Here is a 57,671-nt window from a genome sequence, read left to right on the forward strand (position 1 = left end):
CAATTATCTGACAAGACTTCGGACTTGATAATAATATCCCTTCCGAAATTTCCAGAAGCCTGTAAATTACTGTATACATTTGTTAATAAACCTTGTATGCCCGTTATTGAACTCAGAGCCCCTTCGGCGGAGATAGACTGTTTAGGCTCGACATCCAATATTTTTTTACAGGATGAGCACGTCAGGACAAATCCTGTAACGAGTAATAATATATAATTTTTCATCTTAGTTTTTGTTTGAAATTAAAGCCCTAATTGCACACCAAATGTGTAGTTCTTGTATTGTGGAACAATACCTGAAGTGCTACCCTGAACTTCTGGGTCAAGGCCTGTAAACTTAGTTAGCGTAACCAGGTTATAGGCTTGTGCATAGACCTGAAGGGATCTGATGGTTGTACCTAACCACGATACAGGAAATCTGTAAGAAAGGTTAATGTTCTTTAACCTGATATAAGAACCATCTTCAATAAACCTGCTTGTAGCGCCATAGGGAGAAAGATAAGTGATTCCTCCAGATTGTGCGGCTGCTGGTACACCTGTATTGTAGTAAGGTCTTGGGGTGTCAGTGATATCACCTGGGTTTTGCCATCTGCGCAATTCACTTATATCCTGGTTCCTGTCTATAGTACTACCCATGCGTCGGTTAAACTGGGCATCCACATTATTGATTTTACTACCATACTGATATTGAATAAAGGCAGTCAGTGTAAACGCTTTATACCTGAACGTATTAGTTATTCCTCCATATCCTTTAGGTAATTGACTTCCCACAATTTTTCGGTCAGCAGCTGTAGGATTATAAGTTATGTTTCCATTGGCATCATAATACATCGGATTACCATCAGCAGGGTTTACACCTGCATATTCGACAACAAAATAGGATAACAATGGTTTTCCTACAAAATAAGTACTGTTTAATTGCTGAAGACCGTCATTTAGCTCTAAAAGTTTACTTCTGATGAAGGTCGCATTTAATGTCGTTGACCATTCAAAGTCTGTACTTTTTAAATTAATAGTATTTAATTCAATCTCAATACCTTCGTTTTTCAATTTTCCAATATTCGTATTTATACCTGAATAACCGCTGGTGATAGGTAAGTTTCTTGACAATAACAGATCGGTTGTTTTTTTACGAAAAGCACCCACACCTCCTGATAAGCGGCCTTTAAAGAAAGAGAAATCAACACCTACATCGGTAGTTGCTGCCTGCTCCCACGACAAATCGTCATTACCCAGGGTAGGGGATATTCCAGGCTGGCCATTATAAGAGCCCGAACCCTGGTATAGTGATCTGGAAGCAAAATTTCCAATAGAGGAGTTTCCAAGAATACCATAACTACCTCTTAGTTTCAATTCATCTATCCAACTCACCTTAGAAAGAAAATCTTCTTTAGATATTCTCCATCCCAATGATCCTGCAGGGAAAGTACCATATCGTTTATTTGACCCGAATCTTGATGATCCATCATAACGCACGGTCGCTGATGCCAGATATTTTTCATTAAATGAATAATCTGCTCTCGCAAAATATCCTGCAAGTTTATAGGCTGTATAAAACGAGTTCGCATCTGTTTTTACAGCTGCTGATTGAAGCGTTTTGAATTGATAGCTTGGGAAACCTGTTCCACTTGCATTATTTCCTTCATTAACCTCTTGTTTATAACTAAACCCACCAATCACATTCAATTTATGTTTCTGGTTAAAAATATGGGAATAATTAAGGGTCTGATCGGTATTGAAGTCAGTAAACGTAGTATTTGCTACACTGGCACTTCCGTTCACAGATGCCCCATCGGGTGTTCTTGGATCAGTATAACTGTTTTCTGCGATATAACTGTAATTCTCTGAAAAAGAAGAACGGAATTTCAAATCCGGAAGAATCTGATAGTTTAATACGACATTACCTACAACAGCTTTAGTGTTAGCCCTTTGAATATTATAAGCCGCGGTCTGTACTACGTTATTAGGATACGCCCCATATAAGAGGGTGTTGTAAGTTCCATCCGGGTTATAGATTGCATTGATCGGAGCCGTCAATATTGCTGTCCTGTTCGGGTTGGAGAATGCTGTACCACCTGTGGTGCCATTTTGAGTAAATGAGCTCAAATTCAAACTGGTTTCAAAGGAGAATTTCTCGCTAATTTTGTGATCAAGATTTAATCTGCCTGTCACCCTGTTAAAATCCTGGCCAATTTCCTGACCGATTTGTTTGTTGTAAGCTCCCGAAACGAAAAATTTTGTTTTTTCATTCCCACCAGTTGCATTCAAAGCATAGTTTTGTGCAAGACCTGTACGAAATACTGCATCCTGCCAGTCGTAGGTAGGAGCTGTAGCCGGATCACCAAATGAAGTCAGTAACGTTTGTACTGATGTAGGCGCAGCGGTAAGGCTTCCATAGCGGTTAACTATGGCTTCTTTAGATAATTGAATAAACTCTGCTGTATTTAATATTGGTGCTTTTTTAATGACTTTAGAAATGCCAACTGAAGAATTAAAGTTTATTTGGGTTTTTCCACTTTTTCCTCTTTTTGTTGTGATGACCACAACACCGTTGGCGGCTTGAGCTCCATAGATAGAAGCTGCTGCTGCATCTTTTAGAATATTGATAGATTCAATGTCATCTGGATTGATGCCTGCCAAAGCATTTGAAGAGGCAAACTGTCTGGAATTATCTCCTGAAATTACCTGAACGCCATCCACAATGTATAAAGGCTGAGTTCCGGCAGTGATAGAGCTTATTCCACGGATATTTACGGTTACAGCCGCTCCAGGCAAACCACTTGAAGAAGTAATCTGAACACCTGCAGCACGACCAGCCAAAGCATTGTCAAAACTTTGTACAGGTATTGTTGAGATTTCTTTACCAGATATCTGTGAACTGGCTCCTGTTAAGTCCTTTTTAATTTGTTTAATACCGAACCCTGAAATGACTACATCATCCAGGTTACCTTCAATAGGAGTAAGCTTAATCGTCCGCATATCCTTAGCCACCCGGAGTTCCTTGCTTTCATAGCCCAGATAACTAATCACCAATTCAGCTTTTTCATCCACATTCTTCAAGTGAAATTCGCCTCTTGAATCTGAAATTGCCTTTTTTCCAGTCCCCTTGACCGTAATTGTTGCTCCCGGCAATGGCAGCCCATGCTCATCCACCACTATACCATGTACATCGATACTAGCCCAGCGATCAGCCAGGACGTCCCAAAAGGAAGGCACTTTTTTCGATATGATCACGGTTTTACTCTCGATCTGAAAGCTCAGTGATTGAAGGTCAAATATCCTATCCAGTATTTCTTCAAGTTCGAGACCATTCACATGGATAGTTACCGGGTTGGCGGTTTTTAGTAATCGCTCTGTGATGATAAAATTGTATCCTGTTTGCTTCTTAATGTCGCCAAGAACTATTATTAAGGGGGCATTTGATTTGGACAGCGTGACTTTTTGAGCATAGCCAGTTGCACTGACCTGCATAAAGGTAGCCAGTAAAATAACGAAGGTTAGACGCATAATAAGCCCTAATTTAGCGGCGCGCCATTTAGGCACACGAAGTTGTCTTGTATAATTTTTATACATTTGCTTAGTTCGATTAATGCGGTATGCCTTTACTTTCCAGGGACCAGGCAACCGCGGTTTAATTAATAAATTATTAATGAATATGTCGGATAAAGGACCAGGGGTATTACTTACTTCTGGTCCTTGTTTTCAGGACATAGCCTTATTTTCGACTTAGCGCTAGGGGGGTAAAGTTCTTTTCATGAATTTGTTGGTTTAGGTTGGTTGTGTTGATTTTTGGTTATTTAGTTTTTTGGTTATTTAGAAACATATATTTTTCGTCCTTCAATCTTGAAATTGACTCCTCCTGTTGACTCGAGTAACTGCAGCACTTTAGAGACATTGTCAAATCGGGATACCACACCGACAAACCTTTCTGTAGGTCTCGCTCCGATGTAAACGACTTCTACATTATACCAGCGCTCTACCATACGCATTATGTTCTCAATAGATTCATTTTCAAACATGAATTCATTGTTTTTCCATGCTATGGCAAGATCTGTATCCACTTTAGTCACCTGAATGCCGTCCTCGGTCAGAATAGATTGCTGACCGGGTTTGAGCACTAAAAACTGCTTTCCTGATGTATTGGAAACCCTTACAGAGCCCTCCATTAAAGTGGTCTTCAGCGCAGGCTCATTCTGATAAGCATTGATGTTAAAATGTGTACCGAGCACCTCTACCTGTTGCCCAAGACTTACCACTACAAAGGGATGTGCTTTATCTTCGGCAATCTCAAAATAACCCTCTCCCAATAGTTCAACACGCCTGATTTTAGACCCGGAAAAACTGGAAGGATAAGTTAATGAAGAGGCAGCATTTAAATAAACCCTGGAATGATCCGGCAAATTCAAGATATAGGTTTGGCCAACCGCAGTGCTTAAGGTATTCATTTTCCCTTCTGTGCTGCCGGCTGTTCCTGAAATTGTATATTCCAGTTGTCCATCTTTGGTCTTGCTAATGCTGATCCCTGGCTCTTCGGCCAGCTTGCCGTCTTTCTCTCCACCAAGCACGATCGTTTTACCATTGGACAAGGTCAAAGTAGCGCCAGTTTTTCCCGGTGCGATGTCATTGGTCAAGAAATTTTTCGTCGTTGCGCTTCCCTCAAGATGACGTGAGGTATAAAACCAAATGCCACACATAAGGGCAATAGTTGCCGCTACGGCCACCCTATAATAAATCCGTTGTAAAACTTTAAACTCCGTTTTTTTCGGTGCCTTAGCACTTTCCAATCGCTGTTGTACCTTGGCCCATATCGCGTCCTCATTTACAGACCGGAAAACCTGTAAGTCGGCAGCAAGCAGTTCTTCACTAAAGCCCTCCATGAATTTCCTGTTGTCAGCTGAAGCTGCTATCCAGTTGTCCAGTTCGGCCTGTTCTTCCGTATTAATGGTACCACGCAGGAACCGGGTGATCAATTTGGAAATATGGAACTGGTCTTTTAACATAGGGACATAGATTTTTGATCGTACTTTAATCTGCTTTTAATAGTAAGACGTACAACCAAACCAAACAACCCAAAAAAACTTATTTATTTTTAAGGTGTGTCCAGCATCAGCGTCAAAGTCAATAGCATTGCGCCTGAAAGTCCTTTTTTGAGCATCCCAGTTTTCAATAATTCTGTTGCCCGGGATTTGTAATTACGAATAGTTTGTATGTTCAGGCCAAGCTCGGTTGCGATCTCACCCGTTTTTTTATGATCAAAGTAAATCATCCTGAATACCTCGCGGTAATTATCTGGCAGCAGTTCAATCTCGCGATGCAATTCATGCAATACTTCCGTTTTAATGATTTGGTACAGTACCGTTTCTTCAGCTTGTAGAAGCTGGTCAAAATAAGTCTGTTGGGCAATAGACCTGACTTTGATGTGGCGGAGGTAATCCAGACAAGCATTACGACATGCGACGTATAAAAAAGCCTTAATGTTTTCTTCTCCTTCAAATTCCAGGCGACGCTGCCACAACTTGAAAAAGCAATCGGCCACAATGTCCTCCGCTTCCTGGTCATCCTGTACGAACCGGAGTGAAAAGTAGGCTAAAGACTGATGATAGCGTTTAAAAAAATAGGCAAAAGCGGGATCTGCTCCCTTACGGAACTCATTCATCCGATAAACCTTATCCTGTATTTCCGCAATCGGCATTAATCACTGTTTTTATCTACCCCTAATCACAAATATTATGATTTTTTCGCAATAAGTGTAAATCAATTCCCCTTTATTTCGTTATTGATTAGACAAATATTTAAGATTTTATTTTTCAGCCATATATATAACATAGAGAATAGAGTGGCTATTGAAGACCGTTCTTTATTTGCAGATCCTGTTAAAGAAGGTACTTTTATTCACAGCACGGGGCATATAGGGTTAATGCCTAAAGTCCGCAAACCAACTGAACACCTCTGGCAGAATTGGAAAATACAAAAAACAGGTAACCAGATTTTTGTATGGATTAACAATGATGCTATAATCTCTTTAAATGATACTACCGGGATAACAAAACCCAAAGGAAAGTTTGGTTTTGCTATCAATGGAGAAGCTATGATTAAAGATATCAAATTAATTAGAACAAGGGGAGAGGCGAGTTTACCGCCAAAGTCCTTCGTATGGAAATCTCCGCTTGAAAAGCCCCTTTTTATATTCGAATAATAGTTAAGTATGGAACCTGTTTCTTATACTAAAAGGCCTTCCGATGGTCGTTTTTTAACTGAAGAATCAACTAGTTTACATGGAGCTAAGTTACTTTTTACAGAGATTATCCCTAAATTCTTTAGGACACATGTTAAAGTGACTTTGGAAAATCCTGACAAAATAAGAAGGAAAGACGAAATAATGTTGCTGCTGCCTTCACATTTTTTTGAATCTCCACTTTGCACTCAATGCTGCCTCTTGAAGAGGACAATGTTAAAGTAGAACCCGCAGTGGAAGTGGTTCTGGTAAAATTAAAAGTAAAACAAGAAGTTCCAAAGTGCTTTTAGGTTCTATAACTAATATTTGACAATTTTATTTAGCCTTTCCGAAACGTGACGCAGTGCGTCACTAATTAAGTTGGACGCATTATAGAATTATAAGCCGTCTAGAGATAGAAACTCTGAGAAATCAATATGTGATGTATGCAATTGAAGAAGGTTGGAATACACGTACCTTACAACGTAATATCGCTAAGCTATAGAAACCAGCAACCCATTGACTGGATAAAATTTCAATTTCGTGTCCATGTATTTTATAACAGCTGCGTATTTGCCGTTAATTTCCAGAGTTAAGTAATGAATTTCTGTAATTGTTCGGGGGAAAAATTGTCTTGTTTAAATTGCCCATTCATTTGTTTGGTTCTGGCATTCAGGTGCAAAAAAAATGAAGATAAAGCAAATTCAAGTATCGGTATTGAGTCTTTATTTCTTTTTAAGTTTTGATTGTTTCATTTGTACGCGTCTATCTGTGGCAATACTATATAGTAAATCGAATTTTGATGAAATATGATTTACTCTTTCGATTTGATTGGTCATGGTTATCTTTGATGATGACTCAAGACTGTCTATTTTTTCTGTAAGGCTCTTTTCAATGGCAATAGCTTTACTGTAATCAGTACTGCCAGAATCGTCGTCTTCTATGACAATAACCTCGTACTTTTTAAGCAACTGATAACATGTGTCAATTTCGGCATCTCCAGGAGATAGAATAGGTTGTATAGTAATAATTTTCTCTGATGGCTTAGGATTACACGCGCTGAAAAATATAAAGGATAAAATTGTAAGAAAAATTGGTTTCGACATATTTGTGTAGGTTCAATAAAGAAAATCAGGCTTTTGGCCGAATATAGATAATTTCTTCGACCAGGTTGGGATAACGTTTTTGAAATCCGGCTCCTTGTTCTAGTATATTAAATACCTGCCGTTATGTCAATTGCCTTTAGAAATAGCCTTACCTTTGTTTTCGTGGGCAATACAGATCAGAAAATAAAGAGTAATTCAGATCTATGGAAAGATAGGGCAGAAGGAACTATCCGATCATACTAATTTTAAGCAAACAGGTCAGGCAAATATTTACCGGGCGAATAAGAGTTTTTATTTCGGCGGGATTTACATCAAAGAGAATGATTTGTTTAAACTTGAAACTGTAAATCCAAAGCTGCTGGATCAGGCCGCCAGCCAATTATCAAAACACGTTGCACATCTTAAAAAATGCAATATTATATATTATGAATTATCAACCAACGCTGCTTCTACGCTTGAAGCAAAAGATATCAAAGAAGTTACTGCTCGTTTTTAGTGTTTGCTCCATTGCGGTGACTGGTATTGTAGTTGCTTGTGGCGATGGAGGTTACTATGATGATTATGAAGTTTCAAGTTTCGCGCCGGAAGCCTTTGTAAACGGCAATTATTCGCCATTTTTCTTTACAAGTTCATCTACTTATTATAATAGATATTACATGGACAACAGCAATACGCGTTATAACCAGCTGGTTGTTAGTGAATGGGATTCGTGGTTTGATAATCAGGTAGATACCGCTTCACTAAAGATACTGCTCATTAAATCGACTGCCGAAAGTATTGATTCAGCTTCGCGTCATTATAAAGGAAAACTGAATGTCTTACCAGTTGGTTTTCCTGATTTAAAAAAATCAAAGGCAGATCAAAAGAAGGTAAATGCTTTTTTTGATTATCTGCTTTTAGCTAAAGAATGTGAAAGTTATTCTGTAGGTTCCGGTGATTACTGGTCTTATGAAAAAGAGCCGGTCAAAGAAGTGCCCGTAGCTTTAGAGACTACTTTAATGCAGGCTGTAAGTCAGTCCAAAGATCCTTTCATTAAAGAGCGTCTGTGGTTCCAAATGGTACGCTATTACTATTTTAAACAGAGACAGCACGCTGCAGATCCGGCAAAAGCTGATGTACCTTTGCCAGCTTATTTTGCTAAAGAAGGATCTTCTTTTCCAAAGAATATGATCTATTATCGTGCGCTTGGCTACCTGGCTGGATATTATTATCAAAAAAGAGAGTATGCACAGGCAAATTATCTGTATAGCTTATGTTATAACTATTCATTTGAGATAAAAATCCCAAGCATATGGAGTTTTCATCCTCAAGATGAGAAAGATTGGATAGAAACTTTAAACCTTGCTAAAACCGGAGAAGAGAAAATCACTTTGTGGCATATGCTAGGCAGCAGCGGGGATGAAAAACGTGCAATTAAAGAAATTTATGCGATTGACCCGAAATCTGAAAAACTTGATCTATTGTTGAGCAGACTGGTTAATGTCAGAGAAGCAGAAGGTCAGGCATCAAAAGATACGAGTGCTACCAGTAAATCTAAACGTATTGAAACAGCTAGTGAGCGGACATTAGTTAACAAAATCGCCAACGAGAATAAAACGCTGAAACCTTATTATTGGAATATGGCAGCAGGTTACTTGAACTCACTTTCTGGTAATTATACGGTTGCAAGAACATTTTATAGTAAAGCAAAAAAGCAATTACCTAAAAATGACACATTGGTTATAGCACAGTATAAGTTACTTGATTGGTTACTTTACCTGAGACAACTCAAACATATTGATGCTAAAACTGAAGCTGAAATGGTGGAGCCGCTGAACTGGCTGAACAATTTAAGCAAAAATAAAAAATCTATCCCAAATCTTCGTTTCAACAGTGCAATAGCTCAAAGTATGAACATTTTATCGGATCTGTATAAGAAACAGGGGAATGTTCTAAAAGCTTATTTTTTTCATCCGGAAAGGGGTTTTTATAATAGCAATGCCAGGATAGAGGCTGCAAAAGCACTTTTAAACAAGAAAAATAAAACAGCTTTTGAAGCTTCCATGTTAAATTACTACTCCATCAATGTTGGACAGTTAAGCTATTTACAGGCTATATTATTGGTATATCAGGAAAAATTGGAAGAAGCTGTTGTCTTAATGAAGCAGGCTGATACAGTGAACAGCTCTGTTATGTATGCTAATCCTTTTAATATCAATGTCAAGGATTGTTATGATTGCGATTTTGACGCTGATAAGGACAAAAAACATTTCACTGTATTAGGTTTTCTGGAAGCCTTAAAAACTATTAAAGGAGACCTGACTGCTGGTAAAAATGTATCCAGAAATGCAGCTTTAATGGCAAATGCTTATTATAATATTACCCATTATGGTAATGCGCGTGTATTTTACTATTCGGCTACCATAACCGAAAGTTATGGAGATTCACCTTACAGCATTCCTTTGCCTTATAGAAAGATAGTAACTAATAGCAAAATAGCAGAGAAGTATTATCTTTTGGCCAGATCCAGTGCTAAAACAAAGGAACTAAAGGCGAAATATACTTATATGGCCGCTAAATGTGAACGAAACGAGATCTATAATACGCAATATAATAATCCAGATAACAAAAGAAAATATCGTAGGAAATTTGATTTGAGCAACATACCTACGGGTAAATATTTTGCAGAGTTAAAAGCGCAGTACAGCCAGACAAAGTATTATCAGGAAATATTAAATGAATGCGGTTATTTCAAAAAATACGTGAGTAAAAAACATTAATATGTTACACTTGAATTTGGAAAAGGCTTTGATGAAAGTAACTTAAGAAATATTCGACAATTTTATTTAGCCTTTCCAAAACGTGACGCAGTGCGTCACGAATTAAGTTGGACGCATTATAGAATTATAAGCCGTCTAGAAACAGAAACTCTGAGAAATCAATATGTGATGTATGCAGTTGAAGCAGGTTGGAATCCACTAAAAAGTAGACAATGCCATTACATAGCTGGCCTTTGATTTTGAATCAGTTTATTGCTGTTTTTGAACAAAGGGTTAGGGGCTGATACCCGAACCCCAAATTTCATTTACACAGTTTGTCGGATACTGCCAGTTATTCAAAACTAACTATTTTAATAACCTGGCTATATTCGCCTGTACATTTTTAATTGCAATTTCTAATTCGTTACACTCATTTAATAGCGAAGCAATTGAGTTTGTTTTCTCTGGATAGATACTCTCAGTTAGGTAAGAAGCACATTGTAGATCATAGTTGTTTTCTTTTAGTTGATTTAAAGAAACGACTGAAGAAATGCTATCTGTAGATTTTGTATTAGTCCTAAATTGATCAACGATGTAGACAATTGATGAAATATCCGCTTCTGAAAAATTGTGTTTAAGCTTGCTTTTTGAACCCAATGAGGTAGCATCCATTAATAAGATCCGATCATTAAATTTTGTTTTATTAAGAAATAGAATTGCGGCTTTGACACCTGTGTTATAAAACATTTTAGGAGGTAAAGAAATTGCTGCTTCAAGAATTCCTTCTTCAATCATTTTTTTTCGTAGTGATTCTACCTTTCCTCCAGATGACAATATCCCATCTGGAACCAAAATGGCTGCATTTCCGGCTTCAGATAGGTGATCTAAAATATGACAGAGGAAATCTATTTCAGAACGGCCATTGTTAAATTCGGTAGTCCATTCTCCTCCAGTTCTTTTGTTAGTTTTAATTCCAAAAGGTGGATTAGTGATGATATAATCAAATTTCTCAGATACATCAGGAATAAATGTATTATTAATTGGCCTTATCCATTTTACATCAGATGTTTGAAGCATAAACATCTTTAGTTTGGCAGTTATTAAAGAAGCATTATGTAACGAGGACGCGACAATCTTGATTCCATTGTTTAAAAGCGAACCAATTTCGCTTATAAATTCTCCTGTTCTGGCAAATGGGTCATAAATATTTTTAGCATTATCATTAATCAGTAAAGAGCTTGTAATTAATTTGACTACGTCTTTCGGTGTCATAAAAGGACTGTCTGACCCATAACTATTTTCAACCGGAGTTTCTAATGCGTCAAAAAGTAGTAATATCTCCTCGTAAGACCAAATTACTTGATTGCGATCGACGAAATCGTTCCATTCATTAAGAATTCTAAAAAAAGATTTATTTTGTACTCTATTAATGTCACTTATATCTAAGCCTAAAATTTCAGATGGAAATCCTGGAATTAAATTGATGTATTTTTTGAAAATGTTGGCTAAATCTTCACTAATTTCATTTGAATCTTTAAGCCTAACTAAATCTTCTTTGATTGCTATATCAGTAGTTAATTCAGGCGTTTTATTATTCAAATAACTTAGCAAAATACAAACTGTTATAATATCCAAACCTGATCGTTCCCTAATTCCAGAAGCTGAAAAAATATTAAGCTGTGCATTTACCAGCACCCTAGCATCTTCAAAAGATATTTTCATGGAGCAATCATTTTGTAAAGGTTTAAAGCGTTTGTCGATACCCATTTTCCAACACCCCGCAACCAACCTGTTTTCTGCTTTTTATCGCTATTAGATTCGTTAATTACAATATTAAAATGGTTGTGAATCTCTTGTTGAAACACATTCACGGGGGCATCATTATCCCTGATATGATTATTATGAATTTTCATTTTTATTAAGGATTATGTTCCAAATGCGTTCATCTCTTAACTCTGCTCTTTTAACTAATAATCTTTTCAATAGCACGTTCTCTCTATCTACTTCGTTAATCAGATCTACTACATGTTGCTGCTGTTGTAAGTGGGGGATGGGGATCAGTAAGTTTTCAATTACAGGTTTGTTTATTGTAGGAATAGTAGTTCCGGTTTTTCTTTTTGATAGATAGCTTTTTATTGTTTCTTGTTCCAAATACCATTGCAGATATCTTGGGAGAATTTTTTCTATTGTAGGAGTTATGATAAAAAATGATGACGAGGCGAGTGTCTCTACATCATTTTCTTTATATAAAAATGTCGCGAATTTGGTTCCCTTGTTAGCGATTAATATATCTCCTGGTATTAATAAGTATTTATCCAAGCTTGTTATTAAAGCTCTATCAATTTTTGTAGAATTAAACGCTTCTGTATCTAAAATGTCTTTTGGTTGAATTACACGAACTGAATCTATCTGTGTACTTTCATCAAGGCCACTTCTAAAAGTATATCCGGTTTTAACAAAAGCTACATCTTTTAGTTTGATTTCTTCTACAGTATGCATCATACTGTAAATGTAAATACTTTAATTTGTTCTTCCAAATCTGTATGTCGTATACTGTATTTTTTTTTCTCCCAATTACTAAAGATTAAGAATAAATAGGAAAAAGGTTTATCCTTTAATAAATGTGATAGTCATATATTAAAGGGTTTTAGGCACTCCATTGTAGAAATTTTGATTATAATGGATGATTATTAATTTATTTACATTAGTAGTTGATTTTAAGATGATTGCGTTTTGTGCATCTGAAAGTGAAAACCCTTTATATATCAAATAAGCATTTAACAAATCAGAAGCAGCCAATATCCACCGTCATTTTCTGTAGGTTCCCGATGAACACATGGTAAAACTTTTTGTTCAGGATGATCTACTGCTAATTTCCAAAGATGACCTAATCCTAAGTTTATTGGCTGGGCACTGGGTTTAGGCTGATAATGCAGATCAAAATAATATTCCTTCAAAAAAGTTTCAAATTCTGCTTCTGAACCCACTATGAAATTCCGTATTAAGAGAGTTGGCCTTTTTTTTATCACACCTATGAATTACTTTGGAAGTTTTACAAATGAAATTTTGCAGCAAAATTAGAATCGAAATTTTTGGACAAAAAAAAGCATCTATCTTTTAAGATAGATGCTTTTATCAATTTATGAAGGAAATCTAATTAGCTGATCTTAACATTAATTGCATTCAAGCCTTTTTTACCTTGCTCGATGTCGTAGCTTACTGAATCATTCTCACGAATGTTATCCATTAAACCAGATGAATGAACAAAGATTTCGCTATCGCCATTAGCAGGCACGATAAATCCAAAACCTTTTGTCTCATTGAAAAATTTTACTGTTCCTTGTTGCATTATATTGTATTTAATTATCTTCAAATATAATTAAAATATATTGATTATCAAATAATATTTTTAATTATATTTTAAAATTGAAATAATATTTTGTTGCTTTTGAAAAATTAAAGATTAATCAATAAAATGATATAAGAACACGACATCGCCATTATAAGCTGGTTTTGGCTGATCTTTAATAACAAGGGTTGCCTCAATTACAACTTTGGTAACTCCTCTCAAATTCGCTATAGATTTCAGTTTAGCTTTTAATTGCACTTCGCTATCAACCAAAACCGCCTGTCCAAATTTAAATCGCTCTATGCCATAGTTTATTTCCATTTTAATGTTGCGGACATCTGCAATTTGCTTCCACAAATATGGGATTAATGATAAGGTTAAATAACCATGTGCGATAGTTGCCTTAAATGGGCCTTCAGTTTCAGCTTTCTGCTGATCAACGTGTATCCACTGGTGATCTAATGTTGCATCAGCAAATCTGTTAATCTGTTCCTGACTTATTTTATGCCAGTTAGAAACACCTAACTCTTTACCTAAATGCGATTGATACTCTTCGAAACTATTAATTATTAACATATGTCGGGTCTTTAGGATTTACAATTAGTTTAATGGTATATTAAACAGAGATTCTTTTATTCTTTAATAAAAAATCTTCACGTTTTAATTCAAAAAGGATTAGTTGTATAATTTAACACTATTTCAATATTAAACTAAATATTTTCTGTTCGAAGCATGGAAGTCATTTTGTGCTTGCAATTTTCTATTTTAAGAAGCTTCCTTTGTTTTCTGGTAAGGATTGTGGTGGTTTTTGAGAAAATGTTTCTTATAATCTTTATAGCTATTCACTGCGCCCAGAATGCTCATTATTTTAATGTAGTACCAAGCCAGGTCGATTTGGTGAGTTTTGAAACCACTTCTGGCGCTTTTAGGATATAAATGGTGATTGTTATGCCATTCACCGGCGACAATACCTGGCCACAATTGATTGATAGATTTGTCTTTATCACTGAAGTCTGTGCCTGCCCTTTGTTTGTCCTTTCCTTTCGCGTGGCCTTCGTAATTAAATGTCCTTACACCAACCGCCCAGAATCCTGCTGCTCCAAAGAGACTACAGGCGAGTGCGTGGCCACCGATAAGATAGAATGCTAAGTACCAAAAAGACCAGTTAAGTAGCCAGGACACTATTGCATACGATGGATTCACATAAGAACCCCATTTTTGATATTGTTTGTAAGTATTGGCTGTCACACCTGTATGCTGCATCAGCATTCTAACCCGGTTATAATCTGTTTCACACAAATCTTTTGCTATAGGCTGGTGGTTAACATCAGCAAGAAAACAATATAAAAAACCCGCCTGCGCATTATATGGGTCACCAGGTTGATCTGATTTGGAGTGATGTACATGATGTGAAATCACATATATTTCTTCTGGGATCACATTTAATGTTAAATTTTGTGTAAAAAACCGCCAGAATGAGTTGCGGAATTTATAGGCGCCATGCGTGCAATAGCGATGGTGCCAGATCGTTCCATGAGTACCCATAATAATCATGCTATAAACAAACGCAGCCAATACTGTCCACCAGCTTAAAAAATTGAACAGGAATACCAGAAAAAATGGAACCAGACAGGCTACTTTGAGCCAGCTAAAAAAAGGAAGCCAGTTTTTTCGGTCTTTAAATACATTTAACCTTGAAAAAAACTCGCGGAAGATTTGGTTTGTTGTTGGTTTTATTGATGTACCCTGGTCGTCTTGCCACCCATATGAGGGGCGCTGTAATACATAATCCAAAAATGGCATAGCGTAAAAAAATTGGTTAGTTTATTAATAATCTTATGTATGTCAATCGAGGCGCAATTATAATAAACATATTAATTAAATGAAATAGAATTTCAAGGAAAATGTACATTTAACTCAATTTAAATCGAATATTGGAGGGGTATTGTTGCCATAGAGTTCTAATGTTATTATAGAAAGGGTTGCTCCGTGATAAGTGACCAATCGTGTCCCGGATGGTTTTTTATCTAATTTCTGATAAACAAAACTTGTATCTTATCGGTATCTGTGGTATTAAGTTTTACAGTTATGAAAAAAGTAAGTAGAAGATGGTTTATGCCGAAAATTTTACTGATGCACAAAAGAAGAAAATAGAAACTTCATTGAAAAATGTTGTTGAATGGGGTAGGAGGCCCTGAGGAAACTAAAATTATTATTCGGGTTACTGTTTACCATTATAATGCCAACTGATTCTGGGCGTATTTTATCTGATAGAGCGATGTATCCGGCAAGTTTGTGATCAATGATGACAAAAACTACAGTTTCCGTGTCGTTAGATTTAAATCCTTCAGGCACATTTATGCTTTCTTCCTTTAAATAATCTGGGCCAACCACTAATACGCTCTTATCCTCAACTATAGCTTCTACACCCTGGCCGGTAATGGCTTTAAAATCTTTGACCGGTGGCGTACTTATCTTTAGATCGCTAGCTTTTTTTAGAATACCGGTCGCAATAGGATGTTCTGATTTAGTAAGCATTCCGGTTTTATCAAAAACGACCGTGGTGATTTTCCTGGAATTTTCAAATGAAGTTCTATTCTTAATCAAAATAAACCGAATGCTCATATCCCGACAATGGTTGGGCCCGGGCGGTATCTGTAAGTTTCTCAGTTATCATCGCTTTGATTCCATTTCCAATTAAGTATCTCCGGCATATCCTCACCATGGGCATCAATAAAGTGCTTATGTTGTATAAGTTTATCTTTCATCATTTGCTTCAGGTAATCTCCTTTAGCGCCAAGATTCGGAACACGGTCAACAATATCCTGAACCAGGTGGAACCTGTCCAGCTCATTCTGTACGCGCATATCAAAAGGAGTAGTGATAGTACCTTCTTCTTTGTATCCCCTAACGTGCAAATTAAGGTTAGTACGACGATAAGTTATACGGTGGATCAACCACGGATAACCATGAAATGCAAAAACAATATGTTTATTTTTGGTAAACAGCGAATCGTAATCCTGGTCGCTCAGACCATGGGGATGTTCGCTGGCAGACTGTAGTTTCATCAGGTCAACAACATTAACTACCCGAACTTTCAAATCGGGTAAATGTTTGCGAAGAATAGAAACAGCTGCCAGTACTTCTAAGGTAGGGGTGTCTCCGCAACTCGCCATAACCACATCTGGTTCCGATTCCTGGTCATTACTTGCCCATTGCCATATCCCAATACCTTCAGTACAATGAATTACGGCAGCATCCATCGTTAACCATTGAGGCAGCGCATGTTTACCGGCAACAACCACATTTACATAATTCCTGCTGCGTAGGCAATGATCAAAAACTGATAAAAGGCAATTGGCATCGGGTGGTAAATATACCCGGACAATGTCGGCTTTTTTATTAATGACATGGTCAAGAAATCCCGGGTCCTGGTGAGTGAAACCATTGTGATCCTGTTGCCACACATGCGAAGAAAGCAAATAATTCAGCGAGGCTATATTGCGCCTCCATGGCAATTCTTTAGTAACTTTCAACCATTTAGCATGTTGACTGAACATAGAATCGACGATACGAATAAAGGCTTCATAACTATTAAAAAGGCCGTGTCTGCCAGTAAGTAAATACCCCTCAAGCCACCCCTGACACTGGTGTTCACTCAGTTGTGCATCCATTATCCGGCCTGATGGCGCTAAAAACTCATCATTTTCTTCTTTTTTTGCATCCCATTGGCGGTTACTAACTTCAAATACAGCACCTAATAAGTTCGAGAGGGTTTCATCCGGCCCGAATACACGGAAATTATCTCGGTTGAGCTTAATTATATCCCGGAAAAATTTTCCCAATATGGTGGTATCTCCAAGCTGTACTGAACCTGGCGAAGGTATAGTTACAGCATGGTCTCTAAAATCGGGCATATAGAGATCGCGCAATAACATACCGCCATTGGTATGTGGATTTGCGCCCATACGCCGGTTGCCTTTCGGAGCCAAATCAGCTAGTTCGGGTATAAGTGTGCCGTTTTCATCAAATAGTTCCTCGGGCTTGTAGCTTTTCATCCAGATCTCCAGTTGCTCTACGTGTTCGGGATGTTTGATATCTACCAGAATAGGTACCTGGTGTGACCGAAATGTTCCTTCATTAGGCAAACCATCAACTTCTTTTGGACCTGTCCAACCTTTTGGTGAGCGTAACACGATCATTGGCCAGCGCGGGCGGGTATTATCATTATTATTTCGTGCATTTTCCTGATATTGCTTGATGTCTGCTATGGCCTGGTCTAACACACCTGCCATTAATTGATGCATAGTTTGCGGATCATCACCCTCCACAAAATACGGTGTCCAACCGCAACCTTGCAGAAACTTCTCTAATTCCTCATGTTCGATTCTGGAAAGTAAAGTGGGATTGCTAATTTTATATCCGTTTAAATGCAAAATGGGCAACACCGCTCCATCCGTGATTGGATTTAAAAATTTATTGGATTGCCATGCTGTTGCCAGGGGGCCAGTCTCAGCTTCGCCATCGCCAATAACACAGGCCACTATCAGATCTGGGTTGTCAAATGCAGCACCAAAGGCATGACTAAGCGAATAACCCAATTCTCCACCTTCATGGATGGAGCCTGGAGTCGTTGGTGCAACATGACTCGAAATACCACCGGGGAACGAAAATTTGGTGAATAATTTTTTCATCCCGGCTTCGTCTCTTGTAAAGTCTGGATAAACGTCGCTCCAGGTACCTTCCAAATAAACGTTTCCTACGATAGCCGGTCCACCGTGTCCTGGACCGGCGACATAAAATAGGTTAAGGTCATACTTAATAATGATGCGGTTCAAATGCACATAAATAAAATTTTGCCCCGGCGTGGTACCCCAATGTCCAACAACAAGCGGTTTAACGTGGGAGAGTTTTAAAGGCTCTCTCAAAAGTGGGTTGTCATATAAATAGATCTGTCCTACCGAAAGGTAATTAGCAGCGCGCCAGTAAGCATCCATATTTTTAAGTAACTCAGGGGATAGGGGTGCTGCCACTGTATTTATTGTTGCTGTTTCCATAAATATTAATTTTTAATGTTATAACTCAAAAGTTTATATACTGATTTCGCAATCATTAATTCTTCGTTAGTCTTGATCACCCAAACGGATGCCTTATCGGTACCTATTGAAATGAATGTTTCATTCTTGATATTTTTAGTTTCATCTAGTTCAATCCCTAAAAATTGAAGCCCTTTGCAGATCCGTTCGCGAATCTCAGGTGAATGCTCTCCTATACCACCAGAGAATATAAGTGTGTCCAAACCACCAAGTACAGCAGCAAAAGCGCCAATCCATTTGATCGTTTGGTAGCAAAAAAGCTCAACAGCCTCTGCAGCCCGATGATCGTGTTGCTGTATGTTTAGCAGTTCCTGCATATCGGCTGTAGTTTCTGAAATACCTAATAGACCCGACTCATGATTAATCAGGTGGTTGAATTTTTTAGGGGAAAGCTTTTCCGATTTTATTAAATACCAGGCAACGCCGGGGTCAATATCGCCTGTGCGGGTACTCATCGTTAAGCCGGATGCTGGCGTAAAACCCATACTGGTGTCCATGCTTTTCCTATCTTTTACTGCTGCAAGGCTTGCTCCGCTGCCCAAATGTGCCATGATAATTTTACCCATTGAGGCCTTAGCGCCTGCAATCTGTTCAAATTCTTCCATGAGATAAGAATAAGAAAGGCCATGAAAACCATAACGCTTGATTCCTTTAACCTGATATTTACGTGGTATGGGCAATAGTTTTGCGATATTGGGCATTGAGGAATGGAAAGACGTGTCGAAACAAGCCACCTGATCCAACTGCGGGAAGTGCTTTTTAAATGCTTCTACCAATTTGATCTCTGCGGGAAGGTGCTCTGGATCGTAGGCGCTGATCTCTTTTAATTCCATTATCAATTTTGCAGTAATGAATTCAGGTGATCCATGATTCATTCCCTGGACTATCCGATGTCCTATTGCCTTTATCTGGACAAACTCGGTCTCCTTTGCAAGCCAGTTAACAAGCCAGTCCGCAGCTTCACAGTGGTTTGCCACTTTGATACCAATTTGGCGCTGTCGTTCTCCACCAGAACGCATAAAGTTGAGGTTTGTACTACTGCTTCCAATATTTTCCATTTCACCGACCAGCAATTGATTAAGTGAATCATCCATTTCATACAAAGCATATTTAATACTTGATGAGCCTCCGTTTATCGTCAGTAAGCAGTTTTTTGAACTATCATACATGGAATTTTCTCTCTTCATGGTTTAGTTTTGATTAATCATAACCACTTTTGATGATGGTTTGGATCATCTTGAACCGTCCGTTTGGTTTGATGAAACTGGAAAGATGGGCTGGAATGACAATACCTTGCCCAGATTTAAGATGGTTGGAGACCTGGTCGATAACAATTTCAGCTTCTCCTTCAATGATCTGGGCGAACGTATCAAAAGGGGTTATCTTTTCAGTCAATCCTTCCCCACTGTCAAAAGACATAATGCTGATGTTGCCAGTAGATTTTTTGATGATGGTCTTTATAACTACCGCATTTGGTACATATTCAATGATTTCCACGATAATGTGCGACTTCCCTTTTTCTATTTCACTAATATTCAGCTCATCCTGTTTATTTTTTTGATCCATAATCTGCTTTTTTGGAATAAATAAATGTATATGCATCATGCTTTACCTGGAAACGAGATTTAGTTCACGGCAATAGGATAACAGTAAACATTATAAAGATGAGGTTCCATTTTTTTGCAGTGTTACACAACTTGATGAATAAGTTACATTATTCACACCTGTGAAATGAATTTTGTCTTTTACAATACGCTTAAATATGGCTTATCTTTTTAAAAATGAAACATTTACCCTTTTTGTCGGTTAATTACAGTAATAGCTATAAAATAGCTTAAGGTATAGAGCTGTTTATTCTCCCACATTTCAATCAGATCTTAATCCAGACAATCCTACATATTTAATAAATAGGTACAATCATGAAACTTTATGTCAGAAATATGGTCTGTATCCGTTGCAAGATGATTGTCAAACAGGAGCTGAAAAAGCTTTCTTTGCATTTTGTAGTCGTAGAATTAGGTGAAATAGAGATCCTGGGAAATATTTCTCCTGCCCAATTGGAAGAACTTGATGTGGCTCTTTTGAAGTACGGTTTAGAGTTAATGGATAACAAAAAAAGTATTTTGATAGAAAAAATCAAAAAAGTAATAGTGGAGCTAATCCATTATGCTGATGAGCAACAGAAAATTAATTTTTCTGATTATCTGAGTGGAAAACTAAACCATAATTATACCTATTTAGCTAATTTGTTTTCTGATACGGTAGGAATTAACATAGAGCACTATATCATAATGCATAAGATAGAACGTGTGAAAGAATTACTGGTTTATGATGAGTTATCCCTCACCGAGATTTCCTATAAACTGCACTATAGCAGCGTTGCGCATTTATCCAATCAGTTTAAAAAGATTACAGGCTTAACGCCATCGCACTTTAAGAAGTTGAAAGTATATAGAAAGGGTATTGTGAATCTAGAATAATGCAATCTGACTGGATATTAAGAATATTCTTTTAATAGTTGCCTATAATCCATTAAGACGGATGATTTTGATCTAAATCCAATAAATTCATCGTCATCATTGATAACCTGCAGGTGCCCTGTGCCAGTTTCATCAAAATGTTAATGTCATGCAAGTATTTTAGGAGAAGAGAAAAACTATGCCGATCAGGGCATGATAGTCGCGTAATAACTTACCGTTTCCAGTACCAATGCGGTAAAGGTGATTTGCCTGGGTACATTTTGTTTAACCAGTTGATTCAAGAGACAGCCATTGCCACTCAATCCTCCTGTAGGCAAGCCTGATTAATAAACATGATAATGTGTTGTAATGTGTTTATTGTTAGTGTTTTGGGAGGTAAAAAACCTGTATACTTCAAATCATCATTTAACAAATCAGAAGCAGCCGATATTCACCGTCATTTTCTATAGGTGCCCGATGAACACATGGTAAAACTTTTTGTTCAGGATGATCTACTGCTAATTTCCAAAGATGACCTAATCCTAAAATTATTGGCTGAATATTGGGTTTAGGTTGATAATGCAGATCGAAATAATATTCCTTCAAAAAGGTTTCAAATTCCGCTTCTGAACCGTTATGTAATTCTTTGAGTTTTTCCCGGATTTCAGGAATCAATATTTTTTGTTCAACCTGATGATTGGGTAAGATTTCACTTGAAGCACCATGATAGGTGCATAAAAATGTATCCGTTCCAATAGTTGAACGATCTATATGATAAGAATATACATCTGTTGAAATGAAGTCTAACTCCTCATCTCTTTCGTAACTTTTAAGTAAATTGAGTGAAGGCGATGCTCCGAAATCTGCTAATAACTGTAAATCACTTAAGATAGTTTCCCTTGCCATATTACCTTTTTCTGATAATTGAAGCGCTAAAAGGTCTTCAATGAAAACTTCTGTAATGTTCTCTTTTAATTGAAGTTTAGACACAATTTCTTTAAAATCTCCAACTAAATTTCTGGACCAGCAAATTGCATTAATAGCTCCTTGAAAATTGGTATTTATAAGTTCAGAAAAAGTAGAAACCATTCCAATTTGATTGTTTTCAGGGAATTTATTTTTCATATTCTGGAATAAATAATTTAGTCGATTAATTCTTTGCAAGAATAGGGAATAGGTTAGAAGAAACCCAACATTATCGTTTCAAATTATCTTATGAAAAATACCATTGCTATTTTAAAAATACTTTCCTTTCATTTATGAATGTTCCGCCTTTTAAAGGAAGAGGACTTTGTCAAATCAAACATTCATTCTAATTGTACTGTGTATGCAGATAAAATCAACTTGTGAAATTACGCCTGGGCAAATAGTTCGAATTCAACCCGGCCTTGGGGATTTACATACTTGTAGATTTCATCCCTCTGATGGTTTTCTAATTTTCGTTGAATTTCTGTTCGCGTTCCGCGAGGTGGAGCGCGAACAGAAGTTGAATTGCATTTTTTAAGATGTGAAAGCTTATAATAGTTTATTGGTTTGAAAAAATAACTGATTTCTAATAAAAAAAGGTTTCGGTTATGATCTTATCGTCTTTTACGCCAAAAACTGCAATTTCTGCCAATTGTAAGCGCTGTCCATTTTTTAAAGTCATGTCCCTGCCCATGGCTACGCTAAAATAATTACCTCCAATTACAGGTTCGCTACAAAAAAAGCTGTGTACCTCTTCTATAAGTTCCTGCCTGGCCTTTGATTTTACTAGAACCGCTTCAATACCTTTGGTTATGGTAGGTACGCCCATTGCCAAAGCATGCTCGGGTTCGGTACAAACAATGTCGGCACTGTAAAGTTGTTCATAAATTTGTACTACTTGTCTTTGCTGAAAGAGATCGTAATAACGATTGGCTAATTCCTGAGTTGTCATTTGTTTCTTGATTAATTAATAATCTAAAGGTAGCTCACCATTTGACACTTAAAGTGTTAGATAGTGTTGTATATTTGCTCAATCGTATCAATTTATTAAATGGACGCTTTAAGTACAATATTAGAGGCAACCGGGCTAAGATGTGTTGTTTATAGTAAATTCCCCCTCGCGGCCCCGTGGGGACTTGATATTATTAAGGATGAAAATTCGCAGTTCTGGCGGTTAGTGAGTGGTAGTTGTACTATTGGTGCACCTGATGGTCGTATCATAGAACTGGTAGAGGGCGATCTGGTATTTGTGCCTCACGGAAGTGCTCACTGGATAGCAGATAAACCTACAAGTTTACGTATACCTTCACCACAGTTCGTTAAGGCACGCAGGGAAGGGATACCTATTTTTAATAGTGGTGGTGATGTAACTACACTTATAGCCGGCCATTTTGAATTTGATTACCAGTCCTTACATCCTTTTTTAAAGGATTTGCCTTCAATTATTCATATTAAGCAATACAAGACAGAAAACCAGCTGTTACTAAAGCAAGTGACACAACTAATGCTGAAAGAACTCAATAACGAAGGGCCGGGAAGCAGCGTAATGCTGAAATGTTTGTCAGAAATTATGTTTATCAATATCATCAGAGCATATATAGAACAGGTATTGCCAGCTGGCGGTTTTCTTTCTGCATTAAATGACCCAAGGATCAGTAAGGCCCTAAAACTAATACAGGAGTCGCCCCAAAACAATTGGACGCTTGAATCTCTTGCATCGGAAATTGGTATGTCGCGTTCGGTTTTTTTTAATCAGTTTAAAAAGATGGTGCATGAAACACCGTTGAGCTATCTAACTAATTGGCGCATTAGGCGAGCTCAAAAGCTATTGACAACAGAGAACTGTAATATATCAGAAATCGCAGCAAGCGTAGGTTATCAATCGGAAGCGGCTTTTAACCGGATTTTTAAATCAAAAACGGGGCAGACTCCCGCAGTATATAGAAGAAGTAAGTTTTTTTAGTAATTTTTTTCTCTTGTATTCCTTTACAACTATGGTATCGCTACTATTAATCAACGCTCACAAGTAAATACATTTTTATACTGTTCTCTGGGTTTTTTATTGGTAAACATCAAAACATCCCGTTTGATTCGATTTGATGAACTTTTTCAAGTTTTAAAAGGATGTTTATAAGGTTCATTTTCTCGTTGTGCGAAAGTGGTCCGGTCACTTGAGCAGATGCTTTTCTAATATTTCCCATGCTTTCATCCAGGAGTTTTTTCCCTTTTGGAGTGATATGGATCATTTTATTTCGTTTATCACTATCTAAAGCATGCTGTTCTGCCCATTCATTTTTAATCAGCCTGTTAATGATTTGTATTCCGGCAGATTTTTCATGAATATTTAGTCGGATGAGTGAAGTTTTACTCATACTTCCAAATGAAACTAAGCTGATTAAATAAATAAACTCGTCAGGAGTTGAAAAAGGAGTATTCACTATAGCCGTTTTTGCATGTATTTTTGCATATCTGTAAAGATGTACCAGCGAAGTATTGATTACACTATCTGCAGACCGTCCTTTTTCTTTTCCTTCCCATTCCGGTTCTGGTAAATCATTATTGTGATTAGAATGCTGATCGAGCCAGTGCCTGAATGTATTTAGATCATGTGAAGTATGAACAGACTCTTTTTCATATATTTTCACCAGAGTGACCAGTTCGTTAATTAAGTCGTATAACATGATTCAGTTGATTTAATGTAATAGTTAAGTTATTATTCTTAGGGTTCGATTTAATAATGCAATTGCAAACTCCTTTTTATTTAAGGTTTTAAAGATATGCATCTCTTCAATTAGAGAGGTCTCATTATCCAGAAATTTCAAAATTTGTTTTGCCTTGTTTTTTTTGAACAACTTTGAAAAGATCTCTTCACCGGAAAGGCGTCCGCTGCCGAGTAAATGCAAAAGGGTAGCATCATAAGTTTTAAATCTCTTTGGAAAAATTGATGGAATAATCGGATTTCCGGATTTCTTTAGCCGCTCCACAATAGCGGCGGTATGTTTCTGTATAAAGCGGAAGGTATAACCTGTAGATCCCTTCGTAAATCCGCCGGCAGTACCAAGATAAATAATCCGGCCTTGTTGTCTTTGGACAGGATGGTCAGACATTGGAATTACCCCATATTCCTGCTCTTTAATAGTGTACTGTTCACAATGCAGTTGCTCGTGGATATATTGTTTTAAAGCGGTGGTATAATCTTCAGTTGCCAATTCCTGTTCGGAAAAGACCGTATACTCTACTAAAGCGAGCTTTGGACTTACTGGCAGCACATAGACGAATGATGTTCCTGTTTGCTGAGGAGTTTTAAAATCCATTAGGGTTGCACATTCAGCATCAAAAATAATGTTTTCTGTTTCTATGATCCAACCCATGAAATGTTGTAGCAAATATTGGTAACGTTCCGGTCTTTTGTTCTGGATAGGTGGAATGCTGGAGAAAGTATAATCGGAACTATAGACTTCTCCATCAATGATTGCATAGGCTTGTTCGTTTTCTGTATAGAGCCTTTCTACATTTCCTTTTATTGTTGTGATATGAGGGTTCCCTGATAGTTTTTCGTCAGTATAGGTATAGAAGTCTGTTGCCCGGATCATTTTATACTCATAAGGATAGATATTTAATTCCTGACGGATAAAATAGCTGGAGAAGGATAAACGATTCCATTTTTTGTATACCACTGGTTCAAATACATCCATATGCTTTTCCCAGAAACACCATGTTTTATCATTACCTTTTTTTGGGGATTTATCTACAAGTAATAGCTGTTTATTAGAAGCTTTGAGATAAGGCAGCATGCGTATAGCCAAACTACGGCCGGAACACCCACTACCTGCAATAATATAATCAAAGTGCTTCATAATTGTTTTTCTTGAGACTGCTGCCAATATTTTCTGGAGGCGAATAACATACCGAATGATTCCCCATGGTGTTTGTCCAGATGCTTATGATGCATTTTATGTGCGCGTTTAATGGTTTTGATGTACCTGTTGTTACTTCGTGAAAACCATTTGAAGCGTTGATGGATAACCACATCATGTATGATAAAGTAAGCGATGCCATATATTAAGATACCCAGTCCCATGTAAAACATCCAATTGAACCCTGATTTAGCTCCAAAGAAAAACAGGAGAATGCTTGGGGTAGCAAAGATTAGAAAAAAGGTATCGTTCTTTTCAAAAAAATGAGGTTTTTTTTGATGATGGTCTTTATGTAATATCCATAATAAACCATGCATGACAAATCTATGGGTAAACCAGGCGACGCCTTCCATAAAAATAAAGGTGCCTGTTGTAATGAATAAATAAATAATCCAGCTATTCATTTTAATGCAATTTAGAATTGGACAAATAGGTTAGGATATCTTGCTTCAGTTTTTGATCTTTTGTAGTTTTTAGGTTAGCCAGCAAATACTTTTTATCCTCATTTATATCGTTATGATAGCTAAGGAAGGCAGGAAGGTTTGTTTGAATCATAAATCTCAAAAAACGTATTTCCAGATTATGTGGTTCCTTTTTTACGGCCTCTTCTATCAATTTTTTTCCTTTTTTAAATCTTACGAACTTATTAATTGGGTTAGATTTATGTTTTGCCTGCATCATCTCGGCAGCACCTTTATAGCAGATCAAAAGAGGAGGAGAGGTATGGTCTACAGTAGAAAGGAGTTTTAAAAGTCGCTCTGCCACAACTTTATTATTTGCGGAGGCTCTGAACAAGATTTTTACTTCCTGAATTTCCGGCTCTGCTGAATAGGTTTTCGTTGTAAACAGCAGCAGAATTAAAAATACTGTGGCCTTCATATCGTGTTTGTTTTATACCTGATGATGGAGTCGAACATCAACCCGAATTTATGTGCGTTGGAAATACGAATCCTTCCTGACATTACTTTTTCAGCAGTACTGCTTTTGATTTTATTAAATAAATTCTTATAATAAATATAGGCAAGATGAACACCATTTCTGGATGATGAAGGTAATTGCCGGATTCCGGTTAAGGCTAGTTTAAAGTCTGCTTCTATTTCTTGTTCAATGATCTTCTTTTCAATGTTGGAAAAGGCAGATAAGTTCACGTTTGGAAAATAAGTACGGCTTAAGGTATAATAATCTGCATTTACGTCTCTGAGGAAATTTACCTTTTGAAATGCAGAACCTAATTTCATTGCTGAATCTTTTAGTTTTTCATACTGTATTTTGTCCCCTTCAGTAAAGACCTGTAAACACATGAGACCTACTACTTGTGCAGAACCAAGAATGTATTGATGGTACTTTTCAGGCGTATAATATTCTTGTTTGAGATCCATTTCCATACTTTGAAGGAATAATTCTATCAATTCTTTATCGATATGGTATTTGTTCACAACCTGCTGAAAAGAGTTGAGCACCGGATTTAGGCTTATTCCGTCTTCTATGGCCTCAAAGCAATCTCTTTTAAATTTTGAAAGTAAAATTACTTTGTCATAATCATGAAAGCTATCTACGATTTCATCGGCCAGTCTTACAAATCCGTATATGGAATAAATAGGGTGACGAAGTCTTTCGTCCAAAAAATAAATACCCAATGAAAAACTTGTGCTGTAACGTTTAGTGATCATTTTGCTGCATTGTGCCGATAACTTGTCAAATATTTCTTTCATGGTTTATTTCTTTAAGTACTTTATGAGTTGTTGAGCTGCGACATTCCCTGAAATGATAGAGGGAGGAACTCCGGGGCCGGGTACAGTGAGTTGCCCGGCATAAAACAGATTGTGTATTTTTTTATTCTTTAACGATGGTTTGAGGTTGGCTGTTTGCATCAGTGTATTAGCCAATCCATAAGCATTTCCTTTATAAGAGTTGTAATCTGCCATGAAATCACTTACGCAATAGCTTTTTTTATAATCCAGATGCTGACGGATCGGGGTTCCAGTATAAGCTTCGAGCCGGTCCATGATTGTATTGAAGTATTGTTCTCGAATCGTTTCCGGATCTTTTACACCCGGAGCCAGTGGCATTAAAATAAATAGGTTTTCATGTTTATCAGGTGCAACGGTGGGATCGGAGACACTTGGACAGCATACATAAAACAAAGGTTTGGAAGGCCACTGAGCCTCTTTATAGATTTCGTGCGCATGTTGTTTTAAATCCTCGTCAAAGAAAAGTGTGTGATGATTTAAGCGACCTACTTTTGTACGAACCCCTAAATAAAAGATTAGACAGGAGGGGGCAAGAACTCTGTTGTCCCAATATCTTTCTGAATAATTTCTATGTGTGTGGCTCAGCAGTTTCTCTTCAATGTGATGGTAGTCTGCGGCGGCAATAATGCCATCATAATGTTTAGTGTTTTTCTCGGATGTTAGATTTACAATGTGTTTTCCCTGTACCTCAAGTGCAGTTACAGCTGCATTGGTATGAAATTTTACACCTTGCTTTTCAGCAATATTTTTCATGGCCTGGATTACTTTTCCAAAGCCACCTTTGGGATACCAGGTGCCAAGTTTTAAACCAGCATAATTCATTAGACTATATAATGCGGGTGTATCATCAGGCATAGCCCCAAGAAAAAGAACAGGAAATTCCATTAACGCAATGAGTCTAGGATCTTTGAAGTGCTTTTTTACATGAGAACTAAAAGAGGTAAACACCTGTAATTTAAACAAGCCTTTGATCAATGCTGGGTCTGCAAATTCTAATAAGGAAAGCCCTGGTTTATAAACCAGCTTTTCCATTCCTATTTTATATTTATATTCTGCCTCACTCAGGAAACGCTTTAAGCTTTCTGCACTTCCGATTTCTATAGATTCAAATAATTGACATAATTCTTCGAAGTTAGCAGGAATGTTCAACACGTCGTTAGCGCCGAAAACTACACTAAAGCCAGGATCAAGCAATTGTAATTCATAGAAATCTTCAGCTTTGTGACCAAAATCATTGAAAAATTTTTCAAATACCTCAGGCATCCAATACCAGCTTGGCCCCATATCAAATACATAACCATTCTTTGTGATGAGTTGACGTGCCCTTCCTCCAATTTCTCGATTTTTTTCATAAACATCTACCTGATAACCTTGCTTTGCCAGGTAAGCTGCAGAACTTATGCCGGCAAATCCAGAACCGATGACGGCTATTTTTAATACTTCTTGTTTCAATTTGTTTGGCATTCAGTCAGTTAATTGTCGTATATAGTAGATCTCAATGTTTTACTATTAATAATACAAATATATACTAATATAGTTTATTTTTGTGCTAATATGAATTGATGCAAATGTGGAATAGAAACTAAATCACTTATTGAATTATAATTTATCCTACGGAAATGAAGATATTGCTAACAGGTTCAACCGGTTATATTGCTCAGCGTCTGCTTCCTGTTTTGCTGGAACATCAGCATCAGGTTGTTTGCTGTGTCCGAAATAAGAACCGCTTTGATAAGGACAAATTTGCAGGTTTTGATTTAGAGGTGATTGAAATTGATTTTCTGAAAAAGGAAAGCCTTGCTGATATTCCTTCAGACTTAGATGTTGCTTATTACCTGATGCATTCTATGTCATCCACAAAAAATGATTTTTCTGAGGCGGAACTATTAACCGCTAGTAATTTTAAATATGCCATTGAACAGACTGGTACAAAACAAGTTGTCTTTTTGAGTGGAATTGTTAATAGCGGAAATTTATCCAAACATTTACTTTCCCGTTTAAATGTGGAAGAAACATTGAAATCTGATAAATATGCATTAACTACTTTACGGGCGGGTATTATTGTGGGCTCTGGTAGCGCCAGCTTTGAAATTATCAGGGACATTATAGAAAAACTTCCGGTAATGATTGCTCCAAAATGGCTCAATACGCGTTGCCAGCCAATAGGTATTCGGGATGTAATTCGTTTTCTTGAAGGGGTACTGATGAAGGTGTATACTTTTAATAAGGCATATGATATTGGAGGTCCGGAGGTGATTACCTATAAAGAGATGCTCCTGAGGTTTGCTAAAGTGAGGGGGCTTAAACGGCGTATCTTTATCGTTCCGGTAATGACCCCAAGGTTATCTTCCTATTGGCTTTATTTTGTTACTTCTACTTCTTACCCTTTAGCAAGTAATTTAGTGGAAAGTATGAAAGTTGATGTTATTGCAGAGTCCAATGATCTGTCGCAAAAATTGGGTATTGACACCATGAAGTATGAACAGTCCATAAAACTGGCATTCGGAAAAATTGAACAGAATCAGGTCATATCGAGCTGGAGGGACGCGATGAATAATGATGATTACCCCGATAGGTTTAAAAAGCTGATTACAGTTCCTCAGGAAGGATGTTTTAAAGATGTGCGATCAATGAAAGTAGATGACCCTGAAAGAGCGTTACATAATATTTGGTCTATAGGAGGATCAACGGGTTGGTATTATGCAGATTGGCTGTGGGATATTCGGGGATTTCTGGACAAATTATTTGGGGGAGTGGGTTTGCAAAGAGGGAGAACTAACTCCGACAGCCTGTCGACTGGTAGTGTCATCGATTTCTGGCGGGTGATTCTTGCAGATAAACAAAATCGGCGGTTGCTGCTATATGCCGAGATGAAATTGCCTGGTGAGGCCTGGCTGGAATTTAAAATAGATAAGGAAAATGTGTTTGTACAAACTGCTACTTTTCGCCCGCTGGGTTTAGCGGGCCGGCTGTATTGGTATTCAGTCTTACCCTTTCATGCTTTTATTTTTAAAGGAATGATGAAAAATATTGCCAGCCATCGTTAACCAAAATAACCACTTGATTTTTATGGAGAATAATATACTTTATCAAATCTATATATGAAAAAAACACTCGCAATAGCTAATGGCTTCGCTCTAATTGTCACGATTTTAATCAACTATCTTTCTAATGCCGGGATATTGAATGGCAATACCATGAAAACTGTATCTGATAAATATTTCAATTATTTTACACCGGCAGGCTATGCCTTTTCAATCTGGGGACTTATTTATCTCGGTTTATTGGGTTTTGTATTTTATTCATGGCGTAATCTTCTTCAAGATAAAGAAGAAGATTCGGTACTCTTGAAAATAGGTTGGTGGTTTGTGCTTTCCTGTTGCGCCAATTCCCTTTGGGTTGTTGCCTGGTTATATGACTATACGGGGGCATCGGTTCTTATTATGGCTGTTTTACTAATTTCCCTATTGAAAATTATTACTAATACACGTATGGAATTGGATGCTTATCCCTTTAAAATGTATCTCTTCGTGTTTTGGCCCTTTGCATTATATTCTGGATGGATTACTGTCGCTTTAATTGCCAATATTGCCGCGTTCCTGACTAAAGTCAATTGGAGTGGGTGGGGCATTTCTAATGTTATCTGGACAATTGTTATGATTTGTATAGCAGGTTTGATCAATGTATTCATGATTAGTGTACGCAATCTTCGCGAATACGGATTAGTAGGGGTTTGGGGATTATTGGCTATTTCTGTATCCAATAATCATACTAATGGCAGCACAGCTGTAGCCTATACTTGTTATATTGTTGTGGCAATCTTATTGGTTTTTATAGGAATAAGTGGCTTGAAAAACCGGGGAAACTCATTTGAAAAGATGTAAAAATTAAGAGGGCGGCTTTAGGCCCTTATTATCTTTTGTAATTAAATCAGGTCTGAATGATATGGTAATAATATTTTGTGGATTTTACTTTCATGTGAAATGGGCATTCATTGTAAATCCTATTATTGTAATTCATCATAGAGAAAAATTATAATGGATAAAGACTTATTGCAAATTGGTGCCCAGGCATTAAGAAAGGCAGCATTAAATGAAGATGCGAAGGCGTATGTACTGAATAACCCTGTCTTATTCCAGCTTTTCAAGAAGGCCGCTGACAGATATATTGGAGGTGAAACATTGGAAGATACTATTGTTAAATCGAAGGCTTTTGACAACCAAAAATTCTCAATGGAATTTATGGGTGAAAGTACCAGAACAGAACTAGAATCAAATGAGTCTACGCAGGAATTTATTCGTATCTGTGAACAAATAAGGCTGCAAGATTTGAATGCTACAGTATCTCTTGACCTGTCTCATATAGGGTTAGCTGTGTCAAAAGATCTCTGTTTAAATAATTTGCAGTCTATATGTGATCAAGCCTCTAAATCAAATATTGAAGTTATTATTAGTGCCGAAGGAACTGAGAGAACAGATGCTATAATTGACATCTATAAAAAAGCAATAAAAAATTATGATCATCTTGCACTCACCTTGCAGGCATATTTATACAGAACAAAAGATGATTTTGATGAGATTAAAAAGGAAACAGGCAGGATCAGAATTGTAAAAGGAGCGTTTGAAACAACGGAAGGACTTTCTATACCCAGAGGTGAAAAGCTAGATGAAATTTATCTGGATTATGTAGATCAGTTACTCGCGCAAAACCATAAATGTTCAATTGCAACGCATGACAGTAAAATACAGACGCAAGCCCAGCTATTAATTCAGAAACATAAACCTGCAAAGGAAAATTATGAGTTCGAAAGTCTATTTGGTATATGCAATGATCAACTTTTCTTACTTAAAGACCAAGGCTATCAGACTAAGCTTTATTTTGTCTATGGAAAAGAATGGTACTTATATCTATGCAACAGAATAGCGGAATATCCAATGAGTATATTTCAAGCTTTAAATGATCTTATGGCATTCTGAATGAAGGAGAGCTTCCATTGATCAATTCAATATCCTGTATTGATTTGGTGTATATCCTGTGTTTTTTTGAAGGAACGGGTAAAATATCCTTTCTTTGGCTATTATATATTCTAAAGGTGTTTTGCCGGTTTCTTTCTTTATAAGATCGCCGAAATAATTGGGTGATAGGTGCAATTGATTGGCACAATAACTTACGGGGGGCAGTCCGATTGTTTGAGGTTTGTCTGAATGAAAGTAACTAATTTTTTCTATTGACATTATCACGAATTAAATAGACTTTATAAATCATATTTTATCAATATTTATTGATTTATCCATGCTTTTCTCATTGAAAGCTGACTGGCCGAAGGGTTCTTAATTTCAAGAACAGTCTTTGCTGATTCATTGTAATCAAGGCCGACTTTTAGCAAGCTCTCTTTCAAAGGAATTGGTCTTCCTGCTTCTACATAATCTTTAAAAAACTGACGAATCTCAGGGAATGTCAATACTGTAATTACGTTAAACAAATCTTCATCTTTAAAAGGTTTTTCAGGACCATATCTTTTAATCAGCTTCTGCATCAATTCTTGGGTCCCCATATTTCCATTGGAAAGTTCTCTTAAACGAATATCAAGGCATAAACACAGCAGAGCCCCTTTTTGATAAAAATTCATATACTGGTCCTGCATTTTAATGGCATTAGTACTCATCTCAGTCATAGACAGTTTATTATTAAATTTGTCCATACCCTTAATTTTTCCTTCAATATTTTTAATAAACTCCTGCATGTTAATCATATGCTGCTTTATGGGCATATGTATTGTAGCATATTCAGTCATGCCTTCATAAAGCCAAAGATGTCTGGATAGTCTGGGATTAAGAAAATTGAAATTCTGTACTTCCTCAGAATGGATACTGAGTGGAGTTAATATGTGAAAAAATTCATGCGAAGCAACGCCCATTAAGGCCTCAGGAAGTCTATCTAAAGTATTCGAACCATACAAGCACATTGTTGAATTGCTGTGCTCAAGGCCATCAGCCATCATTCCTTTGGGGATTTTTTCATGATAAATCAGAAATGCATATTTATTAACTGGCAATTTACCTCCCAGGTATGCCTGCTGATTATTTAAAATTGTTTCTATTTTGGTGGCCAGGGTTTTTGAATAAGACCGGTTCTCCTTTGAATAAAAAGAAACAAGGACATTTGTATTCCCTACTTTTATCCACGTGGTATCAGGCAAGCAATAAAGTACAGGGGCATCGACCAGGTGACGGTAATCTTTTGCTGAAACAATATCTGTTGTATCGTTTTTACTGATATAATCCAAAGCGGATGAAGGAAAGAATTTTCTGTTTTTCTTTAGTGTGACGCTATAGGTTCTATTTTTAATCTCCTCAAAATAACCTACCAGGGAACTATAATTTATGATAAAGACACTATCTTTTTTAAACATACTCGCGGTGGATTTTCCATTAGAAGTATTTTGCATGAGATGCTCCCAGCCGCCAGATACCTTATAGCTTATTTTGGCGATATTCTTCAAGTCGGATACGATCCAGGTATTTGTATCTAATCTTTTAGCTGCGATACTTTTTCCATTCTTGTTAAAAGCCCGGAAATCTGAGATGTATTGACCAAGGTTCAGTGCGTCATAATAACCGGGAATTAGCTTAGGCATAACAAATTTACCCCGTTGAAGATTGTTTTTAGGCAGTATAAAGGAAACGTTTACTTTGTTGTTTTTCTCGTTCAATAAATCAATTTTATATTGATAACTATCATCTTGCGGTTGCGCGAATAATTTCGATGTAGACACTAGCAGTGCAACAATTAAGAGCAATTTATTCATTATCTTATTTTTTTGAAGATTCATTTACTTTGCATAGTTTTTAACGGTAACTGCTATAGGTAAACGTAATAATATGATTTTGTTATAAACAAGCCAAATTAGTTAGACAACAATTACAATTAAGTGTTTTGTATTTGATGTATCGGCAAATAATTGAAAGATGTTTGCAGTTTTTTTCCATTCCCCACCACCCATCGTCAAATAATGAAAAGTAGGCTTTAATGGCGTCCGTTTGATTTAATTTTCTCCGGATTAGTTTAACAAAAGGAAAAAGTATCTATCCTGAAAAATAACATAGTAATGAGCTTATGAGCAAGAATAAATGAGCCGTAGAATAAAGATTTCATAGGGCTGAATGATTAATTTTGTCGTATTTCAATAGATAATTCATAGACATGATATGGAACAGACAGAAAAATTAAGAACGATAAGCTATTCGGGTATATTTCTGTCATGCTTTTCTGATTATAGTGAAAAATGTATTCATGCTACCCCTGAGCATACGTTGGTGTATTTGTATTCAGGGGAACAGGTCATAGAGGATAGGAACAAAAAAATTACGATAAAAGCTGGTGAATGTGCATTTATCAGGCGCAATCACCGGCTTACGATGTATAAGAATAGCAATGGTGAAGAACTGTATAAGGGTATTTCCCTTGCTTTTAAACGTAACGTTTTGCGCGAGTTTTACAGTAAAATGAACATGGCTGATATCCCCAAAAATTTAACTATTCCAGATGATAATGTATTCAGGATAAAACCTCGTGTTGATATGACTAGCTTATTTCAATCACTTCAACCTTATTTTGACGAAGATATGAAACCTTCTGAAAGCGTAGCAAATTTAAAATTACAGGAAGGAATTTATGCGTTGCTAAATAACGGCGAATTTTTTTACCCAATATTATTTGACTTTACCGAACCATGGAAAGTGGACTTGATGGGGTTTTTGGGCGAAAACTATATGGATGAGCTTACCATGGAACAGATTGCAGCTTATACTGGTCGTAGTTTAGCGACCTTCAAACGGGACTTTAAAAAGATCAGCAACCTTAGTCCGCAAAAATGGCTGATCAAAAAACGGTTGGAAGCTGCCTATACCAAATTGAAAGCAGGTAAAAAAGTACAGGAAGTATGTGTGGAGGTAGGTTTTAAAAATCCGTCGCATTTCTCCACTGCATTTAAGAAACAATACGGCATTCCTCCTACCGAAGTATAGGATTCTGTTGTTTTACCTGAGCTTCTCAGAAATGTAAGTTGAGCCTCATAGCAACGTCGCTATGAGGCTTTTGCTTTAATTTTGCTTTACAATAAATCACATAATTAAAGTGTATGGAAGTTATAGCAGCAAATATTTTCGAGAGGCTGAAAGCTGGAAAGCCCAAAAGACTGAACGATCCTGAATATGCAAAGATCAATGAGGTGGTTAGCAGGACAATGAAACTTTCCCAAAAGCTCAATACGGCTACTGACATTGATCAAATACGTCATTATTTGAGTGCTGTCATCGAAGCTAAGATCGATGACAGCACCATTATATTTTCGCCGTTTTATACCAACTTCGGGAAGTTTACTCGAATTGGAAGAAATGTCTTTATCAACCATGCTTGTTCATTCCTTGATATGGGCGGCATTACGATAGAAGATTATGTTTTGATTGGGCCGAAAGTTAATTTGATCACAGAAAACCATCCTTTAGATCCCAGTGACAGAAGAGCCTTAGTCACAAAATCCATTACTATAAAACGGAACGCTTGGATTGGTGCTGGTGCCACGATATTACCAGGAGTAACCGTAGGTGAAAATGCAGTTGTAGCAGCAGGAGCAGTTGTTTCTAAAGATGTGCCGGACAATACGATTGTAGGTGGTGTTCCTGCAAAGCACATTAAGAATATTTAATTCAAGATTTATCAAAATGAAAATCATACCCGCAATTTTTTTGAGTTTAATCTATATTCAACTTTATGCCTGCAATAAGGATACTATTGAATCAGGAAACAATTCCGATAACATGGAGCATATAGATACAACAAAACTAAAAATAACAGTTGGAACCAATGTTTTCACCGCCTCATTGTACAATAATTCAACAGTAACTGCATTCAAAGTAAAGTTGCCAATGAGTATCAATATGATTGAACTGAATGGTAATGAAAAATATTTTGATTTATCAGGCAATATGCCTTTTAAGGCATTAAATCCTGAAATCATCCAAACAGGAGATTTGCTTTTGTATGGGGCTAACACATTGGTGTTATTCTACAAAACTTTTTCAACATCATATAGCTATACACGACTTGGACGTATTGAAAATGCTTCGGGATTAGCCTCTGCTCTTGGGTCAGGAAATGTAACTGTCAGGTTTGAACTGGAATAAATATATCAATCAGAATCATGAAAAATAAATTAAAGCAATTCATACTTATAATAGCGTCTATGATGATGTTGGGGCATGCTTCTACTCAAATCAATCAGAAAAAAGAAGCAGATCAAAAACCATGATAACAATGAAACAGATAAAACCAAAAAACATACCACTTTTAAGGTAAGCGAGAACATACAGATGTATCAGGTTAGTTTCAAAAACCAGTACAAGATGACTGTTGTCGGGCATCTGTTTATACCTGAAAACTTAGATCAGCATAAAAAACATGTAGCCATAAAATCACTTTTCTACAATCAGTTTATGAGTTTCAGGAAATTAGCTTTCATTTGAATAACAATGCATTGTTAAGAATTATTTAACCAGAATTTTACCTGCTCTGAATAACTTTCTCCAATAGGAAGTACGGCTTCGGATAGCTTTACTTTTTTGTGTTGTACAGACTTTATCGCTGCCATAGCGACAATATAACTCCGGTGAATCCTTTTGAACTGCTGATCGGGAAGCATGGTCAGTACCTTTTTTAAAGTCATTAGAGTAAGTACCGCTTTTTCTGTTTTGAGATGAATTTTGATATAGTCTTCTATACTTTCAATATATTCAATCTCTTTGAGCATGATTTTAATTATCTGGTAGGAGGAATGGACGTAAATATAAGCGTCATCCTGTTCGGGCTGAGACATCATTTTATATTTTTTGAGCTCAATTGCTTTGTCCACTGCTTTGGAGAATCTATCAAAATCTATTGGTTTTAATAGGTAGTCGACGGCCTCCAGTTCGAAACCATCAAACGCAAATTTTTTATAAGCGGTAGTGAAAATTAGCATTGGTTTGCTTTTTAGCGCTTTCGCTAGATCAATTCCGGAAATGTCAGGCATGTTGATGTCCAGAAATATTAAATCCACCTGGGCTGCGGATAAGTACTCCGCACCAGAAATGGCATCTTCAAAAGTGTGGGTGAGTTGTACATCGGGTCGGCGATCGACATAAGTGCGGATCAGTTCCAGTGCCAGGGGTTCATCATCAATCGCTATGCATTTTAAGAACATACGCATAAATTATAGCATTAAATATAGAAATAAAACTAGGATATCAGGAGGAGGCTGACGGTGAAAATCTTGTTTTGATCGTCAATTTTTAGCTCATGTTTTTCTGGATACAGATGTTCAAGGCGTTGTTTGGTGTTGGAAATTCCAAGCCCCTTGCGCTCGTTCAGATTCGTCATTTCTAATATAGTGTTTTGTGTAAAGAAGTAGATCCTCTCTGCCTCAATCTGGATCTTAATTTCAATCGTAGTCTCGGTATGATTGCTTAAACCATATTTAAAGACGTTCTCTATGAAGGTCATCAAAATTAATGGAGAAATCTGGTGCCCCTTAGGGTTTCCAGTTACTTCGTATATCAAATTCACTTTTTTTCCGAGACGGATCTTTTGGAGGTCTATGAAGTTGTTTATGCAGTCTATTTCCCCCTGTAGGGGAACAAAATTTGTCTCGGCTTCATCTGTTATGTAACGCATGATATGAGATAACTTCATAATACTCTCGGCGGCCCTTTCGTTATTTGTGATACATAGGGTGTAAATATTGTTCAGCGTATTGTATAAGAAATGAGGATTGATTTGGGCTTTTAAAAAAGAAAGTTCTGCATTTGCTTTTTCTGCTTCCGCTAGGATAGCCCGTTTTTCAGTCAGCTGCCATTCTTTAATGGTCCTCAATGCAATTCCTATACCTACTACCATCAGGAAAATGAAGAGGCTATTGATGTCGAAACGAAAACCTTTGTGGCGATTATCTGGCTTCGGAAAGGGCGGTCTCTCTCTCTCTTTCTGTAAATGTGGACGGGATATGGGTGGTGGGCCTTCGTGTCGACTAAGTGCCATGAGCTGATCAAAAGGCTTTATCATGAAAACAATGATTAGTAAGGCGATTATGGAAAGGAAATACAATAGGTATTTCTTGTGGAAGTATAGCTTTGGGAAGAGGTAATAGTTGTTCAGATAAAAAATGATCACATACAACAGGCTGAACTTAATATAGCTCCATGGATTTATTTCCATAAAGGAATTCATGAAGTTGTTTTCCTGATTCATGAAAATTATGGGAAAACACATAAACAGGAGCCAGGCGGCAATATGAATAATGGCAGCGGATAATCTTGCTCTGGTCATCTACAAATCAACCAATTTTTCCTGGAATTTTTATTTTCTATCGGCTAATCGTATAAATGTGTAGGTGAATGAATGGAAATTAAGGTTTCACCGATACAAAAGCCCTATTTGTCGGTACATCAGAAAACAATTCTTCCAGCTTTAACACATTTGTAGTAACACATCTTTAAAAATAGTCATATGGAAAGAAAGAATTTTTTGAGAAGCCTAATGGTAGGTGCAGTTTCTTCTACGGTTATATGGGAGGCTTGCAAAAAGGATACTGCAGACGTAGTCAGTACTGAAACTGCATCTGGTTCAGGTGGCGGAAGCGGAAGCTCAACTTGTACGGTAACACCGACAGAAACAGAAGGACCGTTTCCTACGAAAATACCTTCTGGTTATGTACGGAGTGATATTACTGATGGTAGGTCAGGCTATAAAATGACTGCAAAACTGACTATCGCAAATGTAAACAACAATTGTGCGGCATTAACCGGAGTCATTGTAGATGTTTGGCATTGCGACGCGGAAGGGAATTATTCTGAATACGGTGGTTCTGGAATGCAATCTACGAACTATCAATCTGTACACTTTTTAAGAGGCAGACAGGTGACTGACGCGAATGGGTTAGTTACTTTTACCAGTATTTTTCCAGGTTGGTATAACGGGCGTGCGACACACATTCATGTACATGTTTACAATGCGGGCGGTACTTCTTTAAAGGTCACACAAATCGCTTTTCCTGAGGGTAGTGGTTCGGCAGTCGCAATAGTAAACGGGTATAATAAAGGCATGAGTGGCTATACGTACAATGCAAATGATAATGTTTTTAGTGATGATACGACTAAACTGGAGTTGGCAACGGTAACAGGCAGTATTGCTGCGGGCTTTGACTTATCAATCAGAATAAATGTAGCCGGATAATGGATCAAAGTGTTATCGTTTTTTGTTATAGAAAGATCATCGATGCCAATTCTTCTTCTCCTTGGGAAAAATTGGTATTCGATGATTCTTACCTGGAATTTAGAATGCAGTTTCAAAATTTCAATAAGGAACGTAAGTGTTTTACGTTTGCAGAGTTGATTCGTCAGCAGGCTGATGCGGAGCGTTTACATTTTTTAGTTAGTCCGTCTGTTTCAGGATATATTCAGCAACTGCGGGGGCAGATCCCAGATGTAGTGGATGTGTTGGGTAAGCAATTCCTGAATTTTAGTCGTTACCGGTTTGAGCTGATTAATTCGGATATCCGTCATGCACAGGGGCATCAGGTAGCTATCAATTTTTATTCTTCATCGATGAACTGGTATCATACAATAGGCAATACACTTCTTTTGTCGGAGGATTCAGCTGAGTCTACTGATGAAGATAGTGCTATACAGACTTATCTTTATCAATTACAGCCTTTTGTAAGCATACACACCTTAAAATTAAATCCATGACAGGGATACAGGGAAGAATTTTTATTGAACAAAGTGGATTCATAGAGTCTGGAGTGCTACAGTTGCGGGATCATGTATTGGTTGGTTCTGGGAAGCTGGAGCTTCATTTTGAAGAAGCTGTAAAGGTGTTGATAATACCGGTTACCGGTGATTTATTTTATAGCTCGCCTGGAGATAAAGGCGCAGAAGTGAATGTAGGAGAGGTTAAGGTTTTAGCTATGCCAGCAAGGAGCAGCATGTATATCGCCAATCCTTATATTTCCTATTCAGTTAATTTTTTGGAAATCAGGGTTAACGATCAGTCAATTTTTGAGTACAACTCTTTTGATTCAGTTAGTTTTGATCTTAAGGAGAAGGAACATATACTGGAGGAGATCCTTTTAGGAAAGCTTTTTAACTATCTTCCATTAAGCTTAAGCATAGGTCGGTTTGCTGGAAGAACAGAAGTTAGTTATCAAATGAAAAATAAAGAGCTACGTTTTTTCGCGTTTGCTGTTGCCGGCGCGTTTGAAGTAGAAGGCAGATTGTTGCATCCCAGAGATGGCTTAATGCTCTGGAATGTAGATGTCGTGGAAATCGAGGCACTGAGTAACGACGCGGTATTAGTAGTGATGGAGTATGTTAATCATTGTTAGCACTTGTCCTTGTTTCGCTTGTTCCAACTGTTAATTCTGTTTTCCTTCTTTTATCTGTGCAAATGCAGACTCTACAAAATCGTTGACAGCAGGATGATCATCGTGTATGTCCGAGTTGGTAATTCCCATGTCACTATTAAGTATAGAAGAATGTACAAACACTCATAGGGAAATACTAAACCCAGTTTTGAACACATGAGAATCATATGCCAAAGGAAAGATTACGATCCTTCTTTTAATTTGAATGTGATTATTTAAAAATGTTCATGTCCTCATTATAAATAGGACTTTGAATGCTTAAAAACTTTAGAACACTATGGAACACATTGTTTTGAGATAACATTTTATTAGGCTTGACTTGTTTTGAACTGTCAGATAACCAAACTATAAAAGGAATCTCATATTGTTCTTTAGGAGCGATACTCATCGGTACTCCATGCATAAATAGATTTTTTTCTCCTAAAGATTCTCCATGGTCAGAGACAAAAATCATGGCACTATTATACTCTTTTAATTGTTTTAGATCATCAATTACTTTAGACAAAATATAATCGGTATAAACAATCGTATTGTCATAAGCATTGATGAGCTCTGCCTGAGAACAATTGCCTAATTCGACACTATTACATACTGGTTTAAAAGTCTCAAATTGAGCTGGATATTTCTTACTATAGGTAGGCCCATGACTTGTGCTTGTGTGCAATACGATCAATATTTTATTTTTTTTACTGGCCAATATTTGTTCTTTTAGTCCAGTCAAAAGAATTTCATCGTAATTACATCCATCACCTTTGCAATCTGGCATTAAAGCCTCTTTATTTTGATAATTTTTTATGTGAACTGGTGGTTCTCCCCAATTTGTGGTTCTCCAAATAACCTCTACATTATTTCTATATAAATAATTGGGTAAAATTTCATATAAATCGTCAGTATTGGCATACTCTAAAATACATTTTACACCTGCGGTAGTATAAGTTGCACAAGAGGTCGCATCAAAATGAAATAAATTAGGTGTTTTGGAAAGCAGTGGATTGGTGTTTTTTTTGTAGCCATATAAAGAAAAATTTTGTCTTCTTGCAGATTCCCCTATGACTAAGACCATAACCGATTTCTTATTGTCCTTTATTGTGGCATTTGGCAATAAAATTTCTTTTTCATTTTTTTTGTATTTGTGAATATAAAAAAGCGAAGTATTTACTGAATAAGACCAGGGCATTGCAAGTGCACCTAATGTTTTTGAATTTTTATCAATCCATAACCAATTGCTCGCATTGGCATATGCTAAGATTAGCATAAATAGTAAGGTCAGCGAAGATGTAATTGAAAACCTCTTCAATGTTACATTTGTTATTTTAACCTTGATGATATAAATGGAAGGAATAATACCCAGTAGAATTATGTACACTACTAATTTTATAGAGAAAAAACTACTGGCCTCTCCATAATGGGTATTGAGTATATTACCGATCATACTTTCATCTATCATAACACCATAAGTATTAATGAAGTAAAGTGCAATTGCATTGATAATAAAGAATAGGACCAATAAAAATTTCCCAACAGAACGTGACAGAAAAAAGAACAGGTAAAAAACGAAAAAATTTGCAACCAACATTATAATAACCAGACTAATAATGAGGGCAATGCCACCCAAACTTTTGTAATCAACTTTATTGAAGACAAAGGTGTAAAATGGGAGATGAAAGAATAAGAAGTTAATAAGACTCATTAATATAGCAAAATGAGTCAGTTTTAAATTATTTTTTAACGTAAACATTAATGATTTTATATAGTGAAACGATCAAACTAATTATTGATAAGTAAAATATTATCAAATTTTCATTCATTATTTTGTTGATCAATAAAATACAACAAATCAGAAAAAATAAAATAAAAATTGGATAGTATTTTTTATTGTTGATCCAGGTCCAGATTTTATATTTTTCGTTGATAAAAATACCTAAAAGTCCTGAGATATATCCGATAATACAGCCTATAATGACATCAAGGGGATAATGTGCTCCTGCACCAACTCTCGCAAATGCAAAAATCAATCCTGTAATGACTATGAAAATGGACCATAGGATTTTATATTTCAGCTTTTTGGGCATAAATCCAAACAACAGGACTGTAAGTATTGTAAAAACTGTAATGGAGTGTCCGGAAGGTAAACTGTTGTTTCCAGTCAATGTTTTTCCGAGGATAACAAAACTATGATTATCGAATACCGCAGCAGCTCTCGGTACTGCAAATATTTTCTTAAGTAAACTGGAAAATATTAATGAAACAAGCGAAGCTGATATTAAAGACTCCCAGATTTTAGGAGCATACACAACAAAAATGCTTAAGAATGATAAAAATATTATTTCATCTCCAAACTGGTTAAGGTTAAATAGCGTATCCGGGTATTGTGATAATTTTGAATTAAGAAAATAGAAACAATTCTTTTGAATTTGTATGTATTTGTCAACAGATAAAGAGTCTTGTTTATAAAGAAATAAAACAATTGTAATTAATAAAAAAGCAGGTAAAAAAAATAAGGATAATTTGAGTTTTGAATAGTTATTAATAACATTTGTGTTCATTATGTTATTTGTTGATAGATCTGTTTTGATATGTTTATTTAACATAATACCGATGCTTTTATACTTTAATTGAGCTCTTGAATGATTTTGCAAGATAAAATGTCGAAAATACAACTAAATAAGGTTGCTTATTGCATGTTTTTGGTTCATTCATCATAATGACTCGAGTAATGGTGTAATGATATTCAGTTTTTTAATGACTTTTGGGCGGTTAACTATAATTTTTCCTGGTTCAATTCATTTCGAATGAATGTTTCTAAAATCTCCTTGCTTGGCAACTGAACTAAGTATTTGGAGACAAAGACTTCATTGGATAAGCCAGTGGTGGTATATTCGACCAGGGCATCATTCTTATCTGCACATAAAATAATCCCTACAGGAGGATTATCTCCTTCACTCATTTCATGCTTGCGGTAATAATTCAGGTAGAGATTCATTTGCCCGGCATCGGCATGGTCGTAGCGACCTAGTTTTAAATCCAGAAGGATGTGCGATTTCAGGATACGGTGGTAAAATACCAGATCGATACGATAATGTACATTGTCAAAAGTAATGCGTTTTTGTCTTGCCTCAAAGCAAAATCCTCTGCCCATTTCTGTTAAAAAATGTTGGAGATGCTCAATAATGGCCGACTCCATATCGTGTTCTGTGTATTCAGGTTTTTCTTCCAATCCTAAGAATTCCAATAGATAGGGGTTTTTGATCACATCTGCTATTCCAACTCTTTGATTGTCTCTGACTTTTGCAATCACATCGGCCTTGTTTACCGAGAGGCCTGTCCTTTCGAACAACAAAGTATCAATGGCACGGGCAAGATCCCGGACTTTCCAGGCATTTTTAATAGTTTCTACTTCATAGAAATGTCGTTTTAAAGTATCCTCTACACGGATCAGTTCAATGAAATGTGAAAAATTAAGTTGGGTCAGCAATTCCCAGGGGCTGAGAAAAGACCCTGAATCTTCTCTATGCATCAATTGGTCAGACAGCGTCTGACCAATTGATGCTAGTCCCAGTTGGCCAAATTGGTCGGACGCGGTCTGACCAATCTCAGGGTAGATCTGATAAAACTGTCTGAACAACTTTAAGTTCGTCATTGACATCCCTTTGATATGGGTAAGTTTTCCAGCCAGGTTCTTTAATACCGCATTTCCATAGGTAGCACGGTCTTCACCATATTGTTCAAATTCTACGATATAATAACCAATCAGCCAGTTACGAAGAGTGTTGTAATAATTGATCTGGCTAATTGCCTTGCTATTGAGCTTGGCATGGGTCTGTTCAATTGTAGTTAAAAGGCTTTCGAAATTCATATCAGGTACAGCATACTGTAAAATTACTACTTTATATAACTAATGTGGTAATTTTAGTGCTGGGTAAGATTTTACGTATGTTGATGTTTTAAGTATGCTAAGTTTATAAGTCATATTGTAACCTGAATTTTACGCAAACCGAATGAATTCTCCTCTAAAATCTGATATGTCTGGGAAAATAACTCTATTGTAAGCATAATAAGATCAGAACAAATAAGCAGTATCCTGCATTCCATAGTAATAAAAAGAGCATTCTTTTTAAACGCGTGGTAGGTGCAGATATCAGTGATAATACCATAAATGGAAAGGTGATTGACCTGTTTGCAAATTAATAGAAAGATATAGATGAAATCACTCACCTATCTTTAGCGTGTTTTTAAGCAGGGTATAATAACATGATCACGCTATTATACCCTATAATGATATTTAGAATTAATTAAAATAGAATATCATTATCACTTCCAATATCTCCGGTTGCCCTTGCCATTGAGCAACTCTGAGGAGAAAATGCTTCACAAAGTGTAGCTACTTCTAATACCAGCCTTTCTTCTGTAGAATTAGGTTTAATCAGCTCTTTTTTAGTTAGTTCTGTTTTTAGCTGTTCTTTAGTCATGATTTTATAGGTTAAGATTAAAAATTATTTGAGGTTTGCTTTTAAAATTATCATATAATAGGTTGTATTATGGTTTAGGTTCTAAAAGAATGATCCATCCTTGTTCATCCTGGTTTTCAGAATCGCTGAAAAATTCTTTATAATCCATCGTTCGTAGCCCCTCACCGGGATCTGCAAAACTAACCAGCTGATCAGCTATATTGTAGATCACCACATAATGATTGTTTTTCCATAACATAATACAGGGGAGTATTGCCTTATTCAATAATGTAGTATCTCTGGTATTTACGACCAGAGATTTAAAGTTTAGCTGATTTAATGCTTTAACAAGGCTATAGATAGAAACCCCATCAGGATCCATCAATACGATTTCCCGCAAATATTCCAGATTTATATGTTTTCCATAAAAATCGGACACCATTTTAAGACAGGATAAGGCGCATTCATTATCTTTTTGTTGCCGATCAAAAGGAAAGGAATGCAGAGTTTCGTTTTTATACATTGACAATACTTAGAAGATAGTTAGAAATTTTTGAAAGTTTATTCGCCATAAGTCATTAAAATCATCAATAAATCTTTTGGTGTAAACCTGTTCATTAAATAAAACTCTATAGGTCATAAGACCTTTGATATCTATACAGAGCTCGAAGTTTGCATTATGTGCTCTGATATAATCAAATCTGATTTCTGTCAATTCATCAACGGGCTCCTCAACATTTACCACATTTAAAGGAGTATAGTTCACCAGCATATTACAATTGGAAAATAAAGCTCCTACATCTATATCATACATTTGATAATTATAAATAGCATGTGTCTTATAGGTTTTAAAAAGTTCCATTTGCACACTGGTGAGAAATTCTACCCCATCCATGGAAGTGGAGAGGTTGGTCATATAGAAATCACCAGAAAAATCACCAATCTGATGGCTCACGTATTTGTTGTTTTTATAATCCATCAGAAACTGGAAATAATATTTTTTTGTATGCAGCTCGTTCATCGCTTTTAAATAGGCAGCAACTACAAGGGTATACAAACTGAATTTTTGAAATTTAATTTCAGTATACTTCGGTATAATCAGATAGGAAGATAACTGACAAAATACAGATCCTTCAGGTTTTGTTTCCGGAGTGTGAAGGAAGTGTTTCCTGTGGTCAAAGGTTTTGGCAGTAATGGAATGAATAAAAGCTTCATTATTGCTCAGATCTACAATAAGCTCATTTGGTTTTACCATTCCAGGGATAATGCTATTCAGTTTATGGCTATGAAAATCGTATTCGGTCAGAAATGACTTGCGTGACTGTGTTATATGATGAGATACATAATTTTCAAAAGAATACAATTGAAGGGAGGCAGAATCATCTTTATATACCTTTATGAAGTCTTCTTTAAGAATGCTTAGTGCTGCGGTGTTACCAATAATATGATTGATAAACAAAATAACAACAGAGTAGTCACTACATTCATAAACAGTTCCGTAAAATAACCGCTTATTATTTACAGGATACTTGTTCAGGATATTGATTCTTTGTGTAATCTGCTCCGCTAAATTATTGTCTTCTTCAACAGTTTCAAAGTCAAGGTGGAACAGTTCCTTGTCGAAAGAAAGTTCTTTTCTGTATAAATATCCATCCTGATAAATGAGCAGGGAACGTAAAATCTCCCTTTGACTTACCAGAGAATACCAGGCATTTTCAATTTTAAGGTGGCTTTTGCTTTTTAAGCCAATGGCTATATGTAAGTATTCGGCCCCGAGGCGATCGTAGAGCTCAAATGCAGCAATTTGTTTCGGACTTACTAAATGGTTTACATCACTCATAAAATTGATATTATTTTTTAATGTCGCTAAACTATGGGGCTATAATTATTGATAAGATTTAAAACCAGCTCTTCTTCTTTGTATTTATTATCGATCTGGCTCATTATGGTCTCCATGTTATTTCTATAATCATTTGCTCCAAGTAATTGAACAATTTTGTTCCTGATCATTTTAACAGAGTCTTTTTTCAGATCTCCAAATAACCCTATCTTTTTGCTCGCGATTTTTCTGGCATTCCCAATCTGATCAATATCAATCGGGTAAACAAGAAGAGGGACGCCGATAGCAAGACTCTCCTTGATAGAATTTAACCCACCGTGAGTAATAAAAATATTGGCGTTCTTAAGCATCCACAATTGAGGGACATAAGGGAAAATGTGAACGTTTGATAATTGCCGGAGATACTTTTCTTCCCATTTCTTTTTACCCAGTGAAAAGATAAAATCAACCTCTGTGAGTTGTCCCGCCACTTTATTGAGCTTTTTCATCAGAGAAAATATATCATGTACCCTGTGCTCACCAAATACAGTTCCGAAAGAGATATATACTACTTTCCTGCCTTTGGTAACAATTCTATCCAAACGATCATCAATAGTTATATCAATACGGTTTTTGTCTACAAAAAGCCCTAGATAATGATGATTGTCATGTTGGGGAGTATTAAAGAACTCGAGCTCAATAGGTGAAGTCAATAAACTGGGAATATTTTTGAAAATCAGGTCAAAGAAGTTTAACTCATCGAGTTTATAATGCGCTGGCAAACCCTCTTCCTTTATTTTTCTGTTTAAAACAGAAAGTTCATCCTGTCCAAGGTAAAAGGTCTTATAGAATATCTGTCTTGTATTTTTTGATAATAACCTGAAAAAATGCTCCAAACGGATTTTTGTTTTCTGGTGAGGCATTGATCTGCTGTTCAGATAAGGATGACTGGCATTTCCAATACTGGATAACATAGTCTCCAGGTAAAAAAATTTGATACCTAAAGATTTTATTCGTGTATATAATAAGAGAAAGTCAGTTCCGGCAAAAGTATCGGCAATAATTACGGTTGGTTTAATGGTATCGACCGCTGCATTAAGCTCACCTTTTCTTAAATCATAAAATAGTGCACTGCTCTTATTTTTGAGCTTATCAAAATAATTATAATCAATTTTCATCTGCCGGGCAAGAGAAATATCTGCATCTACCCCAAATGGAAAGGTATCAGAACTATAGAAATGAAAATGATTATTATTAACGTGATTATAAAAATCTTTCGGCATGAAGTAAAAAACCTCATACCCGTTGTTTTTAAGGATTTTTGCTATTTTAAACGACGCGTTGAGATGACTCAATGAAGGGTATTGGATGATTAATACTTTATTCATATACACTCGGTTTGTTTTGCTCGAAGGTTTTGTTAAGAAAGGAAGGCGCAGTAGGGTGGGGATGACACAAAATAATAATAGTAATGTCGTCTTTTATCTGGTATAAAAATTCTTCCAGTATGATTGTGCTGGTAGCTTCTGTTTCTAAATACTGCTCATCTATAAGCAGTATTCCGGCTCCTTGATACAGTGCCCTGGCAATAGCTATTATAATCTTGTCAATTGTAGTTAATCCGTAACCGGAAGGACCTATAACCGTCGCCAGAGATTCAGGGAAGGATTTGATGTAATTATCCAGCTTATACTTAAATATAAACCTGAGTAAAGCCTCATGTATATGGGTGACATCATTAAATGCAATATTATATGCGATGGATTCATTGAAAATAAATGGCTCACACAATAAGGTGGTCACCATCTTTTTCCTTGTTGCACTGGCTATTTCCTGATAATTGAAATTGTCATTAATGATGATACGATAATTTTCAGAAGATTCTGGCTGACTAAATGTAAGAGTTAAATCTTTTCTGCTTTTGAAATCAACAGGCTGCAGATAATTCACTTCTCCTTTTATTGCTTTGAAATAAAGTGCTGGTTCTCCACTTTCAGCAGCGTAAATTTTAATGCTTTCGGGATCTTCTGCGAAAACAGGATTGCTTGTTTTTTTAATGGAAGTAGCTTGGTTCCGGACTTCTTTATTGTTTTCAAAATATCCTGTTTTTAATTCATCATATTCCAGCATACTAAAGGATAGCCTGTTTAGTAAAAATGCAAAACAAGCACTTAAGATTAGTGAAAGTGAAAATTGTCCGGGCATGACTTCTCTGCTCTTTAAGCCCTGAAGGTTAATCAATAAAATCAGGAAGAAAATAGAAACAAATGATACATTTTTATAGGTTACAAATCTGTTCCTTATTTTTTTTAACTGATAAAGCTGTTCCTGATAACTATAGTTTTCTTTCTTGAATTTGAGAAGGAATTCATTTTCCCTGTTTGAATCTGTAATAGCATTTATACTTTCTAACATAGAATTAAAGCCACTTCTTAGCACTGTCTGATATTGCGAAAGCTTACTTTTTTTATCAGTAATATTAACTTTTGTTTTATTGACGATAAAAAAAATGATCCCTGATAATAAAAAAAGACAGCTAAAGGTTTTTAAATCAGTAGTCAATAGATAAGAGCTAATCAGGAGCAGAAATAGTATTGTTGAAAAAGTATGCAGTAATAGGCTGAAAGACTGTGTGTTGTCGCGAGTCAGTTCCATGTAATTACCCCATAAATATTTACGGTTCTTTTCTTTAGATAGATCGGTTACAGTATTGAAAATGTTAAGGCTGAAATTATTAAGCTGATAGCTGGAACTAATATAAGAACTTACATTTTTGAAATTTTCATAGAAAATCTGTGTAATTAGGAGGGTTGTCAGTAAGACGAAAATTTTTATTAATATGTCAACTGGTAGCTTTCCGTCAATGGAAGGAAGCCAGGAATCGATCAGTGATCTGAGCATGAAAAGCAGAGTAATAGCGGCACTGGCCTGAATTACATTTATAGTCGCAGCTGTGGCAAATATCGGCCATTTCCCTGCCATAGGTTGTAATAACCATTTAAAGATTTGTTTACTTTCTGGCGTGTCTGATTCCTGTTTGGTTAGCTCCATGGTCAAATAGACCCCAGAGTCCCATAATTGTTCAAGTGCTGCTTTAGAAAGAGAAAGCATTCCTTTCATCGGATGGTAAAGTATATATGCTGGACCGGTTTTATGCTGATCAACTTTACACAATACTACATAGTTGTTTTTTCCAAGTTCAGGATCATCAACAACCAGTATAACAGGATGAAGAATCGAATTTATTGTTTCAAAACCTGCCTGCCAGCATCCTACCTCAAAACCTTCTTCTTCGGCTAGCTTCAGCATTCCTTTTAAAGAATCTGAATCTTTCTGTACATGATGATAATTAGCAGGAGCACGTTTGCCTGCTATTCTGTTGTAATAGCGCAACAACCATAAAACACAAGCTTCTCCTGCACCAGATTTATTTTTTATAATAAAACTTATACTCTTCCACTTTCTTTTGATACCAGCCATCTATATCTGTAATAAATCATCTACCGTAAATAGCCTTAAACCAGGGACTCCAATCTATCGTGTCTTCATCAACAATATGATGCTGCTGATGAATTTCATTAATATTTAGTAATTTATCGTCTTGTTGTGTATTGCTTTTACTTTGCATCAACTCTTTAAAGTCGTCAAGGGATAGTTTGGTTTTTGACTCTTCCATATTAATCTATTTTAGGTTTAATGATTTGCATGGTACCGGCGGTGATGTACATCGCCATTATCAAGATAATCAGTCAGATATTTTTAAAATTTAATTTTTAGTGGTTAAGTTATTTGTTTTTAATTTGGTTTTAAGTGTCAGAGCATAATATTGGTAAGTAGTTCCTATTTGGTTAATTAGTTCTTATTTTGAAATTCGTGTTATCTTATTGATTGATTTTCGGGTCATTGTTCTTGTAAAATAGGTATGCGTTACAAGGATTAACGTGGTTTTAATTGTTAAGGTGTTAATGTGAAATTACAATAGTCTAATGTAAAAGAATTTTCTTAAACTTGAACTAAGTTTTAAAAAGTTATGTACTAATTCTGAAAATGATAACAGTTATTTTAACCGTATGGAAGCGTAATAATTTAGAGGAGCAAATTAATGCACTTCTTTCTCAGACTGTTCTTCCATCTAAAATATGGGTTTATCATTGTAAATTTAATGTTGCCCCTGATATAAGTTTATGTGAAAGGTTTCCTATGGTTGAATATCAGGTAAACACAGGGGATCTGGGGTATTTTGGAAGGTTTAGTCTGGCGCTTCACGCAAAAACTCCGTATATCTATATCCTGGATGATGATGTTATTCCTTCTGTAACCTGGCTGGAGACTTGTTTGGAGTTATGTTCAAGATATAACAGCATCATATCCGCTACCGGCAGGATTGTTCCGCAAGATGATTACATGCCTGAAAGGCCCAAAGGAGAAAAAGAGAAATTTATCAGGAAATATTTTGTCGGGGATAACTATGATGAATATGCAGAGAATTATTGTTTGAACAATACGGAGGTTGATTTTGGTTGTAACAGCTGGTTTTTTAAATCAGAATGGCTGATTTATTTCTGGGGAATAAGACCATTCACTACTCAAACCGGGGAAGACATTCATTTTTCTGCCTCATGTCTTTTACTCGGTGGAATTAAAACTATGGTACCGAGACAGGATATAACTAACGTTTCAGGGAATATGAGAAAACACTACGGTTATGATGATTTTGCAACATGGAAAAAAAGTAATTTTATTGAGGATAGAGAAACCCTTTTTAGATATTGGATTCGGGATAAGGGATGGATACCAATTAGCTGGAATGTCGAAGAATTAAAGTAAATTTTTTTAAGAGGTTATTTTATAAAAATAATAGATAGAATGAAAGAACAAATGACTTCTGGAAAGCTGATAAGAAAATTCTCAAGATACTTCAGGCCTTACCTGTTTTTGGAGATTTCCCTGATATTGTTACTGATTATAAGTAGTGTAGGTTCATTGGCAACACCTTATGCACTGAAAATAATAATTGATGATATCTTTCCGCATGGTAATTTAAATGACCTGGTTTTATTACTTTCTATTCTCGTTGGAATTTATATTATAAGAATTGTTTCGACAGTTTTTAGTGATATTCTGCAGGTAAAGATCAGTCAGAAAATTGTGTCTGATATCCGGTTTGATATGCTGGGTAACCTGCTTAACCGACCAGTTGAGTTTTATAAGCGTACCAATTCAGGTGAGATTCTTTACATCTTTATGAATGATATCCAGAATATTCAGAATGCACTTTCATCTCTGATTATTTTGCTTTTGAATGATGGTTTGACGCTAATTGGTATTGTCGTTATGTTAGGGATACTAAACTTAAAGCTTACCCTGATCAGTTTACTGTGTCTGCCGATTATCTTATTCAGTCTGAAGAAATTCACCCCATTACTTCAGGAAAGTTTTAAGAAGGTACAGCAGATGGAGGAAAAGTTAAATGTTTTTTTTATTGAACGGATGAAGAATATCCGTGTGATTAAAAGTTTCAATACTTTTTTTTACGAACTTCAGAAGCTCTCTTCCATACAATCAGGATTATTAGGTGCTTATCTGAGAAGTGTTAAAGTTTCCAGCTTAAACAGCAATATCATTACCTTTTTTGTAGCTATAGGTCCTATCATTGTTTTAATCATGGGGGGAAAGGACGTGTTTAACGGCTTAATGACTATCGGATCATTAATTGCCTTCATTCAATATTTAAATCGATTGTACGCGCCTACAATCAATATTATGAAAAGCTATGATCAATTGACCAAGGCACTGGTTTCTATGGAAAGGGTAATTGATTATATAGGCGATGGTACATCTGCTTTGCCGATCGCAGAGACAAAATCAAAGGAGGGTTTAAAAGTTGAGACTATCAGTATAAATCGTCTGTCACTTAGTTTTGATGGTAAAAAGGTGCTTGAAAATATTGATATGACCTTTGAAACGGGGAAAATATATGGGATAACAGGCCCCAGCGGATCGGGAAAAAGTTCGATTATTAATCTTCTCTGTGGGTTTATGGAGCCAAGTGAAGGAGTGATTACAGTAAACAATAAGATACCACTTAACCAGATTCAGGACTGGACTTCACACGTAGGGCTTATTGAAAAAGAAAATCAGTTGTTTAGCGGCAATATCCTTGAAAATTTGCTTTATGGCAGTTTCTCTGCTTCAAGAGAAGATATTGATTTTGCTATTGAATCCGGTAGATTTAAAAGTGTGCTGGAAGATTTGGAGTCAGGAGAAAATACAATTATAAATGATAATGGATCTATCCTCTCGGATGGGCAGAAACAGCGGGTGTCTATTGTACGGACGTTATTGAAAAAGCCGGCATTAATCATTTTTGATGAGGCGACCTCAAGCCTTGATTCAAAACTGGAATTAGAAATCATTGATAAGTTAAAACTGCATTACAAAGATTCAATCATCATCATCATTACTCACCGTCTTTCTTCTGTTAAATCTTTTGATCATGTGTATGACATCTCGCAGGAGCTGTATGTTAATTAAAAAATAATCAATGGAACAAATAAACAATATTTCAGTTTTTCATCATTTAAAGGACCCGAATCTGAGCAATCTTAAAACGTGTAACTTCAATGTTTTGATCATCAATAACTTTCTGGATCAGATTGTTGATGAAAATATTGAACAAAGAATGGTCAGTCAGGTTTATATGATTTGTTACCTTTTTAAAAATATAATTGAAGGGGATCGAGATAGGAAAATCCACTTATGTAGCGAAGAACAGTTTAATTATAGTTCCATATGGGAAAATGGGTCTCAATTACAGGGGTTTTTAGATGAATTCATTTATAGTCAATCCTGGAAAAAAATGATGCTGACAGCTTATGATGTTATTATTTGTCACCCATTGTATGAAAAGGCCGTGCTCGAGCATATACAGGAAAATTATGCGGATGACTTTTTTAATGAAGAAGGGTTCCCAAAACTTTTCTCATTAGTGGATACCTCATCGACCGCATTAAGCCCTGAATTTATGCCTTATGTAACGCTGCTGACCGATCAGCTTCATCCCACCTTCAGCAAAAGTAAATTAGAAGAAATAGGCAGATTTAAAAGAATGATTTCTTCTGATTATAAGGGTTTTGGTATGTTTGAGCAGGAGGCACAGTTTCAGGAGTTGATCAAAACTATTTCTATTAATAATGCAGATACTGCCAGACATTCTTTTGACAAAATTTTATTGATTGATGATCATAAAAGGTGTTTCTATATTGGTGATTCCTGTTTCTGGCTTCAATACATTAATGTTAATATAAAAAAGAATTTTCCGGGCGGAGATATCACTGTTGTCTGCAGGGATGAGCGGAAGATTAATTTCTTTAACAAAATATTCAAGCGCTCTCTGGATGAAAAACTAAGTTTTCAATATTCGGACTGGGAGAATGTGAACTTTCATGATTATGATATTATTCTGTACGATAGTGATATCAGTATCCGTTTTTTGACTTATGTTACTGAGCATTATGAAAGCAAATTTAAAGGGATACCAATTCTTAATTATTCCAACAGGAATATTAAGGAAACGGAGTCTCTTTCAGAACTGCATTATAGTTACTTTTTTAAACTCAGACAACCTAAGGCAGATTTAATCAATAATATAAAAGCTGCGAAATCTAATTCAGAATTTGAAATCAGGATACAGGATCTTGAAAAACAAGAGGCTTGTCAGTGGCTTGAGTCGCAGGGCGTTCAGGAGAATGATAAAGTAGTTGTGTTAATTTTTAATAGCAGTTCTCCATTGAAGATGTTAAGCCACGATATGCAGCAGGATATGATCAGAAGTATGGCATTGAATACGGTTGCCAAGGTACTACTGTTCGATGAAAAAGGAATAGGGATCAAGGATGATCTGCAGCATAATCTGCCTGCTGCTGCAATGGATAAAATTATTGTTGCCACACAAATGGGGATCAGGATGGATATGGCATTATTAGCTAATAAGGCTGTTGTGGCAATTTTCAGTCCTTGTACCGGAATGATGCACCTGGCTAACGGGGTTTACCGGTACTTGAAAAAGGACGGGATAATAGACCGGAAAAGCATTCCGCTGATGTTGATCTATAGTGGGAATTTTATGGATTTTGATATAGCCTATCATCCTAATAAGTGGTGGTTTAACTCATTAGTCAAATGTGCAGTTCTGGCGCAGTCTGATTCCGGAGTGGAATTATTGAAACTTAAAGATGTCCCTTCCGATATCCAGGAGTATAACAAAGTATCCAGGCCTTTGAAACAGATGTCTACCTGGCACCTGTTTAAATTCCTCAAGAAAAATTATCCCGAATTGAGTTCGTCTTTATTTGTAAATGGATTTATGGATGAAATAAATTAAGTTTGTTTTTAAGGGCTTTAATGGTGATATGCTGATCGTTAATAACTGCCTCCAGTATCTCTTTATGAACTAAAGCCATCCATTCTATAAATAGGGCTGGAAAGATCGAGGTATTGTAATACCATTTACAATCATAACCATCTTCTATTTGGGTCACCTCATAGGTAAGCATATAATAGGTACTGCCATAAACTTTGTGGCCTTCTGAAAATTCAACTTTATTTGGTTTTCCGGTAATGCCTTTGTGCTGAAAGTTAAGGTAAGCACTGCAATTGGTTCTTAATACCCCGGTATCGAGGTCCAGATTTTTATGGCTTGTAATTGCTTTGCGGCAACACTTGATGAAGTCAGTATAGGTTTTGGTTAACACATCTAAGAACTTTTGATCATCAGACAAGCTGCCTCTCAGGTATATACTTGCATCAAAATTGGCAATAATGGAAGAGAGCACCGGAGTAGTTGCCCTTAAAGATACAGGAGAGGCTATAAGAACATCTTTCTGGTCATCTATAAGGTAAAAGAGAATAAATAGGGAAGTGTATAAAGTTGAACTTATACCTGTTTTGGTGTATGCGGAAATATCTTCCAATCCATCATAAAACATCTGGCCCAGCTTTAAACCAAATTCAGCAGTATTGTCTTTTTCGAGTACATTTGATATAGATTCTTTATCTGTGATCTTTAAATTATTTACCGGATTGCTGGTCGAATATGTATAATGATTGAAAGCGATTTCCCAGTTGATTACTTTTGACAAATCGCCTATACTATCATTCCAGAACTTTTTCAGACTTTCTTTCTTGTTCAGATATACCTTGTTGTATTGTCTTATGTAATCTTTAAACTGAATTTTCAAGTCAGGGAGCTCTGGTTCATTATCATTTATATAAGCCCCGTAAAATAAATTAATATCGTTCTTTAAAAGGCTTAATGAGGGGATGTCGGCTATAATAGGATTCAGATAGAACCTGAATATAAAAGTTTCATCAGCAAGCTCAAAAATATATGCTTTTATTAAAGGAATTGATTGCAGATTCTGCAGACATTTATTCCCCTCTTCCGTAATTAAATTGATTTCAAAATCCGTATCCTTAACTTCTTTTAAGTCGTGCAATATAACCTCAAAGTGTTTCCTGTCATATGGACTAACTTGCTGGATCAGCCTTCCGCCGGAGAAAATGAAAGAAGTACGCAGGGTTTCGTGTCTCTTAATAACAGAAGCAATAGATTTTTTAAGTACCGGAACGTTAACATTTTTTTTTAAAAACCTAAGAGAAAGGAGTTTTGCCGGCTTACCTGATTTTTGATAAAGCCACGATTGTAATTGGGAGGCTGAGGCCTCGTATATTTCTTCTTCCATAATTTTAAATATATTACAGGTGTTTATAACCTGTTTTTTTCATCTTCATTATTTAGCTCTTTTGAAACTTCTTTGATCTTTTTCTTGCCCTTAGAAATTACGTAAGAAAGACCAACAGCAACAGATCTGGTAGCCAGTGTTCTCCTGATGTCCCTGCGGAATGTAGTCTCATTGACATCATATCCGATTCGTGTTAAGTTAAAAGGGTCATTCAGGTTAAGACTGACAGATAATTTATCGTTCAGGAATGATTTTCTGAAAGCAAAATTTATCTTTCCCTGTGGTAATAAATCATAAATACTAAAGAAGTTGTTGTATACATAATTTCCGTTAAGCTCGGCAAAGTATCCGTTTTTAAGTGTAAATCTATTATTGATAAATATATTCGGAGAAAGCTTCTGATATGATTTTTGACGGTCTTTAACATATATTCTGGTGTAGGCTACACTGGCATAGGGGGTTATTTCCCACCATTTAGTGGGTTTTATAGATGTATTATAAGATAAACCTAATTTTTGCTCATTATTAAGATTTGCATAGGATTCTATGACAATCCGGTTTTCAGTGGAAAAAGATGTATTGATAATATTAGCTGTATTGGTGTAATAAA

53 protein-coding genes and 1 pseudogene (2 of these 54 cut by a window edge) are annotated in these 57,671 nt (G+C 36.2%); 18 read left to right on the forward strand and 36 right to left on the reverse strand.

What is annotated here, in order from left to right; translation table 11 throughout:
• The 4 genes from HDF25_RS05605 to HDF25_RS05620 all read right to left on the reverse strand — a co-directional run.
• A protein-coding gene (locus HDF25_RS05605) for a RagB/SusD family nutrient uptake outer membrane protein (protein ID WP_184623646.1) crosses the window boundary here: on the reverse strand, positions 1-224 show its beginning. The gene continues 1,198 nt to the left of window position 1, outside the view; only the first 224 of its 1,422 coding nucleotides appear in the window; it begins with the start codon at positions 222-224; the stop codon falls past the left edge of the window.
• A gap of 18 nt (positions 225-242) precedes the next feature.
• The gene (locus HDF25_RS05610; protein ID WP_184623648.1) at positions 243-3,572 is read right to left on the reverse strand and encodes a TonB-dependent receptor; all 3,330 of its coding nucleotides are present in this window, start codon (positions 3,570-3,572) and stop codon (positions 243-245) included.
• 236 nt (positions 3,573-3,808) lie between these two features.
• Positions 3,809-4,999, reverse strand: coding sequence for a FecR family protein (locus HDF25_RS05615; protein WP_184623650.1), 1,191 nt, complete (start codon positions 4,997-4,999; stop codon positions 3,809-3,811).
• 89 nt (positions 5,000-5,088) lie between these two features.
• Positions 5,089-5,691 (reverse strand): RNA polymerase sigma-70 factor, encoded by a 603-nt coding sequence (locus HDF25_RS05620; protein ID WP_260409327.1) that lies wholly within the window; start codon positions 5,689-5,691, stop codon positions 5,089-5,091.
• Positions 5,692-5,835: 144 nt separating this feature from the next.
• Here HDF25_RS05620 and HDF25_RS05625 point away from each other — a divergent pair, with 144 nt between their 5' ends.
• A complete protein-coding gene (locus HDF25_RS05625) occupies positions 5,836-6,195 on the forward strand; it encodes a hypothetical protein (protein WP_184623652.1) in 360 nt (119 codons plus the stop codon).
• Positions 6,196-6,938: 743 nt separating this feature from the next.
• Here HDF25_RS05625 and HDF25_RS05635 read toward each other — a convergent pair.
• Complete coding sequence (locus tag HDF25_RS05635; protein WP_184623654.1) at positions 6,939-7,319, reverse strand: hypothetical protein; 381 nt, start codon at positions 7,317-7,319, stop codon at positions 6,939-6,941.
• Positions 7,320-7,744: 425 nt separating this feature from the next.
• Here HDF25_RS05635 and HDF25_RS05640 point away from each other — a divergent pair, with 425 nt between their 5' ends.
• The gene (locus HDF25_RS05640; protein ID WP_184623656.1) at positions 7,745-10,078 is read left to right on the forward strand and encodes a hypothetical protein; all 2,334 of its coding nucleotides are present in this window, start codon (positions 7,745-7,747) and stop codon (positions 10,076-10,078) included.
• Between the two features lie 18 nt (positions 10,079-10,096).
• Positions 10,097-10,315, forward strand: a pseudogene (locus HDF25_RS05645) (DUF1016 N-terminal domain-containing protein); the annotation flags it as partial.
• A gap of 108 nt (positions 10,316-10,423) precedes the next feature.
• Here the strand turns inward: HDF25_RS05645 and HDF25_RS05650 are convergent.
• From HDF25_RS05650 to HDF25_RS05695, 9 genes are all read right to left on the reverse strand, one after another.
• Complete coding sequence (locus HDF25_RS05650; protein WP_184623658.1) at positions 10,424-11,779, reverse strand: N-6 DNA methylase; 1,356 nt, start codon at positions 11,777-11,779, stop codon at positions 10,424-10,426.
• A 177-nt stretch (positions 11,780-11,956) separates the two neighbouring features.
• Positions 11,957-12,559 carry a restriction endonuclease subunit S gene (locus tag HDF25_RS05655; RefSeq protein ID WP_184623660.1) on the reverse strand — a complete coding sequence of 201 codons (603 nt, stop codon included), beginning with the start codon at positions 12,557-12,559 and terminating at the stop codon, positions 11,957-11,959.
• A gap of 655 nt (positions 12,560-13,214) precedes the next feature.
• On the reverse strand, positions 13,215-13,406 hold the full coding sequence (locus HDF25_RS05665; RefSeq protein ID WP_048905418.1) for a cold-shock protein: 192 nt from the start codon (positions 13,404-13,406) through the stop codon (positions 13,215-13,217).
• 114 nt (positions 13,407-13,520) lie between these two features.
• Positions 13,521-13,982, reverse strand: a complete 462-nt coding sequence (locus tag HDF25_RS05670; RefSeq protein WP_184623662.1) for a MaoC family dehydratase — start codon at positions 13,980-13,982, stop codon at positions 13,521-13,523.
• A 189-nt stretch (positions 13,983-14,171) separates the two neighbouring features.
• A complete protein-coding gene (locus tag HDF25_RS05675; RefSeq protein WP_184623664.1) occupies positions 14,172-15,209 on the reverse strand; it encodes a fatty acid desaturase in 1,038 nt (345 codons plus the stop codon).
• Positions 15,210-15,533: 324 nt separating this feature from the next.
• The gene (locus HDF25_RS05680) at positions 15,534-16,031 is read right to left on the reverse strand and encodes an HAD family hydrolase (protein WP_184623666.1); all 498 of its coding nucleotides are present in this window, start codon (positions 16,029-16,031) and stop codon (positions 15,534-15,536) included.
• Between the two features lie 41 nt (positions 16,032-16,072).
• Positions 16,073-18,463, reverse strand: a complete 2,391-nt coding sequence (locus HDF25_RS05685) for a phosphoketolase (RefSeq protein WP_184623668.1) — start codon at positions 18,461-18,463, stop codon at positions 16,073-16,075.
• A 5-nt stretch (positions 18,464-18,468) separates the two neighbouring features.
• Positions 18,469-19,689 (reverse strand): acetate/propionate family kinase, encoded by a 1,221-nt coding sequence (locus tag HDF25_RS05690; protein ID WP_260409328.1) that lies wholly within the window; start codon positions 19,687-19,689, stop codon positions 18,469-18,471.
• 13 nt (positions 19,690-19,702) lie between these two features.
• Positions 19,703-20,068 (reverse strand): cupin domain-containing protein, encoded by a 366-nt coding sequence (locus HDF25_RS05695; RefSeq protein ID WP_184623670.1) that lies wholly within the window; start codon positions 20,066-20,068, stop codon positions 19,703-19,705.
• A gap of 353 nt (positions 20,069-20,421) precedes the next feature.
• On the opposite strand from HDF25_RS05695, the gene HDF25_RS05700 reads away from it, so the two are divergent.
• Positions 20,422-20,982, forward strand: coding sequence for a helix-turn-helix domain-containing protein (locus HDF25_RS05700; RefSeq protein ID WP_184623672.1), 561 nt, complete (start codon positions 20,422-20,424; stop codon positions 20,980-20,982).
• Between the two features lie 405 nt (positions 20,983-21,387).
• Here HDF25_RS05700 and HDF25_RS05705 read toward each other — a convergent pair whose 3' ends face one another.
• Both HDF25_RS05705 and HDF25_RS05710 read right to left on the reverse strand, forming a co-directional pair.
• On the reverse strand, positions 21,388-22,086 hold the full coding sequence (locus tag HDF25_RS05705; RefSeq protein ID WP_184623674.1) for a DUF1826 domain-containing protein: 699 nt from the start codon (positions 22,084-22,086) through the stop codon (positions 21,388-21,390).
• 427 nt (positions 22,087-22,513) lie between these two features.
• Positions 22,514-22,879: a SnoaL-like domain-containing protein gene (locus HDF25_RS05710; RefSeq protein ID WP_184623677.1), complete on the reverse strand. Its 366-nt coding sequence runs from the start codon at positions 22,877-22,879 to the stop codon at positions 22,514-22,516.
• 99 nt (positions 22,880-22,978) lie between these two features.
• On the opposite strand from HDF25_RS05710, the gene HDF25_RS05715 reads away from it, so the two are divergent.
• Positions 22,979-23,890 (forward strand): AraC family transcriptional regulator, encoded by a 912-nt coding sequence (locus HDF25_RS05715; protein ID WP_184623679.1) that lies wholly within the window; start codon positions 22,979-22,981, stop codon positions 23,888-23,890.
• Positions 23,891-23,999: 109 nt separating this feature from the next.
• On the opposite strand, the gene HDF25_RS05720 is transcribed toward HDF25_RS05715, so the two are convergent.
• The 6 genes from HDF25_RS05720 to HDF25_RS05745 are packed head-to-tail and all read right to left on the reverse strand — an operon-like array spanning position 24,000 to position 29,059.
• The gene (locus tag HDF25_RS05720; RefSeq protein ID WP_184623681.1) at positions 24,000-24,608 is read right to left on the reverse strand and encodes a MarR family winged helix-turn-helix transcriptional regulator; all 609 of its coding nucleotides are present in this window, start codon (positions 24,606-24,608) and stop codon (positions 24,000-24,002) included.
• A gap of 24 nt (positions 24,609-24,632) precedes the next feature.
• On the reverse strand, positions 24,633-25,784 hold the full coding sequence (locus HDF25_RS05725) for a lycopene cyclase family protein (RefSeq protein WP_184623683.1): 1,152 nt from the start codon (positions 25,782-25,784) through the stop codon (positions 24,633-24,635).
• Positions 25,781-26,248 (reverse strand): sterol desaturase family protein, encoded by a 468-nt coding sequence (locus HDF25_RS05730; protein ID WP_184623685.1) that lies wholly within the window; start codon positions 26,246-26,248, stop codon positions 25,781-25,783. Before HDF25_RS05730 ends, HDF25_RS05725 begins: the two co-directional genes overlap by 4 nt.
• Before the next feature lies 1 nt (position 26,249).
• Positions 26,250-26,723 carry a hypothetical protein gene (locus tag HDF25_RS05735; protein WP_184623687.1) on the reverse strand — a complete coding sequence of 158 codons (474 nt, stop codon included), beginning with the start codon at positions 26,721-26,723 and terminating at the stop codon, positions 26,250-26,252.
• The gene (locus HDF25_RS05740) at positions 26,720-27,556 is read right to left on the reverse strand and encodes a phytoene/squalene synthase family protein (protein ID WP_184623689.1); all 837 of its coding nucleotides are present in this window, start codon (positions 27,554-27,556) and stop codon (positions 26,720-26,722) included. Before HDF25_RS05740 ends, HDF25_RS05735 begins: the two co-directional genes overlap by 4 nt.
• 3 nt (positions 27,557-27,559) lie before the next feature.
• Entirely contained in the window at positions 27,560-29,059 is a 1,500-nt protein-coding gene (locus HDF25_RS05745; RefSeq protein ID WP_184623691.1) for a phytoene desaturase family protein, read from the reverse strand.
• 155 nt (positions 29,060-29,214) lie between these two features.
• Between HDF25_RS05745 and HDF25_RS05750 the strand changes: the two genes are divergently transcribed.
• The 3 genes from HDF25_RS05750 (at position 29,215) to HDF25_RS05760 (ending at position 32,571) form a co-directional block, all read left to right on the forward strand.
• Complete coding sequence (locus tag HDF25_RS05750) at positions 29,215-30,642, forward strand: SDR family oxidoreductase (protein ID WP_184623694.1); 1,428 nt, start codon at positions 29,215-29,217, stop codon at positions 30,640-30,642.
• Between the two features lie 54 nt (positions 30,643-30,696).
• Entirely contained in the window at positions 30,697-31,479 is a 783-nt protein-coding gene (locus HDF25_RS05755) for a tryptophan-rich sensory protein (RefSeq protein WP_184623696.1), read from the forward strand.
• Between the two features lie 153 nt (positions 31,480-31,632).
• Positions 31,633-32,571 carry a proline dehydrogenase family protein gene (locus HDF25_RS05760; protein WP_184623698.1) on the forward strand — a complete coding sequence of 313 codons (939 nt, stop codon included), beginning with the start codon at positions 31,633-31,635 and terminating at the stop codon, positions 32,569-32,571.
• 302 nt (positions 32,572-32,873) lie between these two features.
• On the opposite strand, the gene HDF25_RS05765 is transcribed toward HDF25_RS05760, so the two are convergent.
• Complete coding sequence (locus tag HDF25_RS05765) at positions 32,874-34,403, reverse strand: peptidase M61 (protein ID WP_184623700.1); 1,530 nt, start codon at positions 34,401-34,403, stop codon at positions 32,874-32,876.
• 400 nt (positions 34,404-34,803) lie between these two features.
• Here HDF25_RS05765 and HDF25_RS05770 point away from each other — a divergent pair, with 400 nt between their 5' ends.
• The 4 genes from HDF25_RS05770 (at position 34,804) to HDF25_RS05785 (ending at position 37,119) form a co-directional block, all read left to right on the forward strand.
• Positions 34,804-35,622, forward strand: a complete 819-nt coding sequence (locus HDF25_RS05770; protein ID WP_184623701.1) for an AraC family transcriptional regulator — start codon at positions 34,804-34,806, stop codon at positions 35,620-35,622.
• A 113-nt stretch (positions 35,623-35,735) separates the two neighbouring features.
• Complete coding sequence (locus HDF25_RS05775; protein ID WP_184623703.1) at positions 35,736-36,302, forward strand: DapH/DapD/GlmU-related protein; 567 nt, start codon at positions 35,736-35,738, stop codon at positions 36,300-36,302.
• Between the two features lie 16 nt (positions 36,303-36,318).
• Positions 36,319-36,780, forward strand: coding sequence for a cyclophilin-like fold protein (locus HDF25_RS05780; RefSeq protein ID WP_184623706.1), 462 nt, complete (start codon positions 36,319-36,321; stop codon positions 36,778-36,780).
• A gap of 75 nt (positions 36,781-36,855) precedes the next feature.
• Positions 36,856-37,119 carry a hypothetical protein gene (locus HDF25_RS05785; RefSeq protein WP_184623708.1) on the forward strand — a complete coding sequence of 88 codons (264 nt, stop codon included), beginning with the start codon at positions 36,856-36,858 and terminating at the stop codon, positions 37,117-37,119.
• Between the two features lie 14 nt (positions 37,120-37,133).
• Here the strand turns inward: HDF25_RS05785 and HDF25_RS05790 are convergent, their stop codons facing one another.
• Positions 37,134-37,835: a LytR/AlgR family response regulator transcription factor gene (locus HDF25_RS05790; protein ID WP_184623710.1), complete on the reverse strand. Its 702-nt coding sequence runs from the start codon at positions 37,833-37,835 to the stop codon at positions 37,134-37,136.
• Between the two features lie 35 nt (positions 37,836-37,870).
• Positions 37,871-38,956: a sensor histidine kinase gene (locus HDF25_RS05795; RefSeq protein ID WP_184623712.1), complete on the reverse strand. Its 1,086-nt coding sequence runs from the start codon at positions 38,954-38,956 to the stop codon at positions 37,871-37,873.
• 180 nt (positions 38,957-39,136) lie between these two features.
• Between HDF25_RS05795 and HDF25_RS05800 the strand changes: the two genes are divergently transcribed.
• From HDF25_RS05800 to HDF25_RS05810, 3 genes are read left to right on the forward strand one after another with little or no spacing between them, the layout of a single operon-like run.
• Entirely contained in the window at positions 39,137-39,862 is a 726-nt protein-coding gene (locus HDF25_RS05800; protein WP_184623714.1) for an intradiol ring-cleavage dioxygenase, read from the forward strand.
• Positions 39,862-40,377 carry a hypothetical protein gene (locus HDF25_RS05805; RefSeq protein ID WP_184623716.1) on the forward strand — a complete coding sequence of 172 codons (516 nt, stop codon included), beginning with the start codon at positions 39,862-39,864 and terminating at the stop codon, positions 40,375-40,377. Before HDF25_RS05800 ends, HDF25_RS05805 begins: the two co-directional genes overlap by 1 nt.
• Positions 40,374-41,012, forward strand: a complete 639-nt coding sequence (locus HDF25_RS05810) for a hypothetical protein (RefSeq protein ID WP_184623718.1) — start codon at positions 40,374-40,376, stop codon at positions 41,010-41,012. The genes HDF25_RS05805 and HDF25_RS05810 overlap by 4 nt, the downstream gene beginning before the upstream one ends.
• A gap of 250 nt (positions 41,013-41,262) precedes the next feature.
• Here the strand turns inward: HDF25_RS05810 and eptA are convergent, their stop codons facing one another.
• From eptA to HDF25_RS05855, 9 genes are all read right to left on the reverse strand, one after another.
• Positions 41,263-42,789, reverse strand: a complete 1,527-nt coding sequence (gene eptA / locus HDF25_RS05815) for a phosphoethanolamine--lipid A transferase EptA (RefSeq protein ID WP_184623720.1) — start codon at positions 42,787-42,789, stop codon at positions 41,263-41,265.
• Positions 42,770-43,597, reverse strand: coding sequence for a phosphatase PAP2 family protein (locus HDF25_RS05820; protein WP_184623722.1), 828 nt, complete (start codon positions 43,595-43,597; stop codon positions 42,770-42,772). Before HDF25_RS05820 ends, eptA begins: the two co-directional genes overlap by 20 nt.
• A 215-nt stretch (positions 43,598-43,812) precedes the next feature.
• Positions 43,813-44,907 (reverse strand): YhcG family protein, encoded by a 1,095-nt coding sequence (locus HDF25_RS05825; RefSeq protein ID WP_184623725.1) that lies wholly within the window; start codon positions 44,905-44,907, stop codon positions 43,813-43,815.
• Between the two features lie 436 nt (positions 44,908-45,343).
• Positions 45,344-45,520 carry a hypothetical protein gene (locus HDF25_RS05830; RefSeq protein WP_184623727.1) on the reverse strand — a complete coding sequence of 59 codons (177 nt, stop codon included), beginning with the start codon at positions 45,518-45,520 and terminating at the stop codon, positions 45,344-45,346.
• A 67-nt stretch (positions 45,521-45,587) separates the two neighbouring features.
• Positions 45,588-46,022 (reverse strand): cysteine peptidase family C39 domain-containing protein, encoded by a 435-nt coding sequence (locus HDF25_RS05835; protein WP_184623730.1) that lies wholly within the window; start codon positions 46,020-46,022, stop codon positions 45,588-45,590.
• A gap of 9 nt (positions 46,023-46,031) precedes the next feature.
• On the reverse strand, positions 46,032-47,339 hold the full coding sequence (locus HDF25_RS05840; RefSeq protein ID WP_184623732.1) for a hypothetical protein: 1,308 nt from the start codon (positions 47,337-47,339) through the stop codon (positions 46,032-46,034).
• Positions 47,340-47,365: 26 nt separating this feature from the next.
• Positions 47,366-48,706 carry a glycosyltransferase gene (locus tag HDF25_RS05845; protein ID WP_184623733.1) on the reverse strand — a complete coding sequence of 447 codons (1,341 nt, stop codon included), beginning with the start codon at positions 48,704-48,706 and terminating at the stop codon, positions 47,366-47,368.
• The gene (locus HDF25_RS05850; protein WP_184623735.1) at positions 48,699-50,798 is read right to left on the reverse strand and encodes a cysteine peptidase family C39 domain-containing protein; all 2,100 of its coding nucleotides are present in this window, start codon (positions 50,796-50,798) and stop codon (positions 48,699-48,701) included. Before HDF25_RS05850 ends, HDF25_RS05845 begins: the two co-directional genes overlap by 8 nt.
• Before the next feature lie 16 nt (positions 50,799-50,814).
• The gene (locus HDF25_RS05855) at positions 50,815-50,994 is read right to left on the reverse strand and encodes a hypothetical protein (RefSeq protein ID WP_184623737.1); all 180 of its coding nucleotides are present in this window, start codon (positions 50,992-50,994) and stop codon (positions 50,815-50,817) included.
• A gap of 371 nt (positions 50,995-51,365) precedes the next feature.
• On the opposite strand from HDF25_RS05855, the gene HDF25_RS05860 reads away from it, so the two are divergent.
• From HDF25_RS05860 to HDF25_RS05870, 3 genes are read left to right on the forward strand one after another with little or no spacing between them, the layout of a single operon-like run.
• Complete coding sequence (locus HDF25_RS05860) at positions 51,366-52,145, forward strand: glycosyltransferase family 2 protein (RefSeq protein WP_184623739.1); 780 nt, start codon at positions 51,366-51,368, stop codon at positions 52,143-52,145.
• 39 nt (positions 52,146-52,184) lie between these two features.
• A complete protein-coding gene (locus HDF25_RS05865) occupies positions 52,185-53,852 on the forward strand; it encodes an ABC transporter ATP-binding protein (protein WP_184623741.1) in 1,668 nt (555 codons plus the stop codon).
• A 10-nt stretch (positions 53,853-53,862) separates the two neighbouring features.
• Complete coding sequence (locus tag HDF25_RS05870) at positions 53,863-55,701, forward strand: glycosyltransferase family 9 protein (protein ID WP_184623744.1); 1,839 nt, start codon at positions 53,863-53,865, stop codon at positions 55,699-55,701.
• Here HDF25_RS05870 and HDF25_RS05875 read toward each other — a convergent pair.
• Together HDF25_RS05875 and HDF25_RS05880 are read right to left on the reverse strand one after the other, a co-directional pair.
• Positions 55,682-57,061: a condensation domain-containing protein gene (locus HDF25_RS05875; protein ID WP_184623745.1), complete on the reverse strand. Its 1,380-nt coding sequence runs from the start codon at positions 57,059-57,061 to the stop codon at positions 55,682-55,684. The genes HDF25_RS05870 and HDF25_RS05875 overlap by 20 nt on opposite strands.
• Before the next feature lie 23 nt (positions 57,062-57,084).
• Positions 57,085-57,671, reverse strand: partial view of an outer membrane beta-barrel protein gene (locus HDF25_RS05880; protein WP_184623747.1) — the end only. It continues 1,822 nt past the right edge of the window; only the last 587 of its 2,409 coding nucleotides appear in the window; its start codon lies off the right edge, out of view; its stop codon occupies positions 57,085-57,087.

The sequence above is a fragment of the Pedobacter cryoconitis genome, from assembly GCF_014207135.1.
Lineage (GTDB): Bacteria > Bacteroidota > Bacteroidia > Sphingobacteriales > Sphingobacteriaceae > Pedobacter > Pedobacter cryoconitis_D.

What these genes read in the sequence shown, in the direction of transcription:
- HDF25_RS05730 (WP_184623685.1), bottom strand. Translation starts at nt 26,248, where the DNA reads ATGAATAGCTGGATTATTTATTTATTCATTACAACAGGCACCTTTATT.
- HDF25_RS05705 (WP_184623674.1), bottom strand. Translation starts at nt 22,086, where the DNA reads ATGAAAAATAAATTCCCTGAAAACAATCAAATTGGAATGGTTTCTACT.
- HDF25_RS05755 (WP_184623696.1), top strand. Translation starts at nt 30,697, where the DNA reads ATGAAAAAAACACTCGCAATAGCTAATGGCTTCGCTCTAATTGTCACG.
- HDF25_RS05775 (WP_184623703.1), top strand. Translation starts at nt 35,736, where the DNA reads ATGGAAGTTATAGCAGCAAATATTTTCGAGAGGCTGAAAGCTGGAAAG.
- HDF25_RS05825 (WP_184623725.1), bottom strand. Translation starts at nt 44,907, where the DNA reads ATGAATTTCGAAAGCCTTTTAACTACAATTGAACAGACCCATGCCAAG.
- HDF25_RS05805 (WP_184623716.1), top strand. Translation starts at nt 39,862, where the DNA reads ATGGATCAAAGTGTTATCGTTTTTTGTTATAGAAAGATCATCGATGCC.
- HDF25_RS05640 (WP_184623656.1), top strand. Translation starts at nt 7,745, where the DNA reads ATGAATTATCAACCAACGCTGCTTCTACGCTTGAAGCAAAAGATATCA.
- HDF25_RS05635 (WP_184623654.1), bottom strand. Translation starts at nt 7,319, where the DNA reads ATGTCGAAACCAATTTTTCTTACAATTTTATCCTTTATATTTTTCAGC.
- HDF25_RS05620 (WP_260409327.1), bottom strand. Translation starts at nt 5,691, where the DNA reads ATGCCGATTGCGGAAATACAGGATAAGGTTTATCGGATGAATGAGTTC.
- HDF25_RS05700 (WP_184623672.1), top strand. Translation starts at nt 20,422, where the DNA reads ATGAAACTTTATGTCAGAAATATGGTCTGTATCCGTTGCAAGATGATT.
- HDF25_RS05830 (WP_184623727.1), bottom strand. Translation starts at nt 45,520, where the DNA reads ATGACTAAAGAACAGCTAAAAACAGAACTAACTAAAAAAGAGCTGATT.
- HDF25_RS05795 (WP_184623712.1), bottom strand. Translation starts at nt 38,956, where the DNA reads ATGACCAGAGCAAGATTATCCGCTGCCATTATTCATATTGCCGCCTGG.
- HDF25_RS05780 (WP_184623706.1), top strand. Translation starts at nt 36,319, where the DNA reads ATGAAAATCATACCCGCAATTTTTTTGAGTTTAATCTATATTCAACTT.
- HDF25_RS05610 (WP_184623648.1), bottom strand. Translation starts at nt 3,572, where the DNA reads ATGTATAAAAATTATACAAGACAACTTCGTGTGCCTAAATGGCGCGCC.
- HDF25_RS05740 (WP_184623689.1), bottom strand. Translation starts at nt 27,556, where the DNA reads ATGAAAGAAATATTTGACAAGTTATCGGCACAATGCAGCAAAATGATC.
- HDF25_RS05695 (WP_184623670.1), bottom strand. Translation starts at nt 20,068, where the DNA reads ATGGATCAAAAAAATAAACAGGATGAGCTGAATATTAGTGAAATAGAA.
- HDF25_RS05650 (WP_184623658.1), bottom strand. Translation starts at nt 11,779, where the DNA reads ATGAAAATATCTTTTGAAGATGCTAGGGTGCTGGTAAATGCACAGCTT.
- HDF25_RS05800 (WP_184623714.1), top strand. Translation starts at nt 39,137, where the DNA reads ATGGAAAGAAAGAATTTTTTGAGAAGCCTAATGGTAGGTGCAGTTTCT.
- HDF25_RS05670 (WP_184623662.1), bottom strand. Translation starts at nt 13,982, where the DNA reads ATGTTAATAATTAATAGTTTCGAAGAGTATCAATCGCATTTAGGTAAA.
- HDF25_RS05675 (WP_184623664.1), bottom strand. Translation starts at nt 15,209, where the DNA reads ATGCCATTTTTGGATTATGTATTACAGCGCCCCTCATATGGGTGGCAA.
- HDF25_RS05820 (WP_184623722.1), bottom strand. Translation starts at nt 43,597, where the DNA reads ATGAACACAAATGTTATTAATAACTATTCAAAACTCAAATTATCCTTA.
- HDF25_RS05785 (WP_184623708.1), top strand. Translation starts at nt 36,856, where the DNA reads ATGCTTCTACTCAAATCAATCAGAAAAAAGAAGCAGATCAAAAACCAT.
- HDF25_RS05750 (WP_184623694.1), top strand. Translation starts at nt 29,215, where the DNA reads ATGAAGATATTGCTAACAGGTTCAACCGGTTATATTGCTCAGCGTCTG.
- HDF25_RS05865 (WP_184623741.1), top strand. Translation starts at nt 52,185, where the DNA reads ATGAAAGAACAAATGACTTCTGGAAAGCTGATAAGAAAATTCTCAAGA.
- HDF25_RS05685 (WP_184623668.1), bottom strand. Translation starts at nt 18,463, where the DNA reads ATGGAAACAGCAACAATAAATACAGTGGCAGCACCCCTATCCCCTGAG.
- HDF25_RS05860 (WP_184623739.1), top strand. Translation starts at nt 51,366, where the DNA reads ATGATAACAGTTATTTTAACCGTATGGAAGCGTAATAATTTAGAGGAG.
- eptA (WP_184623720.1), bottom strand. Translation starts at nt 42,789, where the DNA reads ATGTTTACGTTAAAAAATAATTTAAAACTGACTCATTTTGCTATATTA.
- HDF25_RS05680 (WP_184623666.1), bottom strand. Translation starts at nt 16,031, where the DNA reads ATGAGCATTCGGTTTATTTTGATTAAGAATAGAACTTCATTTGAAAAT.
- HDF25_RS05810 (WP_184623718.1), top strand. Translation starts at nt 40,374, where the DNA reads ATGACAGGGATACAGGGAAGAATTTTTATTGAACAAAGTGGATTCATA.
- HDF25_RS05665 (WP_048905418.1), bottom strand. Translation starts at nt 13,406, where the DNA reads ATGCAACAAGGAACAGTAAAATTTTTCAATGAGACAAAAGGTTTTGGA.
- HDF25_RS05765 (WP_184623700.1), bottom strand. Translation starts at nt 34,403, where the DNA reads ATGAATAAATTGCTCTTAATTGTTGCACTGCTAGTGTCTACATCGAAA.
- HDF25_RS05655 (WP_184623660.1), bottom strand. Translation starts at nt 12,559, where the DNA reads ATGATGCATACTGTAGAAGAAATCAAACTAAAAGATGTAGCTTTTGTT.
- HDF25_RS05845 (WP_184623733.1), bottom strand. Translation starts at nt 48,706, where the DNA reads ATGAATAAAGTATTAATCATCCAATACCCTTCATTGAGTCATCTCAAC.
- HDF25_RS05715 (WP_184623679.1), top strand. Translation starts at nt 22,979, where the DNA reads ATGGACGCTTTAAGTACAATATTAGAGGCAACCGGGCTAAGATGTGTT.
- HDF25_RS05720 (WP_184623681.1), bottom strand. Translation starts at nt 24,608, where the DNA reads ATGTTATACGACTTAATTAACGAACTGGTCACTCTGGTGAAAATATAT.
- HDF25_RS05745 (WP_184623691.1), bottom strand. Translation starts at nt 29,059, where the DNA reads ATGCCAAACAAATTGAAACAAGAAGTATTAAAAATAGCCGTCATCGGT.
- HDF25_RS05870 (WP_184623744.1), top strand. Translation starts at nt 53,863, where the DNA reads ATGGAACAAATAAACAATATTTCAGTTTTTCATCATTTAAAGGACCCG.
- HDF25_RS05840 (WP_184623732.1), bottom strand. Translation starts at nt 47,339, where the DNA reads ATGAGTGATGTAAACCATTTAGTAAGTCCGAAACAAATTGCTGCATTT.
- HDF25_RS05770 (WP_184623701.1), top strand. Translation starts at nt 34,804, where the DNA reads ATGGAACAGACAGAAAAATTAAGAACGATAAGCTATTCGGGTATATTT.
- HDF25_RS05710 (WP_184623677.1), bottom strand. Translation starts at nt 22,879, where the DNA reads ATGACAACTCAGGAATTAGCCAATCGTTATTACGATCTCTTTCAGCAA.
- HDF25_RS05855 (WP_184623737.1), bottom strand. Translation starts at nt 50,994, where the DNA reads ATGGAAGAGTCAAAAACCAAACTATCCCTTGACGACTTTAAAGAGTTG.
- HDF25_RS05875 (WP_184623745.1), bottom strand. Translation starts at nt 57,061, where the DNA reads ATGGAAGAAGAAATATACGAGGCCTCAGCCTCCCAATTACAATCGTGG.
- HDF25_RS05850 (WP_184623735.1), bottom strand. Translation starts at nt 50,798, where the DNA reads ATGGCTGGTATCAAAAGAAAGTGGAAGAGTATAAGTTTTATTATAAAA.
- HDF25_RS05835 (WP_184623730.1), bottom strand. Translation starts at nt 46,022, where the DNA reads ATGTATAAAAACGAAACTCTGCATTCCTTTCCTTTTGATCGGCAACAA.
- HDF25_RS05735 (WP_184623687.1), bottom strand. Translation starts at nt 26,723, where the DNA reads ATGAAGGCCACAGTATTTTTAATTCTGCTGCTGTTTACAACGAAAACC.
- HDF25_RS05690 (WP_260409328.1), bottom strand. Translation starts at nt 19,689, where the DNA reads ATGAAGAGAGAAAATTCCATGTATGATAGTTCAAAAAACTGCTTACTG.
- HDF25_RS05725 (WP_184623683.1), bottom strand. Translation starts at nt 25,784, where the DNA reads ATGAAGCACTTTGATTATATTATTGCAGGTAGTGGGTGTTCCGGCCGT.
- HDF25_RS05760 (WP_184623698.1), top strand. Translation starts at nt 31,633, where the DNA reads ATGGATAAAGACTTATTGCAAATTGGTGCCCAGGCATTAAGAAAGGCA.
- HDF25_RS05615 (WP_184623650.1), bottom strand. Translation starts at nt 4,999, where the DNA reads ATGTTAAAAGACCAGTTCCATATTTCCAAATTGATCACCCGGTTCCTG.
- HDF25_RS05790 (WP_184623710.1), bottom strand. Translation starts at nt 37,835, where the DNA reads ATGTTCTTAAAATGCATAGCGATTGATGATGAACCCCTGGCACTGGAA.